Source organism: Clostridium sp. J1101437_171009_A5 (assembly GCF_015547905.1).
In the GTDB taxonomy this organism is placed as follows: Bacteria; Bacillota; Clostridia; order Oscillospirales; family Oscillospiraceae; genus Pseudoflavonifractor_A; species Pseudoflavonifractor_A gallinarum.
The window spans coordinates 1-57,044 of sequence record NZ_JADMVY010000007.1; the positions used below are offsets into that span (position 1 = coordinate 1).

A 57,044-nucleotide genomic window follows, 5' to 3' on the forward strand; every position below is an offset into this window, starting at 1 on the left:
GCTTCCGCTCGGTTTCTTCTCACTTTTCGACTCGTTTCAGTGCCCTCTCGTGAGGCGCTCAGATAGAATACCACCCCACACCACTTTTGTCAACACCTTTTTTCACTTTTTTTCGTAACGCAAAACATCCCTCTCTGCTACCAGAGAGGGATGTTTCAAATCACCATATCGAATTCTCTTTAGATCAAGCTGATGACAACCAGAAGCACCATAAAGGCAATGGCCACCCACTTGGTCCAGCGGGCCAGCTTTGCGTCCCAGCCCTTCGCCTTATTCTTGGACATAAAGGTGTCTGCCACACCGGCGATGGTGCCGGACAGACCAGCGCTCTTTCCGGACTGGAGCATGACCACCATGATGAGCGCCAGCGCGATCAGAACGAGGACGACACTCAGGATAATCTTCACCACGTTACATCTTTCCTTTCGGCCCTGTGTGGGCGCTATCTTCTTATTGATGGGCTTGACTCTCGCGCCCATTTCAACGCGTGTTTTTTATGATAGCACAAAAGTGGGCCGATTTCAAGAGAAATTTCCCGTTTTTCTTACCGTTCCCGTACCATTCTGCGGCTTCCCCAGCAGGTAGCCAGAAAATAGGCGCCATATACTACCAGAATAATGAGAGCCGTCACGGTGCTGTTGGCCACCGCATCCAGTTTTCCAATCTCCGCAATGACATCATTGGCCGCCTTGATCCCCACGATGGAATGGACCACAGCAAGCAGCAGCGGCAGGAAGAAGTAGAGAAAGACCTGAATATCAATGGAGCGGTCACGCATCTTTTCTTCCACACCCAGTTTCCGCAAAATGCGGTAGCGTCCCACATTGTCTGCCGCCTGGGAGAGCATTTGAAGTGCCAGCACTGCTGCAGAAGTGATGAGAAAGATGGTTCCCAGATAGAGTCCGATGAAGAGAACCAGGATCTTGGTCCCCATTGTGTCCAGATAGATAAACTGCTTTGTGCTCAGGGATAGGCCAAAAGCAGACGAGCCATCGGGATCGCTCCCGCGCTCCTCGACCTGGTCGAACAGGGTCTCATCCCAGACGTTCCAGAGCAGCTCCTCCGCATGTTTCTGGTCCACTCCTTCCGCGTAATCTCCTGCCAGATAATACTGGCGAAGCCATATTGCCTCCTTCTGTACGGTCTCCATTGCCTCGTCGGGCAGGATAATGACATCCGACAGGTCGATCTCACTGGTATAGAGCGCCCCGGTATGGTACACCTTGGGGTCAGGCGCATAGACATGGCCGCCAATCGAAAAAAGCGCCCCATCCTGCCAGGCCTCCCGCTCAGGCTTCCCGTAAGATTCCGGTTCGGTCCCCTCGGCCATGCCGCAGGTATTGGGCGCCAGAACCAGAGGCTTCTCTCCCCGCAGCGCGGTAAGGGCGTTGAAGTCTGAGAGGGACATGATATAGGCGTCGTTCAGTTCCCGGCCATCCTCCGCCAGCGGAATGGGTTCGTCCAGTTTTACTGCATACCGGCACACCACCGCAAAGTCGCCCAACCAGTTTTCCGGATCGAATCCCGCCTCCTCCAGTGCATCGGGCAGGTCCTCCCGCGCAAAGACAAAGTAGTCGTCATCCAGCCGCAGGGTCATGTCCAGCGGTGCAGTTCGCTCCACATTTCCCTCCACCGTGCTGTTGACCCCCACCGAACAGGCAGTGATCCCGATGGCCAGCAGGAGCAGCAGGCATACCACCGTCATGGAGAGATAGTTCGTGTTGATCTTGGCGTTGAATTGCCGCAGCACAAACATATTGAGGTTTTGATAATAGAGCCTCTTCCGGCTTTGACAGATCCGGAGCAGAAAGCCAGACAGCGACCGGAAAAAGAGCAGGGTCCCCGCCGTACCGAGGGCCAGCATCAGCCAAAAAATGCGGTCAATGGTCAAAAGCCCCCGTTTCAGCAGCAGTCCATAGGCCACGGCCAGAAGGACCACTCCCAGCACAAACATCACCGCAGAAGCGGCCACGGAACGAAGGCGGATCTGTTCATTCTGCCGCTGTGCCTGCAGAAGGCGGATCAGCTTCTGCCGCGCCACCAGCACACAGTTGCAGATCATCACTGCCAGAAAGATCACGCTGAAGTAGAGGACGGTCTTTCCCACGCCTCTCCAGGAAAAGACAAAGTGGAACTCGTCTACCGTCATCTGAAAGAGACTGGCCGTAAAGGCCGAGAGAAACTGCGCCAGGAAGAATCCCAGTCCAAGGCCGAACACCAAGGCCAGAAGTCCAATGAACATGGTCTCCGCGAACAGAAGCACCGCAATGGTCTTCTGCCCCATCCCCAGCAGGAGATAGGTGCTCAACTCCCGCTTTCTCCGCCGGAGAAGAAAGGTATTGGCATAGAGGATAAGTCCAGCCAGCACCACCGACACAAAGACCGACACCACATCGGTCAGTTGTAGGATGGCCCGGACATAGTCGGAGTTTTGTTCTGCCAGAAGCTCCATGACCCACTGGTTTTCCAGGGAGTTGAATACGTAAAAGACGCATACGCCAAAGAGCAGTGTAATGAAATAGATGGCATAATCCCGCATGCTCCGGGTGACATTTTTTCGGGCCAGTTTAAAGAACATCGCCGGAGTCACCTCCCAGAAGGGTCACGACCTCGATGATCTCTCCAAAGAAATCCTTGCGGCTCTTGTTGCCCCGCACCAGCTCGGTAAACTGACGTCCATCCTTGATGAAGAGGATGCGGTGACAGTAGCTGGCGGTAAAGGCGTCGTGGGTCACCATCAGGATGGTGGCCTCCCGCTCCCGGTTGAGGGCCTCAAAACGGTCCAGCAGCAGGCGGGCCGACTTGGAGTCCAGCGCTCCGGTGGGCTCATCCGCCAGGATGAGGGCCGGATTTGTGATGATTGCCCGGGCTGCAGCCGTACGCTGACACTGTCCGCCCGACATCTGGTAGGGATATTTGTTCAGACAGTCTTCAATCTCCAGCAAACGGGCGGTCTCCCGCACCCTCCCCTCGATTTTTCCGACCGGAGTCCTGCGGATGGTCAGCGCCAGGGCAATATTTTCAAAGGCCGTCAGCGTGTCCAGCAGATTGCAGTCCTGAAAGATGAAGCCCAGGCGCTCCCGCCGGAACCGGGAGAGCTGCTTGCCGTTCAATCGGGTGATCTCCCGGCCGTCAATGACGATCTGCCCCGCTGTGGGCGAGTCGATGGTGGACACACAGTTGAGCAGGGTGGTCTTGCCCGAGCCCGAGGCACCCATAATGCCCACAAATTCTCCGGGCAGCACCTCCAGACTGATATCGTCGATGGCCCGGGTCACATTGCCCCGGCCTCCATAGTACTTCTGCAAATGGGACACCGTAAGGATGGGTTCCATCATATCTCCTCCTTTGCTGCCTCCATTGTACCCGGTCTCAGCACCCGGTGCCATCGAATCGCCTTACAGAAAGGTGACATTTTTGTCAGGTTTCACTCTGTTTTTCAGATCAGCCAAAAGCCTACCCAGCCGGCCGCCACAGCCAGAAGAGCCCCGGCCAGTACATCCCTCGGAAAATGGACGCCACCCAGTACCCGGGCCGCCGCCAGCAGGAGCCCGACCGCCAGAAAGACCCATCCCATGGGCGGGCAGAGATACCACCACACCATGTCAATGAGAAAGACGCTGAACACATGGCGGCTGGGGAACGACTTCCCCCGGGTATCCTTGTGGATCAGGGGCTGGATCTCCAACACCTCATAGGGTCTCGGAACATTCAATCCCCGGCGCAGAACACTGAGCAGCACAAAGGAGATCCCAGGCACCAGAGCCGCCCGCCAGAAGCGCCCGTCCCGGTTCCAGATGAGCCAGAGCAGCAGCAGTGGATAACAGAGATAGCATACGCCAGTCAGTATGGTATTGAGCTGTTTCAGACGCAGTGCCCCTTTGGGATGCCGGGCAATGGGCGCCGTCCAGCGCTCATATTGTTCTTTTGTCATCCGAATCCTCCTAAATCCCGAGCCGGTCCGGAGCGAACGTTTTCCTCCAAACAGGGCTCGATTTTGATTTGCATTATACCGATTCTCTCCCCGGTATACAAGGGCGGCGTTGTAATCGCCCCGGGGATGGGTTACAATAAAATGAAATAAAGCAGAAAGGAGAGGGTGCCTTGCTCCAGCTCTGGATGATCTCTCACGCGTCGGGCAAGCAGGACGCCCACAGCCTGCTGCACACCATTCTGAAAGAGTACTATGGATGTATTGACCCGACCTTTTCCACGCTTCCCGGTGGAAAACCGGTGCTGGCAGATTCCGCTCTCCACTTCAATCTCAGTCACAGCGGCCCCTTCGCCCTGTGCGGTGTGGGGGACCATCCCCTCGGCGTGGATGTGGAGCGGATCAAGCCACGCCGTCCCGGCCTTCCCCGCTATGTCCTCTCCGATACGGAGTGGGACTGGTTTACCGCCCGGGGCAGCCGCTGGGAGGACTTTTACACCCTCTGGACCCTGAAAGAGAGCTATGTGAAATATACCGGCCGCGGTTTGGACTGCGCCCCCCGCTCCATTGTCGTTCCTCTGCTCTCCCCCGGGCAGAGCGGCACACAGGCCGGACTCTGGTTCTGTGCCTGGGGCGGCGAGGGCTGGCGGGCCGCCTGCTGCGGGGAGGAGGTCCCCTCCTCTCTTTCTTTAGACTCTCTCACTCTGACCGAATCAAAAAAGGAGAACTTATGACAAAATCCCATTCTGAGATCACCGGACTCTACCAGGCCGCCGGACGTGGCTTCGGCTTCGTCACCCCCGAGGGGGCCGCCGGACGGGAGGAGGACTATTTCATCCCGCCCCGGGCGGAACACGGCGCCTGGCACGGGGACACCGTCGCCATCCGTCCCGATCCCGGCCCCGCCGCACCGGGTGAGAAGCGCACCGCGAAAGTCACTGCCATTCTCCGACGGGGCAACCCCACCGTCACCGGCTCGGTGCGCAAGCACGGCCGGGAGGCCTGGCTGGTCCCCGCGGGGGACAAGCTGCGGGAGCCCATCCAGATCGTGGGCAAGCACCGGGCCCACGCCGGGGACCGGGCGGCGGTCCAGGTGACCAGCTATGGCACCTCCAAACAGCCTCCCATGGGCACCCTGCTGGAGGTCTTCGGCCGGGACGGCAGCCGGGAGGCCGCTGTGGAGTCCATTCTCTTTGACCAGCATATCCAGCGGGAATTTCCGCCTCAGGTGCTGGAACAGGCCCGGCAGGCTCCCCAGGAGGTGCCCGCCTCCGCCCGGACCGGCCGTCTGGATCTCCGGGAAAAATGCATCATCACCATCGACGGCGCCAGCGCCAAAGATCTGGATGACGCCGTCTCTCTGGAGCGCGATGAGCAGGGCCGACCGGTCCTCGGCGTCCACATCGCCGATGTGAGCCACTATGTCCCCATGGGTTCCCCTCTGGATGTGGAGGCCTGGCAGCGGGGCACCTCGGTCTATTTTGCCGACCAGGTCATCCCCATGCTGCCCACGGAGCTCTCCAACGGCATCTGTTCCCTGAATCCCCAGGTGGACCGCCTGACTCTCTCCTGTATCATGACTCTGTATCCGGATGGCTCCGTAGCGGACTACACCATCGCCCAGTCAGTCATCCGCACGACGGAACGCATGACCTACGAGGACTGTAATCTCCTCCTCTCGGACGCTGACCCCGCCCTGGCCCAGCGGTACGCCCACATTCTTCCCATGCTGCGGGACATGGCCGCCCTGGCTCAGATTTTGGAGGCCCGCCGGAAGCGCCGCGGAAGCCTGGATCTGGCCAGTCGGGAGAGCTACATCCTCTGCGATGAGGATGGGTACCCGGTCTCCATCCAGGCCCGGACTCCTGGCGTCAGCGAGAGGCTTATCGAGTCCTTCATGCTGGCCGCCAATGAGTGCGTGGCCGCCCATCTCTCCCGCCTGGACGCCCCCGCGGTCTACCGCATCCATGAAAAGCCCTCGCAGGAAAAGACCGAGGCCCTGCGCGCGCTTCTCTCTCCTCTTGGTTACTCTTTCCGGGAGGCCGACCACTTCTCCCTGCAAAAGCTGCTGGATGAGTCCCGGGGAAAGCCCGAAGAATTTCTGGTCCACACCGCGGTTCTCCGCGCCCTGATGAAGGCCCGGTATGATCCCCAGAACCTGGGGCACTTTGGTCTGGCCGCCTCGGATTACTGCCACTTCACCTCTCCCATCCGGCGCTATCCCGACCTGATGGTCCATCGCACCCTGACCGCACTGCTGGAGGACACCCTGACCGGAAAGGCGGGGCAGAAGCTCTCCTCCGCCGTCCCAAAGGCGGCCAAACAGGCCTCCGAGCGGGAACTGGCCGCCCAGACCGCCGAGCGGGAGATTGAGAAATGCTATCTGGCGGAGTTTATGGCCGACCATGTGGGCGAGACCTTCCCCGCCGCGGTCTCCGGCGTGACCCGGTTCGGACTCTTCGTTCTGACCGCCCTGGGCGTGGAGGGCTTCCTCCCGGTGGAGGCTCTCCCCGGCGGGCGCTATGCCTTTGACGAGAGCCGCATGACCCTCACCGGCCTCGGCGGAGATGTCTTTACACTAGGGACACTTTTGGAAGTGGTCTGTGCTTCCGCCGATCCCGGAAGCGGACAGATCAGTTTCCGCCTCCCCGGTATGGCTCCCGGTATTCCTACGCGCCGCATCTCCCGTGAGGGTGAGCGACCCGCGGAGCGCCGGGTCGGTAAGCGGCCCTCCCGGAAAGCAGGTCCCATTTCAAAATCCAGAAAGGGGCGAAAAAAGCGATGACGAAATATAATATTTTGTCGTCACTATTCCTTTTTGTATTTCTTTTCACCGGTTGTACTCCCCAATTGTCCGAACCCACGCCCTCCCCATCCACTTCACCCACAGCAGTCTCTTCCACCCCATCTCCCACTCCCACCCCCTCCCCTACCCCTACGCCAGACCCCGTCCAGGAGCAGTTAGATTCCATGACCCTGGGTCAAAAGGTGGGGCAGCTTCTGGTGGCCGGGATGGAAGGATATACGCCAGGGGAGGACGCACTCTCCGCCATCCAGACCTATCAGGTGGGAGGTATCATACTCTTCTCCCGCAATGTGGAGAGCGCGCAGCAGCTGGCCCAGCTGACCAATGCACTCAAAGAGGCCAACGGAGAGTATATCCCCTTGCTGCTCTCCATCGACCAGGAGGGGGGACGGGTTTCCCGAATGCCCCCGGAGGTGGCCTCCCTCCCCGCTCCCCTGGTCTTTGGGCAAACGGGTGACGCCACTCTGGTCACGCGCTTCGGCAGAGTCCTGGGGGCGGAGTGCGCCGCCTTCGGACTGAATACCGACTATGCTCCCTCCCTGGACATCTGGTCCAATCCGGAAAATACGGTGATCGGCGATCGTGCTTTCGGCTCATCGGCCCAGACCGTGGCTCAGCTGGGGACCGCCGCCTGGCAGGGTGTGGCTGACCGGGGCGTGGTCCCGGTGGTCAAGCACTTCCCCGGCCACGGGGACACCGAGACCGACTCCCACCTGGGTCTCCCCGTGGTGGAAAAATCACTGGCCGAGTTGAAAGAGGAAGAGCTTCTCCCCTTTCTCACAGCCATCGAGCAGCAGGTCCCGGCCGTAATGGTGGCCCATATCCTGGAACGCGGGATTGACGAGGAGTACCCGGCTTCTCTCTCCCACAAGGTGGTCACCGGCCTCCTGCGGGAAGAGCTGGGCTTTCAGGGCGTCGTCTGTACCGACGACCTGACCATGGGCGCCATCTCCCAGACCTACGGGATGGATGAGGCCGCTGTCCTGGCTCTGGAGGCCGGATGTGACCTGCTTCTGGTCTGCCATGGGGCGGACAACCTCTCAGCCGCCTATACAGGGATTTTGTCCGCCGTGGAGGAGGGGCGTCTCACCGAGGCGCGCCTGGATGAGAGCCTCTACCGCATTCTCACGCTCAAGCGTACCTATCACTTCACCAACGCCCCGGTGCCTACCCCCGATGTGGACACTCTGAACGCACAGATCTCCTCCCTCTTGGACCAACTACCCAATTGATCTTCCACATTCGGTTCAAAAATGTGTAAAAGGAGCCCGGACACACCAGTGTCCAGGCTCCTTATTGGTATAAAAAAGGACGTCACATGGACAGAACCATGTGACGTCCTTTCTGTTTTTCTTTTAGAATTCGGCGTTGCCCACCGTGCGGGGATGGAGCTCCACATCACGGATGTTGTTCACGCCGGTGAGGTACATGACCATGCGCTCAAAGCCCAGTCCATAGCCCGCATGCTTGCAGGAGCCATAGCGGCGCAGGTCCAGATACCACCAGTAGTCCTCGGGATTCATGCCCAGCTCGCGGATGCGGTTCTCCAGCAGCTCCAGGCGCTCCTCACGCTGGGAACCGCCGATGAGCTCGCCGATGCCGGGTACCAGGCAGTCGGCAGCAGCCACCGTCTTTCCGTCGTCGTTGAGGCGCATATAGAAGGCCTTGATATCCTTGGGATAGTCGGTCACGAAGACAGGCTTCTGGAAGACCACCTCGGTGAGGTAGCGCTCGTGCTCAGTCTGGAGGTCGCAGCCCCACTCCACCTTGTAGTCGAACTTGTCATTGTTCTTCTTCAGGATCTCCACCGCGTCGGTGTAGGTCACCCGCACGAAGTCAGAGGAGGCCACATGCTCCAGCCGCTCCTTGAGGCCCTTGTCCACAAAGGAGGAGAAGAAGTTCATCTCGTCGGGGCACTTCTCCATCACTGTGCGGATGATATACTTGATCATGTCCTCAGCGGTGTCCATATAGTCGTTCAGATCGGCAAAGGCCATCTCCGGCTCGATCATCCAGAACTCGGCGGCATGGCGCTGGGTGTTGGAGTTTTCCGCCCGGAAGGTGGGACCAAAGGTGTAAACATTGCCGAAAGCCATAGCGAAGTTCTCAGCGTTGAGCTGGCCGGAGACCGTGAGGTTGGCCCGCTTGCCGAAGAAATCCTGGCTGTAATCCACACTGCCGTCCTCGTTCTTGGGAGGATTGGCCAGATCCAGCGTGGTCACCTGGAACATCTCACCCGCGCCCTCGCAGTCACTGGCGGTGATGAGCGGCGTGTGGACATACACAAAGCCCCGATCCTGGAAGAAGCAGTGGATGGCATGGGCAGCCACAGAGCGCACACGGAACACCGCGGAGAAGAGGTTGGTACGGGGACGCAGATGCTGGATGGTACGCAGATACTCTACGCTGTGACGCTTCTTCTGGAGGGGATAGTCCGGGGTAGAGGGGCCCTCCACCGTGATGGTCTGTGCCTTGAGCTCCAGGGGCTGCTTGGCCTCCGGCGTCAGGACTACCGTACCGGTCACCACAAAAGAGGTGCCCACATTGCACTTGGCAATCTCTTTGAAGTTTTCCACCTCATTGTCGGCAAAGACGACCTGAAGGTTTCGGAAGCAGGAGCCGTCATTGAGCTCCAGAAAACCGAAGGTCTTCATGTCCCGGATGGTGCGGGCCCAGCCGCAGACGGTGACGGTCTGTCCGCCAAAGGCCGCCTGATCGGCAAAGATCTGTGCGACAGTGGTTCGTTTCATGGTGGTTCAACTCCATTTTATCAAAGTAAGTCACCGTTTAGTATATCATTATTTCCCGATTTTGCAAGCATTCCTTGCTCTTTTGGGCATGAAACTTTATGCACTTTGTCCTTGCCGCCGGAAGCGCCGCCAAGCGCTTCCCAGGAGGTTCCCCAGCAGGGCAAAACAGAACGCAATGGGAACCATAATCCCGTCGGCCATGTTGGAGATCAAACGGGCCAGCGGAATAAACAGAAGAACCGCCCCCGCACAGGCCAGCGGATAAAGTGGACAAAAGCCTTCTCTCCTTCCCAGAGAGAAGCCGGAGAAAAGCCCTCCCACCGGCAGCAGCACAAACCCATACAGAACGCTGAGCAGCGGCTTAGGCGGGCCATCCAGAAGGCGCAGAAGAAACGGCAGTACAAGGCACAGGATGACCGCAAATCCCAGGTAGGGGAGGCTCTCCTTCCATTTCAGCAGGGAGGGACCTGGTGCGAGACCCAATTTTTCCCGGATGGCGGCCACCTCGGCATACCACCCCACCCAGCGCCCCAGCCAGATGAGCAGATATACCGCCGTCAACAGCGCCAGATAGAACAGCAGGATCTCCCAGGACCAAATCCACCCCAATGTCCAGGCCGTCAGAGTAACGAGCAGGGCCGTCACCGCAAAGTGTGCCAAAGACCGGCAGACCAGCGCCGCTCCGCTCTCCGCAAAGGGCATGGTGGCCACTCCCACTGTGCCGCCCAGACTAAAGTAGAGTATACTCTGAATCACCAGCGCCAGCGGAGCCGATCCAGTCCACTCGCTCAGCGCCGGACTGACCAGGAGCGGAGGCGTACTGTTGAGCAGCGGGGGCGCACCCGCGCTCCATCCGTTTATCACCGCCCCCAGAAACGACAGCGTTACCAATCCCACAAGGCCGCCCGCCAGAATATGTACCATCCATGTTCTCCGCCGTGCTCTCATATCCATCCCTCCTGTGTCATGATAATTCCAGCGCTTCTTTGATTTTTTTCACAAAACGGCGGGAGACATAGCACACCGTTCCTCCCTCCAGAGTGATGCGGATTGTTCCGGTCAGGGACAGATCCAGCGCTGTGATCTTCCGCAAATTGATGATCTCCGAGTGAGAAATCCGGACAAAGACATGCCGATCCAGCTTATTCTCCAGCTCATAGAGCCTCTCTTTCAGGTCATAGGTACCCTGTTCGTTTTCCGCCTTTACACGTCCCCCCTGCGCATAACAGCGCAGCAGGGAGTCCGCGCAAAGGGGAATCACCTGCTCCCCCAGTCGTCCCAACAGTACCTTTTCGTCCAAATCCATCAGCCGCTCCACCAATGCCCTTACTTCCGGCCCGTCCCGCTCCGCCTCCACAACCACCCGAACCCCTTCTGTTCCAGGCCGATAACGGACCTCCACCTGCACAATCCTCCCCTCCTTTCTCCTATGGTTTTAGTATATAAAACTTTCCGGAATGCGTCTATTCATTTCCCATACATGGCCGTTTTGCACAGATAAGTGGTGCCTTTTTCACTCCCCTTCCATCGCTTTGTCTAAAAAATATCTTGACATACTAAAAACTTTTCTTTATGATTAGCCATACAAAAAAGAACCGGTCTTTTCATTTTCTGTGGAAAGGAGATCACCGCCCCGCGCACGCAGTGCTCATACCAGCTACCATGGCATATGAAAGAAAAGTAATATGGAGGTCTTTAAGATGAATACTGCAGGAACATCCAACCACACCGACCGACGGGACGAAGACCGTCGTCTGATCTATCAACTCGACGGCAGACCCCGGCTGCGTACCGCCCTTCCCTTGGGCATGCAGCACGTCCTGGCTATGTTTACGTCAAACCTCGCCCCCATCCTCATCATTGCCGGGGCATGTAATCTCTCCGCCGCACAGACCGTTATTATGGTGCAGTGCGCCATGTTTGTCTCCGGTCTTACTACTTTCATCCAGCTCTATCCCATCAAGCTGGGCAAGAATAAGCAGATCGGTGCCAATCTGCCCATCGTCATGGGCACCTCCTTCGCCTTTGTTCCCACTGCCTCCACCATTGCGGCCACAGGCGGCATCGGAGCGGTCCTAGGCGGAAGCCTCTTGGGAAGCCTGACCGAAGTGATCATGGGCTTCTTCTATAAGTATATCCGCCGCTTCTTCCCCCCTCTGGTGGTGGGAAGCACGCTGGTCACCATCGGTGTAAACCTGCTCGGAGTCGGTGTGGACTATTTTGCCGGCGGCGCCGGTGCGGCCGACTACGGTTCCATCCGGAATCTCGCCATCGGCTTTATGGTTCTGGCCATCATTGTCCTGCTTCAGCGCTTTGGAAAGGGCCTGGTCAAGAACTCCGCAATCCTGATCGGTCTCGTTGTGGGTTATGTGGTCTGCGCCTTCCTGGGTATGGTGGACACCTCTACCATTACCGAGGCCGGCTGGGTAAGCCTGCCTCTGCCCCTGCAGTTTAAGCTCGTCTTCACTCCCTCTGCTGTCCTGAGCTTTGCCGCACTGTACATCGTCTCCGGCCTGGAGACCATCGGCAACACCTCTGGCATCACCATTGCCGGCTTCGACCGTGAGGCTACCGAGCGCGAGACCTCCGGCGCCATTCTGGCCGACGCACTGGGCTCCACCACCGCCGCATTCTTTAATGCACTGCCCAACACCGCCTTTGGTCAGAACGCAGGCATCGTCTCCATGACCAAGGTGGTCAACAAGTGGTGCATCGCCACTGGCGCTTTTGTACTGATGATCTGCGGCTTCCTGCCCAAGCTGGGCGCCGTGTTCTCCGCCATCCCCTCTGCCGTTCTCGGCGGCGCCGTTATCTCCGTGTTCGGCATGATCCTGATCAACGGCATCAAGATGATCGCCAAGGCCGGCTTCAGCGAGCGCAATGTTCTGGTTCTGGGCATCACCTTTGCTCTGGGCCTGGGCCTCGGCAGCCATCCCGAAGCGGTGGCGCAGCTCCCCGGCGTTCTGCGCTTCATCTTCTCTGACTCGGTGGCCGCCACCTGTATCGTAGCCATCCTGGCCAACCTGATCTTCCCCATGAAGGATAAGGAAGACATCGAGCGGGCCAAGAAGGCCATGACCGACGCCGACTGATCGTTCCCGTCACACAAAAACCACAGTCCACTGTGCCGCTCCGGCCATGGACTGTGGTTTTCTTTCTCCGTTAAAAAAGTCCGGTATGGCAGAGCCATACCGGACTTTTTACACGTATTTAGGATGCCGTAGCCGCCTGTGTTCCCTTTACGCCTGCCATCAGCAGACCAATACCCTCTTTTGTGGCGTCCCGATCCCGGACCACGCCCATGCATTCGCCCTCATAGATCACGGCGATCTGATCACTCAGCTCCAGAATCTCATCCAGCTCTGTGGAGACCAGCAGGATGGCACATCCCTCGGCACGGGCCTTCAGCAGGCATTTATGGACAAACTCCGTGGCGCCGATATCCAGTCCGCGGGTCGGGTGGACCGCCACCAGGAGCTTCGGATCCTGCTCCAGGATGCGTCCCACGATGATCTTCTGCTGATTGCCGCCGGAGAGCGCACCGGCCGGCACCTCCAAAGAGGCCGCACGGATGTCATAGAACTCCTGAAGGCTTTTGGCTTTTTCCTGGATGGCTTTCTTTTGGAGCAGGTGGCGCTTGGTGTAGGGCCGGTCCTGGATGGTCTCCAAAAAGAGATTTTCTTTTACCGACATGGAGAGCACCAGGCCCTGCTTATGCCGGTCCTCGGGGATATGTCCCACACCCGCGTCAATAAACTCTCTGGGGGTTTTTCCGGTCATATCCACCCCTTGGATACGAATAGCGCCCCCCGTGGCGGGAAGCAGTCCGGTGATTCCCTTGACCAGCTCCGACTGTCCGTTTCCGTCTACTCCGGCAAGGCCTACGATCTCTCCGGCACGGATCTGGAGGCTGAACTCCTTGATGATCTCCTTCTTGGCCTCATTGCAGACCGAGAGGTGATCCAGCTCCAGCACCACTTCCCCGGCCTCCTGCTCCGGCTTCTCCACGCCCAGTGTGACCTGACGGCCCACCATGGCAGAGGCCAGTGCCTCCGGATTGCAGTTGGCCAGATCGTCGATGCAGCCGGTGATCTTTCCCCGGCGGAGAATGCTGATCCGGTCGCTGATGCTCATGAGCTCATTGAGCTTGTGGCTGATAAAGACGATGCTGACGCCATCCTTCTTCAGCCGCTCCAAGGTGGCAAAGAGCTCGGTAATCTCCTGGGGGGTAAGTACAGCGGTGGGCTCATCCAGAATTAAGATCTTCGCCCCCCGGAACAGTACCTTCAGGATCTCCACCCGCTGCTGCTCGCCCACGGAGAGGGTGGATACCAACGCATGGGGATCCACTCTCAGGTCGTATTTCTCACTGGCTGCGGCAATTTTGGCCTCTGCATCCTTAATATCCAGGCGCAGCTCCTTCTGCATGCCCAGCACGATATTCTCCGCCACCGTAAAGGCAGGGATGAGCATAAAGTGCTGATGCACCATTCCGATCCCCAGCTCAATGGCGTGCTTGGGGGAAGAAATCTCCACCGGCTTTCCATTCAAATAGATCTCGCCCTCGTCCGCGCCGTAGACGCCGTAAATCACATTCATCAGGGTGGACTTACCCGCGCCATTCTCACCCAGCAGTGCATGGATCTCACCGGGATAGAGGTCAAAGCTGATATGGTCGTTGGCCACATTGCTTCCAAACCGTTTTGTAATGTTGTGTACGCGCAATACCGGTTCCATTCAGTTCCCTCCCATTCTGCTGCGGCGGGCGGAGCGGCGGCGTCCCTTGTCCTTTTCAAAGGGAATGCTGTTGGCCGCCGGTCCCTTGGCCGCGCCCATAAAGAAGACCAGCGCAAAGAAGGTGATGAGATAGGGCATCATCATGTAGAAGTAATAGGGAATATCAAAGATGGTCTGCATCCGCAGCTGCAGCGCGTCGCCCGCGCCGAAGAGGATGGCGGCCAGCGCAGCGCCCACAGGCGTCCACTTGCCAAAGACCACCGCGGCATAGGCAATGAAGCCACGGCCGGAGGACAGGTTATCATAGAAGGTATTGAGTCCTGTCAGGGTCAGGCTGGCTCCGGCCAGTCCGCAGAACAGGCCCGTGGTGAGGACCGCCAGCCAGCGGATGCGGATGACGTCCACGCCCGCCACATCCAGCGCCTGGGGATTTTCACCGGCGGCCCGCAGCTCCAGGCCCCGGCTGGTACGGAACAGGAAGAGGTTGAGGAGGATAAGCAGCACCACCGCAGCGTAGGTCAGCGGATGCTGGCTGAACAGGACCGGCCCCACAAAGGGCAGATCGCTCAGAACCGGAATATCCAGGTTGGCCATGCCAGGGCAGCTGGCCATCTGCGAATCGGTCCCGAAGAGGAAGCGGAAGAGTGTACTGGTAATACCGAGGGCCAGCGTGTTCAGGCCCACTGCGGATACCACCTGGTTGACCTTTACCTTAATACTCATAAAGGCGTGCAGCGCGGCCAGGAAGAGGCTCCCCACCATGGCGGTCAGAACGCCCAGCCATACGTTTTGGAAGAGATATGATCCCAGGTATCCGAAAAAGGCTCCCATCAGGATCTGTCCTTCCAGCGCCATGTTCAGAACACCGGAGCGCTCGGAAATGACGCCGCCCAGGGCCGCCAGCATCAGAGGCGTAGCCAGACGGAACGTGGCGGAGTAGAAATCCGGCGTTAAAAAGATATTCAGAAATTCCATGACTACGCCTCCTTCGCCATACTCTGGCTCTCTTTTTTCCGGAACAGTCCGCCCACCAGGCCGATAAAGTCAATGTTGGCGCGGCTGAAGCCAAGGATGCTCAGAATGATCACGCCCTGAATGATATAGAGGATGGTCACCGGGACGCCCATCATGATCTGCATCACGCTGGCACCGCTGCGCAGCGCGCCCAGGAAAATACCGGCAATCAGGACGCCGATGGGGTGCAGGTTGCCCATCAGGGCCACGGCGATGATATCGTATCCGGTATTGGGGGAGAAGTTCTGTACCATCAGATGCTGATAGCCCATGACCTGCGCCGAGCCGGCCAGTCCGGAGAGGGCGCCGCTGACGATGATGGCCAGGAGCAGATATTTGCGGGTATGGATACCGGAGGTCCGGCTGGCCTCCGCGTTCTGACCGACGGCCCGGAGCTTGAAGCCCACATCTGTCTTGTAGAAGATCAGGAAGAACAGCGCCACGATCAGCAGTGCCATGAGAAAGCTGGTGTTGAGCTCGCTGCCCGACATGATCTTGGAGAGCATGGCCGAGGTCTGAATCTTGGGGGACTGGTGGTTCAGCGCGCCCGGCTCTTTGAAGAAGCTGGAGAGGGCGTAGTTGACAAAATATACACCCACATAGTTGAGCAGCACCGATGTCACCGTCTCGTTATAGCCCTTGGAAATCTTCAAATAGCCGGGAATCAGAGCCCACAGGCCGCCGAAGATCATGCTGCCCAAAAAGCAGATGGGGATGTGCAGCCAGAAGGGAAGGCCAACCAGATTCACGCCCAGCCAGGTCGCCGCAAAGGCACCCAGATAGAGCTGACCTTCACCGCCGATATTAAAGATACCGCACCGGAAAGAAAGGGCAATGCCCAGGCCGCCCAGAATCAGCGGGGTCGCCAGCAGCAGGCTGGCGCCCAGATTGCTCTTTCCGATGAATGCGCCCTGAAACAGGGCCATAAAGGTCTCCACAGGATCCACACCCTGCCAGAGCAGCAATGCGCCGATGATGGCGAATGCCAGCAGCAGAGCTATCACGATGGAAATGAGGTAATTCACCATCGCACGGGCTCGCTTGTTCATGATCACTCCTCCAATATCTTTCCGAGTCCCTCTGAATGCACAAGTGGTGCAGCAACGGTCGGTCGCTGCACCACTTGGGGTCACGCTTCTGTCGCTCGTGTTCCTCTCGGATTCCGAGATCGAAATTCAGTTTTAGTACAGAGTGGGAATCTCCAGCTTGCCGTCCAGATAGTCCTGCATGGCCGCCTCTACTTCGGCCGCCTGCTCTTCGGTCAGTCCGTAGAACTCAGACATGCCCTGGGCGCCGTCCGGCATACCATAGACCTGCACGCCCTGCTCCATGGTACCCTCGAGGTAACGCTCGGCAGTGGCCACATACACATCGCCCACGGACTGGAGACCGGAGCAGATCACCGCGTCGGACAGATCATGCTGATCGCTGACCCAGCCGATGGCCTTGATCCCGGCATTCTCACAGGCCTGGTACACGCCCACAGCATACGCGTCGCCCATGGCCAGCAGTACGTCGCAGCCCTTGGAAATCAGAGACTCGGAAGCCTCCTTGGCCTTGGGCAGATCGTCCCAGGAGCCGGTAAATGCGGTGTACACTTCGATGTCCGGATTAACCGCCTTGGCGCCCAGCTCATAGGTGTCGATGTCCGCCTTGTTGTTGGGGGCATCATCGGGAGGAATGATGCCGATCTTCCCGGTCTCGGAGACCATGGCGGCCGCCATACCGCAGAAGTATCCGCATTCACCAAACTTAAAGACGGTTCCGGTCAGGTTCCCCGCCTCTACATTGGCGTTGACCGCCACGAAGGTGGTATCCGGAAACTCAGGTGCCACCGTGCTCATCGGCTCGCCGAACTCAGCGCCATGACCAAAGATCAGGTCAAAGCCCTGACGGGCGTAAGTCCGAATGACCTGAGGCATCTCGGCAACCGCTACTTTTTCTGTGTAAGCGGTTTCTACCCCGAGGGTCTCCTCAATGCGCTGAAGTCCTTCATATGCACTGGCATTCCAGCCGCCGTCATTCACGGCGCCGCCGCACACCAGAGCTACCTTGACCTCGGACGGGTCCTTTGCTCCCGTGGTCTCCGTCGTTCCTCCGGTCGGGGAACTGGCAGGGGGCGCAGAGTCTTCTGTCCCAACATTTCGCGAGCAGGCCGCCAGGCCAACAGCAAGTGCACCAGCCAGCAAGAGCGCCATCAGTTTCCGTTTCATTTGGGGATACCTCCTTCAATTTCTTAGAACTGTGTCTCTGAACTCCTCCGTTCGCGCTTTTTTGTAATCGGTTACACTCTTGTTGCATTTACAGTACCATACTTCTGTTCACTTTGCAAGTATTACCTCCGCTTTTTTGTGGTACTTTTGTGTTTTTCTACTAAGTGCATAAATATCGCAAAATATTTTATATCTTAATAGCAACTATCTTTCATTAAACATTACATTAGATGATAAATTATTATCTTTTCCATATGTACAAGCGGTTACAAGTTCATGCACAAAAAACTCTTCCATATCCATGCTCTCGATGGCCCGGCGGATGGCGCTGCCCTCTCCCCGCACCCAGAGCGAAATGGCGGTATGCCGTTTTGCCATCTCCAGGCGGCGGCAGCGGGTCTCCTCCACATCCTGCGTCATAGCCGCCAGCGGACAGCTGCTCCATCCCCACAGAATTTCGGATACGCCTTCCCGCTCCAGGGCCTGCACGCACTGCGCCATCAGATCGGCAGCCTCCATAATGCCGGTAAACAGGCTGTTGGGGCCTGCACTCACCACATTTCCCTTCCAGCCCTTTTCTTCCGCCAGGAGGCGGTCAGTCACACCCAGCACATATCCTTCTTCTCCCCGGACGCCATAGATCCCCTGTTCGTCCCGCTGAAAGGCCCGGGCCGTGCCCACCGGGTCATCCAGGAAGAGTTCCAGTGCCGGGATCTGCATCCCGTCGGCCATCTGCCGCTGGGTATAGCTTACCTGTCCACGGCCGCCGCTCAGGCCCTCCAGCACACATTTGGCCGCCATCCAGCCGCCGGGCACATCCCATCCGGCATCGATCCAGGTCCCCTGCTCCCGCTCTTGTACCGCGCAGTGATTGGCGCCGGCCTCTTCGATCAGGTTCTGAAAACACTGAGCTGCTTTTTCTCTCCATTCCATTCTTACTTTCCTCCATTCGATCCCAAAAAGGCCTGTTCCAACACGCCATGGTGCAGGGCACCGTACGAAAATGAATGCCCGGTACGCAGATTAAAGAAATTGACCCGGCAGGGCGCATCCCACTCCCGGGGCACATTGCGCCAGAGGTAATCACAGCGGGCAAAGAGCGTCTCAAAGGGAATCCCGTAGACATCTCCATTCTTGTTGAAGGGCAGGATGGTCTCCAGCCGGGTGATCTCCTCATCCGCACAGTCTACATAGAGGTTGGTCTCCTGCCCGTAGATCAGGCCGTCGTTTACCCGCCCATAGGCCAGCTGCTCATCGTCCACCACCGCTGGGATGGGCGCGCTCCCGCAGGCCTGTACAATGGCGTCGATGGGGAATCCCTGGTCCAGCAGACTGGGCAGGCTCTGCTCCACATTGCGGGCGCAGACCTGGGCCGCTCCGGTCAGAGTTCCCGTCCGGGCGGCCAGCAGGTAGAGATCTCTGGGATGCCGTCCCACGGCTCCGGCGATCAATTCGGTCATCCCCTCATCGGGCAGCTCATCGATCTGGATATGGGCCACGATCTTCCGGGGCGCCGGGTCCCGGTAGGAGACCGCCTGGGCAAAGTGATCCGTTCCGGTGACGGAGCGCAGTGGCCCAGAGACTGAGCGCTTGACCCCCTGATATTCGATGTAGAGGAAGGCATCATGGGCCGCCAGCTCGGCCACGGCCGCCCGGTCCACGAAGATATTCGCCGTGGGAAGGCGATGGCTCCCCACCTGCATAGTCCCATAGGTCAGCTCTCCCAATCCCCCCAGATTGGACTGCGTAAAATACTTGGCCGCCATCCAGCCTCCCTTGGCAAAGACCCCCATATCCAACACGGTGGCTCCGTTTTTCAGTACATGGACTTGTACCCCCAGCGCGTCCAGATGGGGCAGAATGTTCTCCTCGATGATGCGGCAGGCCCGCTCATTGAGTGAATAGCACACGCTGATTCCTCCTTTCTGTAAGTGATCCATTTGGTTTCCATACCATAAAAACGGCGGTCGCCCGCCGTTTTTATGGTTCTGTTTCTTATTCCCAGCGGAGCAGAATGCGGTGGATCTCCCGGTCGGTATCCGCCCGCTCCATCTCCTCCCGGAGATGCTCCATGGAGCCAAAGCTGAGATTCAGATCTCCAAACTCCACCTGTCCGCTGCCCAGCAGGCGCACGGCCTGTTGGAAGCTCTCCTTGTCATGTCGAATGGCGCCGGTCAGCACCAGCTCTTTGAAGTGGACCAGATCCAGATCCACCGGCGGCCGTTCCTCATGGGTGGGCGCATAGAGCATGACGTCCCCGCCGATCCGGGCGGCGTCCAGACACTCATTGACCGCCGCGGAGCCGCCCGCCGTGTAGACGACGGAGGCCGCCCCCATACCGCCAGTCTCCCGGCGTACCCGCTCGGGCCAGTATTCCGCCCCGGGATCCAGCACCAGATCGGCGCCCATCTTGGCTGCACGCTCCCGCCGGGCCGCACTGCGCTGTACCACGATGACCTTGTACCCGCGCAGCTTGAGCAGTTTGAGGAAGAGCAGGCCCATCAGTCCGGCCCCGACGACCACCACGGTATCCCCGGCCACGCTCCGCAGGCGGTTGACCGCTCTCGTCACACAGGCCACCGGCTCGGCCAGGGCCGCATAGTGAATAGGGGCATCCTCCGGGAAGGGGAAGATCTCATAGCTCTCGCACACCAGATAGTCCGAGAATCCGCCCGGACCGGAATAGCCCTTGTCCGAAGGCTTGTCGTTTCCCAGACAGTGGTTGTCATAGCCCCGGCGGCAGAGCTCGCACTGATTGCAGCGGACCCATTTCGCCACCGACAACGGCATGCCCACCCGGATCTCCGAGGGGACCGCGGCCCCTGTCTCCACCACCCGTGCGGCGATCTCATGTCCTCCCACAAAGGGGAAGGGCATGCTCTCGGTCCCCGCATAGATATAGCGCTCCCAGGTGCACAGCCCGCAGGCCTCCACTTTTACCAGGACCTGCGTGTCCTTGAGGGGCGGGATCTCCCGTTCCACCTGGCGCAGCTCTCCCACGCCGTCGAACTGGATCTGTCTCATTTTCATTGTGCTGCCTCCTCTCCGCCGATGCGGAAGAGCGTTTTCATGCCCTTCTTGTCCAGAAGGTCCTCAAAGGCGGACTGCCAGTCTTCCAGCTCCACCTCGCCGGTCACCACCGGGCTCAGGTCCAGCCGCCCAGTCTCCTCCAGGCGCAGGGCCTGGTGCCAGTCCTTCCAGGTGTGGCAGAAGGTCCCCTGGATCTTCCACTCCCGATAGACCACCTGGTCATAGGGCAGTGTTACCTCTCGGGTGGCGATGCCCACCTGGAGCAGGGTGCCGCCCTTTTCCAGCGCGCTCATGGCACTGCGGATGCCGCCCTGGGCCCCGGAGCAGTCTACCGTCAGGGGATAAGACGCCCCGGGCCGCAGCTCTTCCAGCACGGAGATCCCGGCCGCGTCGGCCCGCTCCAGCCGCTCCCGGTCCACCTGAGTACCCAGCAGCTCCACCTGGCAGCCATAGGCCCGCAGGGTCAGGGCAGCCAGAAAGCCCATGGGGCCGGGTCCCACCACCAGCACCGGCATGCCGGGCTTGACTTCCACCAGCTCCACGGCGTGGATGATGCAGGCCAGCGGTTCGGTCAGGGCGCCCGCCTTCAAGCTCACCCCCTGGGGCAGGGGATGGATGTACTGGGGATCCACCAGCACATACTCGGCAAAGGCCCCCGGAATATCAAAGCCGATGGAGTGGCGATGGCTGCAGAGCTGATAGCGCCCGGTCTTACAGTAGGCGCAGCGTCCGCAGCTGGAGGCGGTGTGTTCAGCCGTCACCCGCTGTCCCACTGTAAAACCGCTCACGCCCTCGCCCAGCTCGGCGATGGTGCCGGAAAACTCATGCCCGTGGATCCCCTGGGGCAGGCCGCTCTCCTGCCCCAGGTAAATGTGGAGATCACTGCCGCAAATGCCGGCATAGGCCACCTTGATCTTGACCATACCGGGCGGGGTGACCGGCTCGGGCACCTCACCCATGGCAAAATCCCGCGGTGTATCGCTGTTTCTCAGCAGTGCGCGCATAAGTGTCTCCTTTCCCATCAAAGCCGTACAATGACGCGGTAGGTATCCGGCGAAACCGCCCGGCGGAAGGCATAGTCGATCTGCTCCAGGGGCACCTCTTCGCTGATGAATTCCCGCACATCGATGAGGCCCTCCGACAGCATCCGGGCCGACTCCCGGAAGCTCTCCTTGGTGGTGGAGACCAGACCGGTGAAGTTGATCTCATCATAGTGAATCTTGTTGGGGTCAATGCTCATGGTTCCCTTGGGATAGATCGCACCGTAGAACACGATGGTGCCGCCCTTGGCCAGCGCATCGATGCCCTGTTCGGCCGCCTTGGCGCCGCCCGCGGTATAAAAGACCGCCTCTACGCCCCGGCCGTCGGTCATCTCCCGGACCACCGCCAGCAGATCCTCCTTGGTGGGATCCACCACACGGTCGGCGCCCAGGCGCAGGGCTGTGGCCTTCCGCGCCTCGTCCACCTCGGTGATGATGACCTTCAGCCCGCTCAGCTTGGCCACCTTCACATGGAGCAGGCCCATGATCCCGGCTCCGGTGATGACCACGGTATCGCCGTAGGTCACATGGGCCTTCTGCACGCTGCGCAGCACGCAGGCCAGAGGCTCAGCCAGGGTGCCCACGGAGAAGTCGATCTCATCGCTGACCTTGTAGACCTGATAGCCCTCGGCCACCATGTACTCGCTCAGTCCGCCGGGGCCCCACAGGGTATCGGGCTCAGGGTTGTCACCGCCGTTGGCGCACATATTGTCCATGCCTCTCTGGCAGTAGTAGCACTCGCCGCAGCGGGTGATGGCGGCTACCACCACCTTATCGCCGGGCTGGATGCCGGAAGCCACGCGGCTGCCCACCTGCTCGACCACGCCGCAGACCTCATGGCCGCCGTTAAAGGGATACTGCTCCTTGCCGCCCGTAAAGTAGCGCTGCTCAAAGGTGCACAGACCACAGGCCTTTACCTTGACCAGTACCTGATCCTCCCGGATCTCCGGCATGGGAAATTCCTGAAGCTCCACGGTCTCTTTTGCGGTAATGACTGCCTTTTTCATCTCTATGCTCCTCCTCAGTTGTATTTCAGTTCACGATAGCGGGCGAAGTAGGCGCCGGTACGCGCCAGGTCCTCCCCCTCCCCGCTCTCCATGTGGCGGACCAGATCCTGCCCGCCCTGGTAGAGTTTTTCCACCACATCCTCCATCTCGGCCACCGGCTTCCAGGTGGTAAAGGGGATGCAGAATTCCCGCCAGGGATAGCTGTTCAGGTCATTGAGACAGAAATATCCCACCTTCATATGGCTGTCGAACACCATGTCTCCGTGGCTTCCGCTCACGGCGATGAGCACCCCGGGCCGCCGCTCTTTGTTGCGGCTGCCAAAGCGCATCTGCTGGGTCTCCTCATCCTTCCAGATGTCCACAAAGGGATAGCACCGGTCCACAAAGACCTTGAATGCCCCCGTAATATCTCCATAGAAAGTGGGGGTAGCCAGCACATAGGCGTCTGCCGAGCGGATGGCCTCGTGAAGCAGCGGAATATCGTCCCCCTTAATGACGCATGTCCCAGTCTTCTCACAGGCACGGCACCCCCGGCAGGGCTTCATATCATAGTCGTGGAGATAGTAGATCTCGGTCTCCGCGCCGGCCGCCCGGGCGCCCTCGAGAAACTTCTGTACCGCTGTGGCGGTGTTGCCGTGATGGCTGGAACTGCTGACAAATGCGGCAATCTTCATTGTGCGCGCCTCCCTCTTCCTTATCTCAAATCAAGCCGGGCCAGTTCCTCAAAAGCCGGCCGGCACAGGGCGTTGAGGGACTGATAATAGGCAAATCTCCGGTCATAGCGCTCCACCTCCGCCGGGTTGGGTACGATGCGCTCCCCATCCCCCAGCCAGCGGTCCCGCACGATGCGGAAGCTGTCAAAGAGTCCCAGCCCGCGCCCCGCCAGATAGGCGGTGCCCATGGCATTGTCTCCCTGGGGCAGGTAGGTCAGCTCCTGGTTGAGTACATCGGCAATGATCTGCCGCCAGAGTAGGCAGTTACTCCCTCCCCCGCTGATGACCAGGCGGCTCAGAGGCAGGGCGCTGCTCTCATAGGAGTCCCGCAGGGCATAGGCCACACCCTCCAGGAGGGCACGGTACATATGTCCCGCCGTATGGGCATTGGTCAGGCCGAAAAACACTCCTTTGGCCAAGGGGTTTGCCAGGGGCGTACGCTCGCCCAGCAGATGGGGCAGGGCGAACAGCCCGTCTGCCCCCGGGGCCACGGCATTGGCCGCCTCTTCCAGGGTCTGATAGCTCACCTCACGCAGCAGCACGGAGTCCCGGAACCACCGGGTGATCTCCCCGCCCGTGAGTACATTCCCCAGAAAGCGCGCACCGCCGGTGATGAAGGGGCAGCTCCCCACCTGATCGTCCAGAGACCGCTCCAGGCCCAGAAAGGTGCCCGCGGTCCCCAGGTAAATGAGGCCTTCACCTGCATCCACAGTACCGGTGCCCACCAGGATGGTGTAGGAATCTCCCGTTCCCGCCACCACCGGGATGCCCGGCACCAGTCCGGTCTCCTCGGCGGCCTGTTGTGTGACGGTACCCACCACATCCATGGGCCAGCAGAGGGGGGGCAGTACCTTGGGGTCCAGTCCCGCCTCCCGCATACGCTCCGGCAGCCAGACATGGCGCTTCTCCTCATATACCCCGCCGAAGATGGCCGCAATATCGTGGTCGGCACTATATACGCCGGTCAGTCGGAAGGCGATATAGGAGTGGGCGTTGAGCACCATCTCGATCCGCCCATAGGCCTCGGGCTCATGGCGCTTGATCCAGAGCAGCTTGGGAGTGACGTCCTGCAAATTGCTCTCCCAGCCCAGATGTTCCTGGAGCCAGGCGGCCTCCTCAATGGCCCGGTTGTCCCGGTACAGGATGGCCGGCCGCACCGGTCTCCCCTCCCGATCCAGAGGACAGAGGTTGGGCACCATACCGCTGGCACAGATGCCGGCGATCTCGGAGGGGTGGATCCCCGACTGCTCCAGACAGGCGGCGATTCCCGCCCGGGTCCCGGTCCACCACGCGCCATCCGGGTCTTGTTCCACATAGCCCGGCTGGCTTTGGATGGTCTCATAACAATGGGTATGCTGGGCCCGGCGTCTCCCGGTACCGTCCATCAGCACCGTTTTGATGCTGCTGGTACCAATATCAATGCCGAGCAAATAGGTCTGTGTCATTCGGACACCTCTCTTTTCCTTTGAACACCGCCAAACAGATACAGCAGGGGGAAGCGGTAAAACCGCTCCCCCCTGGTCTCATATCACGGTTTTATCCAAGATGCGCCATGGCGGTCTCCAGATTCTCCCCCTCATGGATCAGGCCCTTGAGAAGCTTGATCACCCGGTCGGGATGCTCGTGGCCCCAGATGTTCCGGCCGATGGCCACGCCGTGGGCGCCGCACTTCATGGCGTCGTCGATATTGGCAAAGAACTGCTCCTGCGAATTGGTCTTGGCACCGCCCAGCACCACGATGGGCAGCCCCTCGCATCCCTGCACGACCTCCTCATAGCCGGGCCGGTAGGGCATCTTCAGGAAGTCAGCGCCGGCCTCTGCCGCCACGCGGGCCGCCAGCTTCAGGCTGTCAATGTTGATATACTCCTGGGGCGGGTTGAAGCCGCCGGGCACCATCTCGGCCAGCAGCGGCATGCCGTACTGCTCACACTCCCGGCGCAGGGTGCTGATGATGCGGATCATGGTGCGCTCCAGCTCGATGTCCTCGCCGGAGATATCGGGACCGCCGTTGAAGAGAACGGCGTCGGCGCCCACCTTGACCGCCTCTTCCACCGCCACGCACAGGATGCTGTCGTGTGCCCCTCTGGCATAGTCGGTACAGGGGAAGTCCGCCCGGACGATCAGGCCGGTGCGGCCCAGCAGAGCCTCATATTTCCGGGCCATACCGATGTTGAGGATCACCGCGTCGGTACCGGCATCGATCACGGTCTTGAGGGCCTGATCCAGATGCTCGATTCCACGCATGGGGCCGGAATTGACACCGTGGTCAAAGGCTGTGATGATGGCGTTGCCGTCTTCCCGGAAAATATGATTCATTCTCTTGATGGTCCCCATATGGATTTCTCCTCCTATACTGTAATCGGTTTCTGTAAACGGTTACATCCGTCGTATGTATAGTAGCACATTCCCATGGAAAAATCCAGACCTTTTTGTAAGATTGGTAAACCTGTTTTAAATCTTCCGGCCAGTTCTATGCGTTATGCACAAAAACAGCGGCGACCTGTTTTACAGGTCGCCGCTGTTCACGAGATTTTTTGTACTCTCCCGCAGCCGCAGTTCCACCGGATAGAGCACGCACTGGGCCATCTCATGCCCGGTAGAGAGTCTCCGCAGCAGCAGCTCAGCCGCCTTTTCTCCCAGCCGCCGGTTGGGCACCGCTACGGTGGAGAGGGCCGGTGTAAAATAGCTGGCCAGCGGGATGTCGTCAAAGCCGATCAGCTCCATCTCCTCCGGCACACGGATGCCGCCGCTGTGGAGACATCTCAGTGCTCCCACCGCCATCATATCGTTGAAGGTGATCATGGCGGTGGGACGCTCCCCCTGCTCCAGCAGCCGCCGGGTACACTCCACAGACTGCCGCAGCTGGTCTCCGTAGGACACAAACTGCATCCGGCACAGACAGTCCGGATATTCCTCGAAGAAGTCCCGTACTGCCTGCGCTCTCCTCCGCCCAATGAAGGTGTCCTCGGTGGCGGCCAGAACACCAAAGATCCGGTTCCCCTCGGCATAGAGGTAGCGCAGCGCCATCTGCACCCCCTCGTAGTCCTCCATATAGACCGAGGTGACCGGTCCGTCCAGCCCCATCTGCTCCGGATTTCCGATCAGTACATAGGGCACCTTGACATTTTGCAGGTACTCTCTTACCTCTTCGCTGCCGGAGAAGTCGGAGACATAGATCACCATGCCGTCCACGCTCCGGTTATCCGGCCGCTCCTGGCCCGGCATACTGCTCTGGGAGTAGATCAGCAGTTTATAGTTGGCCTGTAACAGCACCTTCTGGCAGCCCTCCACCAGCTGGTTAAAGAACTCGTTGCGCAGTGTGGGCACCACACAGGCCACCGTCCTGGTCTGGCCGGTCGAGAGACTCTGGGCCGATGGATTGGGAACATAGTCCAGCTGCCGGATTACTTTCAGAATGCGCTCTCTGGTCTCCGGCGACACCTTCTCCGGCTGGTTGATGCTGCGGGATACTGTGGCGACGGATACGCCGGTCAGTTTTGCAATTTCCTTGATGTTCAAACTCGTTCCTCCTGCTCGATCCGTTCCTGCCCGTTCCGGGAATTTGCCTCATTCGAAGGGGTAACGCACGCCCCAGTCCCGGCGCAAAGCGTCCATCTGCTCCATCATGCGCAAGGTCTGCGCGTGAGGCATTTCGGGACACTCCAGCGCTCCCGTCTCCAGGGCCCGGCGGCAGGCCTCCACCTCATACTCATATCCGGTGATCTGTTTGGGCACCGTGATCTCCCGCCGGAGCGACCGGTCGGGCCCAAAGAGGGAGATGCGGTCAATGTTATTGATGTTGTGGGCGATCAGATAGCCTTTCGTGCCATAGATGATGCCATACTGCTCCGTTGCCGCCAGTACAGTGGTATGCAGGGTGGCCATCTTCCCATCCCGGTAGCGCAGTACGATGGAACTCTGGGCATCCACCCCGGTGGAGGTCTTGACACAGGCAGAGGTGACATCCTCCACCTCATCTCCCAGCACCATACTGGCGAAATTCAGCGGATAGATCCCAATGTCCAGCAGGGCCCCTCCGGCCAGAGCGGGCTCCATGATCCGCTCCACATGGGTGAGGGGATAGCCCAGATTGGCGGTGAGGGAGACCACCTCTCCCAGGGCGCCCTCACCGATTAGATCGTCGATCATCCTTCTGGACGGCATATAGCGGGTCCAGATGGCCTCAGTGAGAAAGACGCCCCGCTCCTCCGCCCTTGCCAGGACCTGTCGGGCCTGGGCTGCATTGGCGGTGAATGCCTTTTCACAGAGCACCGGCTTTCCGTGCTCGATGCAGAGCAGGCAGTGTTCCGCGTGGTGAGAGTGGGGCGTGGCCACATAGATCAGATCCACCGCCGGATCTTCCACCAGTTCCTCGTAAGAACCATAGGCCCGCTCGATTCCATAGGTGCGGGCAAATTCCTCCGCCCGCTCCCTCTCCCGGGAGGCCACTGCCCAGGCCTGGACGTTCTCCATCTCCCGCAGGGTCCTTGCCATGATTCCGGCGATTTTTCCCGCTCCCAGTATTCCAACGCGCAGCATCTGCCTCATCCTTTCCGCTTTGATCTCTTTGAGTATACCACAAGGCAGCGCGGCGGTAAATCATCATCCCGTTCCCTGCGGAAAACTTCAAGGCGCCCTTGGCTGTCTTGTACATAAAAAATGCGGTGTGACCGCAAATACCGTCACACCGCATGGCAGAGTATTCCATGATTTCTCTGCTTACTTCTCGGCAATGGCCTCGATCTCGCAGAGAGCGCCCTTGGGCAGATCCTTCACAGCCACGCAGCTGCGGGCGGGCTTGGAGGTAAAGTACTTGGCATACACCTCGTTGAAGGCGGCAAAGTCAGCCATGTCAGCCAGGAAGCAGGTGGTCTTGATCACCTTGTCAAAGCCCACGCCGCCGGCCTCCAGAATGGCGCCCACGTTCTTGCAGCTCCACTCGGCCTGAGCGGCAATGCCCTCGGGCATGGCGCCGGTGGCGGGGTCCACGGGCAGCTGGCCGGAGGTGATGACGAGACCGTTGGTCTCATAGCCCTGAGAGTAGGGGCCGATGGCGCCGGGCGCCTTCTCGGTAACAATGATCTTCATGGGAAATTCCTCCTTAGAAAATGGATGATCCAGACCGGCGGACCGCCTCTCCTCCGCATCCATGCAGAGGGATCGCTCCTCTTGTGGGAGTGGTCCGGAAACCGGCTTTCCTCTAGTGTACCACCGCAAACGGCGCGATACAAGAGGAAGTTCAAACGCCGGAGTGTAGTTTTTCGCTTTTTCTTCTCTTTCCCCTTGCGCTTTTTCCCTGTATGTCTTATAATGTCCTCAGTTGTACGTACAAGTTGTACGCTAACATGCGAAGGAGGTCACACGGTCATGTCTCAGCATATCGAGGAACACCCCATCGTGGATTATCCCAGCCGGACTCCGGTCACCTTTTCCTTTGACGGACGCACCCTCACCGGTCTGGCCGGCCAGCCCATCGCCGCGGCTCTGCTGGATAACGGCATCTCGGTCTTCCGGCATACCCATAAAACCGGCCAGCCCCGCAGTCTCTTCTGCGGCATCGGCCAGTGCAACGACTGCGTTGTGGTGGTCAACGGAAAGCCCAATGTCCGCTCCTGCACCACTCCGCTGGAGGAGGGTATGGTCATAGAGACCCAGCATGGGCTCGGAAAGGTGGGTGTCCTGTGAGAACGACGGATCTTCTGGTCATCGGCTCCGGACCGGCCGGTCTGGGGGCCGCCATCGAGGGCGCCCGCTGCGGGGCCAAGGTCCTGCTGGTGGACGAGAACACCAAGGCTGGCGGTCAGCTCTACAAGCAGATCCACAAGTTTTTCGGCTCCGGGGCTCACTATGCGGGCACCCGGGGATTCCAGATCGCGGATATCCTGCTCCAGGAGGCCAACGACCTGGGTGTGGAGACCCTGCTGGACACCCGCGCCCTGGGCCGGATGGACAACGGCTGCGTCTCCATTCTCCACCAGGGAAAGGTGGAGGCGGTGGAGGCCAAAAAGGTCATCCTGGCCACCGGCGCCAAGGAGAATGCCCTGGCCTTCCCCGGCTGGACCCTCCCCGGCGTCATGACGGCGGGAGCGGCCCAGACCTTCAGCAATGTCCACGGCACCCTGGTGGGCAAGAACATCCTCATGGTGGGCTCGGGCAACGTGGGACTTATCGTCTCCTACCAGCTCATGCAGGCAGGGGCGGAGGTCCGTGCCCTGGTGGAGGCTGCGCCCCAGATCACCGGCTATCTGGTCCACGCCGGAAAGATCCAGCGGGCCGGTGTACCGGTCTATACCTCCCACACTGTGGTGGAGGCCCGGGGCACCGACCGGGTGGAGGAGGCCGTCATCGCGCAGGTGGACGAGAAGTTCCGCCCCATCCCCGGCACCGAGCAGACCATCCCCGTGGATACCATCCTGCTGGCCGTGGGCCTCAATCCCCGCACGGAGCTGGCCTCCATGTTCCGCTGCCGCACCACCTATGAGGGGGCGCTGGGGGGCATCCTCCCGGTCCACGACGCCTGGATGCGCAGCTCCGATCCCAACGTCTATGTCTGCGGCGACCTAGCCGGAGTGGAAGAGGCCAACACCGCCCTGGAGGAAGGGCGTCTGGCCGGTATCCACGCCGCCGTCTCCCTGGGCTATACCGCTCCCCACGCCCAGGCGCGGATGGAGGAGCTCCAGGAGAGCCTGCGCTCCCTCCGCAGCGGAGCCCACGCCGCCCGCCGCCTGGCCTGTAAGGAGCGCATCATGGAGAAAGGAGGCGCCTGTCATGTCTAATCAGCCGTCCCGGGGCTTTGCCCTCCTGGAGTGCTGCCAGGAGATCCCCTGCAACCCCTGCACCACGGTCTGCAAGACCGGGGCCATCGTCAAGTCCACCCTCAACAGCCGCCCGGAATTCGATCCCGAGAAGTGCGTGGGCTGCAAACTCTGCGTGGCCGCCTGTCCCGGACAGGCCATCTTCTTCCAGGTCCCTGACCTGGGCGACGGCAAGGCCTCCATTACCTTCCCCTATGAGTACCGCCCCCTCCCCGTTCCGGGCCAGGAGGTAGTGGCGGTGGACCGGCTGGGCAAGGAGGTCTGTCCCGCTGTGGTCCAGTCGGTGGACCAGCGCCCCGCCTTCAACCGCACCGCACTGGTCACTCTGGTCATCCCCGCCGAGTATCGGGATCAAGTCCGCTTTCTCCGGCGGCTGAGAAGGGAGGAACGCTGAATGGAAGACCGCGATATCATCATCTGCCGCTGTGAGGAGGTCACAAAGGCCGACGTCCTCCAGGCCATCGCCGACGGCTGCCACACGGTGGCCAGCATCAAGCGGGCCACCCGGGCCGGCATGGGGGCCTGCCAGGGCCGCACCTGCGGCCGCCTCATCCAGCAGATCCTCATGAGTCAGGGCATTCAGACTCCGGAGACCATTCAGGCCGACAAGCCCCGCTTCCCCACGGTTCCCTGCGGGGTGGATACATTAGGGAGGGACGACGATGCGGAATAAATATGGCGCCATTGTGATCGGCGGCGGCTACTTCGGCTGCGCCTGCTCCTATTTTCTCGCCAAGGCCGGCGTCCCCACCCTCCTGCTGGAGGAGAAGGAGATCAGCCGTGGGGCTTCGGGCGCCAACTTCGGCAATGTCCAGGTCCAGGACGCCTCCATGGGGCAGAGCTATGAGCTCACCCTGGCCGGTTTCGCTCGCATGAAGACCATGACCGAGGAGCTGGGCTGTGACATCGGATACCAGTCCTACCCCTCTCTCATCGGCGCGGAGTCCGAGGAGCATCTCCCCGAGCTGGAGCGGCTCTTCCAGGAAAAGAAAGAGGCCGGGCTAGATGTGTACTGGCTGGAGGGCGACGCCCTTCAGGAGGCCGAGCCCAACCTGGCGCCCGGCACCGTGCTGGCGGCCAGCTATTTTGAGCAGGGGCGCGTCTATCCCTTCCACTATCAATATGCCCTTGTACGCCAGGGCCGCAGATATGGCCTGGAGGTCCGGGAGTTTTCCACCGTCTCCTCCCTTTTGGTGGAGGGTGGCGTCTGTACCGGCGTCATGCTGGCGGACGGCACCACGGTACGGGCCGAGCATGTGATCGTGACCTCCGGCGCGGGCACCCGCCCCCTCTGCGCCACGGCTGGACTGGATGTCCCGGTCTACTCCGTCAAGGCCGAGGCCTTCGTGACCGAGGCCATCCAGCCCTTCCTCAAGACCTATTACTCCTCCGCCGCCTTCTTTGCGGAGGCCCACAACCCGGAGAAGGCAGTCACCTCTCTCTGCATTGGACAGAGCCATTACGGCAACATCCTTCTGGCCGAGACCACCAAACCCCACACCGCGGTGGACGAGGCCGGGCAGGACTGTACCTCGATGGAACACTGCCGGAACATCCGGGAAAAGGTCCTGCACTTCTTTCCCGCCCTGGAGCCGGTCTCCATCCTGCGGGGCTGGGTCACCGCCTCCCCCTACACGCCCAACAATGAGCCCATCTTCGGAAAGGCTCCTGTGCCCGGCCTGATCCTGGCCGCCGGGTTCAAGAGCTCGGCGGTGGTCTCCGCCGTCGTGGGCGAGACGGTCGCGGAACTGGTCACCCGGGACACCTGCGCCTGGGATCTGGACCAGTACACCGCCGCCATCCGCCCCCTGTAACTGTCCTGTCCCCATTGCAAGGAGGAACCCTATGCCCAAATCCCAACGCCTCTGGTCCCACACCTATACCTATCTGCTGGATCAGATCCACAGTATGAAAGCCGGCGAAAATCAGCTGGAGCCGGAGGAGGAATTGACCCGCAAGCTGGGGGTCAGCCGCTCCACCGTGCGGGAGGCCACCCAGGCCCTGCTGCAGGAGGGCTATCTGACCCGCCGGCACGGAAAGGGAAATTTTGCCCACCCCTCGGTCTCCCAGCTCCGTTATCGCATGGATCTGACCTCTGATTTTTCCAAACTTCTGGACACGGGAGATGGTCCAGTGGTCTGCCAGACCCTGCGCAGCGGCTATGTTCCCTGCCGCGAGGTGATGCGCCGCCGTTTTCCGGTCCCCTGTACCACGGTCTATGAGCTGGATTGGCTCTACTCCGTGGGGGAGCGTCCCATGCTCTTCTGCCGCACCTCCATTCCGGAGGAGATGCTCCAGCGCCAGCCGGAGCCCCTCTCCACAGACGCTTCCCTCTTTCCCTGGATCCGCACCTACTGCGGTCGGGATTTTGCCTACTATGCCACCCACCTGGGGTGCCGCTGTGAGGAGGACGCCTGTAGGGCCCTCCAGCTTCCCTCCGGCACCGTCTTATTCAATTGGCAGGAGGTTTTTTACGACCTGTCCGATGTTCCGGTTGCTTTCTGCGATATCTTTTTCCACCCGGAACATGTGGACCTTACCATGGTCCTGCGCCCTTGATTTCTGCGGCGGTCCGCGGCATTCGCCGCAGACCGCCGTTCTCCTTTTATTGACCCGCTGCCATAAAGAGGGGAATTCCCCAGTGTACAAATCCATAAAAGTGCGGTATCATGAAAGATATAACTTAATTGTCCGGTTGTGCGCCCACTTCTTTTGTACACTTCATCCAATCAAATCAGTTTGAATTTGTGGCAGGTGTCATATTATGGAGCATACTTCCAAGCTGATCCGCCGCCCCTGGGTGGCCAGCGCGCTTTTGGTGGCTCTGGCCTCCCAGATCTCCATCAACCTCTTTACGCAGGAATTCAATATCTCCGTGGCCGTCATTCTCCTGCCGGTCCTTCTCTTTTTGACGCCGGATATCCCCCTCTTCCCCACCGCCGCGCTGGCTGCACCCGGTGTCTTTCTGCTGCGCTGCCTGATCCAGGGAGTGACCACGTTTTCTCTCCAGGGATGTATTCCGGCCCACGCACCCGAGCTCTTTTTCTATCTCACCTACGGCCTGCTCTTTGATCTGTATGCCAGACGCTGTTCCTTCCATCCCTTCCGCGCCAAGCTCTGCCTCCCGCTGGTGGGGATCGACGTATGTGCCAATTTTGTGGAGCTGCTCATCCGCCTGGGGTGGGGCGTCTTTTCCCCGTCCCTGCTGCTTCAGCTGCTGGCGGTGGGAATCGGCCGTTCGCTTTTCGCCTTTCTGATCATCCGCACTTTGGACAACTACGGCTTTCAGGTCCTTCGCCGGGATGATGCTGAGCGCTACCAGCGTCTTTTGCTCATGACGGCTACCCTCAAAAGTGAGGTAGCCTGGATGGACAAGGGAACGGCCCTTATCGAGAATACCATGAACGCCGCCTATCGTCTGTACAGTCAGCTCCGCGCCGGCGGCGCGGACGAGGAGACCGCCGGGACGGCCCTCACCATCGCCAAGGACATTCACGAGGTGAAGAAGGAATATTTCCTCATCATGCGCGGCATCTCCGAGGCGCTGGAGCGCGCCTCCACGATCCCCGGTATGGAGCTGGAGGAATTGTTCTCCATTCTGACCCACAGTGTGGAGCGCACCGCCCAGGCCTGCGGCAAAGAAGTGGTGTGCGCCACTTCTCTCTCCGACAATTTCTACACCACACAGCACCACTATCTCATGTCTATTTTCCGCAATCTGCTCAACAATGCACTGGAGGCCGCGGGGACCGGCCATACCGCCCATCTCACGCTGACCCAGCGGCGGGAGAGGGACGATTTCCTCTTTACCGTAGAGGATGACTGCGGCGGCATCCCGCCTCAGCGCATGGCGCAGATCTTTACCCCGGGCTTTTCCAGCAAAATCAACTATACCACAGGGGAGATCAACCGAGGGCTTGGCCTCACCATCGTCAAGGACCTGGTGGAGGAGGAACTCCACGGAACCATTCAGGTCTCGTCCCAGAACGGAGGCACCCTGTTTACCATCCGCATACCCATGCGGGAACTGGAGGGAACACAGCATGCTGTTCTATCTGATTGATGACGATTCCGCCACGCTCAATATCTTGCGTATGATCATTGAAGACAGCGACTCCGGCAGCGTGATCGGCAGCGCGGCCAGCGGTCTGGATGCGCTGGAGGACCTGCGCTATATGCGTCCGGATATCGTGCTGGTGGATCTTCTCATGCCCGGAATGGACGGCATCGAGTTTGTCCGTCAGGCCCGCAGCCGCTATCCGGACCTGCGCTTTGTCATGCTCTCCCAGGTCACCTCCAAGGATATGGTGGCAGAGGCCTATTCGGCCGGCGTGGACTTTTTTCTCTCCAAGCCGGTCAACAGCATCGAGGTGGTCAGCGTCCTGCGCAAGGTGGGAAAACTCCTGACCATGGACCGCACCATGGACCAGATGCGCTCTCTTCTCCAGGGCGGCGCCCCCGCCGGGATCTCTCCCGCCCCAACGCCGCCTCCCGACAACAGCGAGCGGCAGCAATCCGCGCTCAATGCTGTGCTCCATCGCATTGGCATCAGCGGTGATCCCGCCTGCCGGGACATCTCTCAGGTCGTTGGGTATCTCCTCTCCTCCCAGGGGCAGCAGGAGCAGCTGACCGTGGCGCAGCTCTGCGACCGGTTCAGCGATTCCCCCAAGGCCATGGAGCAGCGCATCCGCCGGGCTGCCATGGCCGGCATGGTGAATCTGGCCAACCTGGGGATTGAGGACTATTCCAACGATACCTTTACGGAGTACGCCGGCACGCTCTACCACTTTGAGCAGGTACGCCGGGAAATGGACTGTATCCGCGGAAAGACCACCGTCCACGGACGTGTCTCGGTCAAAAAATTTCTCTATGCACTGGCTGCCCTGTGTGCTGGTCGCTGATCCTTTACGCCTTTCGGCCCGCTGCCGGAAGGCGTATTTTTTTGTTATTTTTTCATGCGCCATTTTTCATCTTTTTTAATTCTTTCTCATTATATGACTTAATTTTCTACTCGTTTTTTCCTTTTTTCTTCTAATCCAGATTACTTTATCTGCTATTTGCACAAAATACCCCCCATCACTTTTTGATAACTCTTACAAAGTTCCATCTACCGTCATATTTTATAGTTTTCTTTCTGTTACTTCCTGTTGTTTTATGAAACTCTTCTATAAACTGAGCACAACAAGAAGTTACCACCCAAACAGACGACGGAGGTGCGAGCGTCTATGACAACGATTCTTCTCGGTATGGGCCTGCTCCTGCTGACACTGGCCGGTTTTTCTCTGTTCAGCATGAAGGCGCCCAAGGGTTCTCAGGCGATGTCCGGTCTGGCCAACGCGGCCGTGGCTACCTTCCTGGTGGAGGCCATCCACAAATATATTTCCGGTAATCTGATCGGCATTGATTTTCTCGGCGAAGTCGGCAGCATGTCCGGCAGCATGGGCGGTGTAGCCGCTGCCATCCTGGTTCCGATCGGCATGGGTGCCAATCCCATTTTCGCCGTCGTCGCCGGCGTGGCCGTGGGCGGATATGGTATCCTGCCCGGCTTTGTGGCCGGCTATCTGGTCGGTTTCCTCTCTCCCCTGATTGAAAAGTATCTCCCCGCGGGTCTGGATGTGATCCTGGGCGCCCTGATGCTGGCCCCCATTGCCCGTCTGGTCGCCTTTGCCGCCGACCCTGTCGTGAACAGCGCCATGGGTTACATTGGCACTATGATCACTGCTGCCACCGAGCAGTCTCCCCTCCTGATGGGCTTCCTGCTGGGCGGCATCATCAAGATGATCTGCACTTCTCCCCTCAGCTCCATGGCCCTCACCGCCATGCTGGGCCTCACCGGTCTTCCCATGGGCATTGCGGCCATCGCCTGCTTCGGCGGCTCGTTCACCAACGGTCTGATCTTTGCCCGTCTCCACCTGGGTGACCGGAGCAACATCATTGCCGTCATGCTGGAGCCCCTGACCCAGGCTCCCATCATCACCCGCAATCCCATTCCCATCTACGGATCCAACTTCTTCGGCGGCGGACTGGCCGGTATCGCAGCCGCCATGCTGGGCATCGTGAACAACGCCCCCGGCACCGCCTCCCCCATCCCCGGCCTTCTGGCTCCCTTTGCCTTCAACGATCCTCAGACCGTGGTGCTGGCGCTGGTCCTGGCCGCGCTGGGCGGCTCTCTGGCCGGCTTCCTGGGCAGCATCGTGTTCAAGCGCTTTAAAAAAGAGGCGCCCAAAACGGACGCCCCCGAAAGCTCTATCATCTCTCTGATGGGGGATATCCCCGCCTAACGTCCTCCTTCCCCTCTCTTGAGCCCTGTGCCGGTGCGGCACAGGGCTCAGCTCGTTTTCCCATATAAAAAGCGGAGCGTGTATCCCAACGATACACGCTCCGCTTTTCTTCGGTTATCTGCTTTTCTCCACCTGATAGACCGTACACTGTCGGTAGGTCTCTCCCCGATGGAGGACGATACTCGGAAAATCCGGGTGATGGATGGCGTCCGGCCAGCCCTGCGCTTCCAGGCAGAAGGCGCTGCGCGGGCCGTAGACGGCCCCCTCTTTTCCCCGCTCACCTGCGAGATAGTTTGCCGTATAGAGCTGGAGGCCTGGCTGTGTGGTCCGGCAGGTCAGATGCAGTCCATGTCCCGTCACCTCCGCCGCGGTACGCAGCGGACCGGCGGGAAGATCATGAAGCACAAAATTGTGGTCATACCCTCTGCCCAGCTCCAATTGCGGATGGTCCTTTGCCAGCCCCTCCAGGAATGGGACACTCTCCCGCAGGTCGAAGGGGGTTCCGTCCACCGCCAGCCGCTCCCCGGTGGGGGTGCTGTCCCCATCCGTGACCGTGATGGCATCGGCATGAACGCAGATGGACTGTCCTTCCAATGTTCCCGCTCCGTGTCCGGCCAGATTGAAATAGCTGTGGTTGGTCAGGCTGCACAGGGTATCCCGGTCGCTTCGGGCCTGATAGGTGATGGAGAGCGCGCCCGCCTCGTCCAGGCCATAGCGCACTTCCACCTCCAAGCCCCCCGGAAATCCCTCATCTCCATCGGGGCTGTGGTGGGTGAGGAGGAGCTCCTCCCCCTCCAGCCGGGCCGTCCACACCGCCCGGTCAAACCCCCGCATCCCTCCATGGAGGCAGTTGGGGCCATTGTTGGCCGCCAGGGGATAGGTGTGGCCCTCCAGAACAAAGGAGGCCCCTCCGATCCGGTTGGCTACACGTCCCACGGTCGCCCCCATATACTTGTCCTGTGCCTCATAGTCTCCCAGCGTGTCAAAGCCAAGCAGGATGTCCCGGCTTCCCTCGGGAGCGGGCACCCAGAAGGACCGAAGGGCCGCCCCGTAGGTCAGCACCTGTACGGTATAGTCCCCGCAGCGCCCCGTCCAGCACGTGACCGCCTCTCCGGCGGCCGTCACACCAAAGGGGGCGGAAATCCACTGTGTCATGTATTACACCTGCCTTATAAAGCGGAGGAAGGCCTCCTGTCCCTCGGGAGAGCGCTTGTAGACCCCCGCGTGCTCCAGCACCCGGGCAAAGACCAGTCCGGTCTCCTGTTCCACCAGCCCCAGGGCGTTTTCCGCCGTAAAGGAGGCGTATTTATGCCGGAATCCCTCGGCCCACTCCGCATGGGAGGCGGTGAGGGGGTCCTCCCGCAGGCTGGTCCCCTGTACCAGGTGGTCGGCCACCGCCGCCAGCTCAGCCTTCAGACGGGCGGGCAGCACGGCCAGCCCCATCACTTCGATCAGGCCGATGTTCTCCTTTTTGATGTGGTGCAGCTCCGCATGGGGATGGTAGACCCCCAGCGGGTGCTCCGGCGTGGTGATGTTGTTGCGCAGGACCAGGTCCAGCTCATAGGCCTGCCCTCTGCGCCGGGCGATGGGCGTGATGGTATTGTGGGGCTCTCCCTCGGTCTCGGCAAAGACAAAGGCCGCCTCATCGGTATATCCCCGCCAGGAGGTGAGGATCCGGTCGGCCAGCTCCACCAGACGCTCCGGCCGGGCGGAGGTGATGCGCAGTACCGACATGGGCCAGCGGACGATCCCCGCCTTGACATCCGGGAATCCGGGGAACTCCACTTCCCGGTCCACCGGGGCCTTCTCCATGGGGAAGGCATAGTGCCCGCCCTGGAAGTGGTCGTGGGCCAGGATGGAGCCGCCCACGATGGGAAGGTCTGCATTGGAGCCCACAAAGTAGTGGGGGAACTGTCCCACAAAGTCCAGCAGCTTGGCAAAGCAGGCCCGATCGATCTTCATGGGGACGTGTGCGCCGTTGAATACGATGCAGTGCTCCGGATAGTAGACATAGGGGGAGTACTGCAAATACCAGGGGGAGTCGTTGATGGTGACCGGCACCACCCGGTGGTTCTGCCGGGCCGGATGGTTGACCCGTCCAGCATACCCCTCGTTCTCCCGGCACAGGAGGCACCGGGGATAGTCCGAGGCGGGCAGCTCCCGGGCCGCCGCGATGGCCCGGGGGTCCTTCTCCGGCTTGGAGAGGTTGATGGTGATGTCCAGCGCGCCGTATTCCGTCTGCACCTTCCACTGCATATCCCGGGCGATGCGGTCCCGCCGGATGTAGTTGGTATCCTGGCTGAAGGTATAGTACCAGTCCGTGGCCGCCTGGGGACTCTCCGCCCGCAGGGCGCGGAAGCGCTCCACCACCTGGCCGGGCCGGGGCGTGAGCCGTCCCATGAGCATGGTGTCAAAGAGATCCCGGTAGACCACCGAGTTCTCTTCCAGCACTCCCCTGGCATGGGCGTCGTCCAGTAGCACCTCCAGGATCTCCGCCAGCGGCCGCTCCGGGACAGGAGCCTGGGGTGCGGTCCAGCTGTCCAGCTTCAGTCCCTCCAGCAGGGAATTCACCGCCCAGACCCGCTCCTCTTCCCCAATGAGGTCGGTACGCGCGGCGTAATCCACCAGGGCCTGAATGGCCTCGTTCACCTCCATGGCTCAGCCCTCCCCGAATCCGTTGGGATGGCTCTTGTGCCAGTTCCAGGCCGAGGCGATGATGGTCTCCAGATCGTTCTGCTCCGGCTTCCAGCCCAGGACCTCCATGGCCTTTTTAGAGGAGGCGATAAGCTGGGCGGGATCGCCGGAACGGCGGGGCGCCATCTCGGCGGGAATGGGATGCCCCGTCACCTTCCGGGCGCACTCAATGACCTCCCGCACGGAGAAGCCCACGCCGTTGCCCAGGTTGAACACGTTGTTCTCGCCGCCCCGGATCAGGTAGTCCAGCGCCAGAATGTGGGCCTGGGCCAGATCGGAGACATGGATATAGTCCCGGATGCAGGTCCCGTCGGGGGTGGGATAGTCCTCGCCGAAGACCTTGATGCAGGGTCGCTGTCCATTGGGCACCTGGAGGATCAGGGGGATCAGATGGGTCTCCGGGTCATGGGCCTCTCCGATGGCGCCGGAGCGGTGAGCGCCGCAGGCGTTGAAGTAGCGCAGGGCCACATACCGCAGGCCGTGGGCCCGGGAGACCCAGCCCATCATCCGCTCCATGGAGAGCTTGGTCTCTCCGTAGCAGTTGGTGGGCTCGGTCCGGTCGGACTCCAGGATGGGCACCCGCTCGGGCTCTCCATAGGTGGCGGCGGTGGAGGAGAAGACGATCTTATCCACCCCGTGCGCCACCATGGAGGCGAGGAGCACCATGGTCCCATGCAGGTTGTTGTCATAGTATTTCAGGGGATCGCTCATGGACTCTCCCACCTGGGAGGAGGCCGCAAAGTGGATCACACCCTCAATGTTCTCTTTCTCAAACAGGGCGTCCAGCGCCGCCCGGTCCCGGATGTCCAGCTCATAAAAACGGGCTTTCGGATGGACCGCGGCACGGAAACCGGTCTGGAGGTTATCGGCCACCACCACATCCCGGCCCGCATCAATCAACTCATATACGGTATGGGAGCCGATGTATCCCGCTCCGCCCAGTACCAAAATAGCCATTCAAAATTCCTCCTTTTTGATTCCATGCCCTGCTTACTGCCAAATCACCGCGCCGCCCACCGGACGGATGGACAGGATGTGGCAGCATCCCGCTCCCAGGATCTCCTCCATCTGTGTCCGGAAGGCATCCAGCCGCTCCCGGGGCACAAAGGCCTGGATGGTCCCGGCAAATCCGCCGCCGTGGACCCGGAAGGCCCCCGTCCCGTCCAGGGCCCGCTCAGCCGCGGCCAGGGCCACAGCCATGGCCTGCTCCCGCACCGCACCGGCCGGAGCGATGTTCTGAAGATGGGTCCAGGAAGAGCGGCCCGACTCCTTTACCAGAGCCAGGAAGGCGTCAAACTTCCCGGCGGCCAGGGCCTCAGCCTCCTGGGCCACCCGGCGGTCATCGGCATAGAAATGCATGGCGCGCAGCACGGCCCGATCGCCCGCTGCCTTGCGCACCTCGGGGAATGCCCGCCAGAAGTCCTCCTCCAGCACCTCCCGCAGCACAGACTTGCCAAAGAAGGCCGCTACTGCCTTCATCTCCTCCGGAATGGCGGCATACTCCGCCGTGAGGTCGGCGTGGTCGGCGCCCGAATCCACGATGCACAGGGCATAGCCCTGCTGCTCCAGATCCACGGCCAGCGGCTCGATCACCGGCGCAGCGGGGTCGGCAAAGTCAATGGCCACCGCGCCGCCCACCGAGGAGGCCATCTGGTCCATCAGCCCGCTGGGCTTGCCGAAGAACTGGTTCTCGGCATACTGGCCCATCTGGGCAATGGTCACCGGAGAGAGCTCGTTTTTACAGAAAAGGGTGTTGAGGATGTTGCCCAGCAGCACCTCGCAGGCCGCCGAGGAGGACAGTCCCGACCCGGGCAGCACGTCGGAAATGGCATAGGCATCAAAGCCAGCCGGTGTGTAACCCAGCTGTGCGATCCGGGCCGCCATGCCCCGCACCAGAGAGGCCGTGGTCTCCCGCTCTTCCTCCTGGGGCTCCAGGGTGTTCAGATCCACCTCCACCATGGGCCAACCCTCCGACTGGAAGCGGATGACCTGGGTGCCGTTTGGGGCGGCGCAGGCCAGGAAATCCAGATTGACCGCCGCCGCCAGTACCCGGCCCCGCTGGTGGTCGGTATGATTGCCCCCGATCTCGGTCCGCCCCGGCGCGGAGAGGACCGCCACCGGCGTATGCTCCTCCCGTCCAAAGGTCTCCCGAAATCCCTTGGCCACCCGGGCTACCCGGCTTCTGGCCGCAGACGGGATCTCTGCGCCCAGGCAGGACAGTGTGCGCAGTGTGTCATCCAGCGCTCCCGATTCCAGCGCCTGGCACAGTGCGGAAAATTCTCTCATCATTCTCACCCATTTCCTTAAATTGAGGGGGCAGGCGCTCCCCTCTCTCTCCCGGATCTCTGCTTCCTCACCCGCGGAACAGGCAGAGATCGCTGATTCACGCCTATTATACTGCAAGATCCGCTCTGATAAAATGGGCTTTTCGCATCTCAGATGGATTTTTCAATCAGCATTTCTCTTCTGGCGGTCCGCCGGCTCTGCGGTGCGGTAGCGTTTTGCGTAGGCCTGGGGAGAAAGCCCCATCACTTGTTTGAAGGCTCTGGAAAAATACAGCGCGTCGTGGAACCCGACGGAATGGGAAATCTCCCGTACGGAAAAGCTGCTGTTTACCAGCATCGCACACGCCTTCTGGATACGGTACTCCATCAAAAATCGCTTGGGCGACACCTGAAAATGGGTGGTAAAACTCCGGTACAGGCTGCTGGGACTGACCGAGAAAAGCTCCGCCAGTCCCTCCACGGTAATGGGCTGTTCATAGTTGTTCATAATGTATCTGGCCGCCATCCGGGCACAATCGGTCCGGGGCGGCGGCGTACGTCTGGACTGCTGCGCTTTTTCACTGAGGAGCGCAAAAATGAGGTACAGGCGGCCTGTGGATGCCACCTGGCACGCCAGACTCCCACGCTCCTCCCGGTGCAGTTCCAGCAGCATCCGCCCCAGTGATTTGGAAGAAACATTGAGTAAAATCGGATAATCCGGCCGGAAATCGGTCTGTTCGACCAGTTCCCGTGCGTCGCTTCCGGAAAAGCCGACCCATACATATTCCCAGGGCTTGGCCTGTTCCGCATAAAACTGCACGGTTGTATCGGGATAGACCAGAAAACTGTCTCCCGCCTCCAGAAGGAAGTGGCGCTCTCCCAGAAGCAGATTCCCATGCCCTGACAAAATGTGATAGAGGCGATAGTGATCCAGCACCCCCGGTCCCCACTGGTATCCCGGGATACAGTGCTGATGCCCGGTGCTTGCCACGGAGAGGGATCGGACCTGCGGCGCAAGTCCATAGCGCTTGTAAAAATCATCCTGTAACACGGTCTGCTCTCCCCTTCTAACTGTGGATTGCGACTAATAGTATAGCGGAAAGAAGCGTATCCGGCAACTGCGCTCCCCACCCCGGCTATCCCATGCGAAAAAATCCATACAGGCGTGGGATAGAAACCGCTCTTTTCCCTTTTGAACATTTGGCGCGTCCACGTCCATTTATGGATCGAGCACGAAAAAACCATTTATAATCCTGTCTATCTTATCAAAAATAGTATATCATGGCACCATTTTGACAAAATTCAACGTTTAAAATCTTTCCAGGCACTTAAGCCCGCTGAAATATCCTCCTCTTTTTTCATGAACTGCTCCTGTAAACATGTTTTTTTACGCGCATGCCGTGCTTTTTCCGTTTTCCTCGCATACATTTTTATTTTTCCGGTCTCATTGATAAAAAAGCAAAGATTTGATCTGTCATTTTTTCTTTTTATCGCTTCCGAATCGGCATGTCATTTTGCTATACTATCCCGTTCATTCTGCACAATTTATCTTTGATTACTATAAAAATCAGCGGTGTATAAATGCGATTTTAATTCAAAAAGCAACTTATTTAAAATCTTTTACACTCTTTTTTGTAGATTGCTTTCATTTTTATTTCTATTTATTTTGCACAAACAACAAATTATGACGAAAAAGTGAATATCGTCGGGGGCGCTCTTTATTGACTTTTTATAAAAAAGATGCTACTGTAAAGCTAAGCTGTGGGAAAGCCCACATCAGCCTCTGAAAACGGGTAGGGATGGCGTTACATATGTACTTATTTGACATCGGCTCTATGGATTTCCCAGGGGGCGGGTACATATCCGGCATCCGGATCTGTTGGAAGAGCATCTCCACATATTGAAAAGGAGCGACATCCAATGAAGAAGAGAAAAGTTCTTGCAACGATCCTTGGTTCCTGCATGGTCCTGTCCCTGGCCGCCTGCGGCGGCGGTACCGCCACCACCTCTACCCCTCCTGCTCCCACCGGCTCCGCCGTCGTGGAGGGGATTGAGAGCCAGGTGCCCGCTGGCGGCACCGTCGGCGTGTGCATCTACAAGTTCGACGATAACTTCATGACCACCTACCGTACCGCTCTGGAGACCATCCTGAAGGACAAGGGCTACGAGGTCACCGTGGTGGACGGCAACAACGACCAGGCCAAGCAGACCGAGCAGATCAACACCTTCATCGCTCAGGGCGTGGACGCGCTCATCATCAACCCCGTCATGACCAGCGCCGCCTCTTCCATCGTCAACCTGGTGCAGACCGCTGACATCCCCACCGTCTTTATCAACCGTGAGCCCACCGCCGAGGACATGGCCTCTTATAACAAGTGTGTCTACGTCGGCTGTGACGCCGCTCAGTCCGGTACCTTCCAGGGCGAGCTGATCCTGGAGACCGAGACCAAGGGCGACATCAACGGCGACGGCAAGGTCTCCTACATCATGATCCAGGGCGACCCCGAGAACATCGACGCCAAGCTGCGCACCGAGTACTCCGTCAAGGCTCTGACCGATGCCGGCATGGAGGTTGAGCAGCTCAACCTGACCCGCGGCGACTGGGATCAGAACAAGGGCCAGGAGATCTGCGCCAACGACCTGGCTCAGTTCGGCGATAAGGTCGAGGTTGTCTTCAGCAACAACGACTCCATGGCTCTGGGCGCCATGGAGGCCATCAAGACCGCTGGCCGCACCGTTGGCAAGGACATCTACATCGTGGGTGTTGACGCTCTGGACGCCGCTCTGGACGCCGTCAAGGCCGGCGAGATGACCGGTACCGTTCTGAACGATGCGCAGAGCCAGGCCGAGAAGGCTGTGGAGTGCATGGAAGGCCTGCTGGGTGGCACCACCTATGCCGAGGGCGAGCAGTCCATCTATGTTGACTACGTGAAGGTCACCAGCGACAACGTCGCCGAGTTCATCAAGTAAGTTTCCGATTCCTGTTTTACCAGTCTAGCAGTTTCGATTTACGAGGAGGGGAGATATGTACGGATGAAAACGACGTACATATCTCCCCCTTCCTGTCGGTTGTGGTTTGTGTGGTGTACGGCACCCTGCTTTGAGAAATGGCTCGCATACCGGTGCGCCGTTTCTGAAGGCAGGACCGTAACGAAGAGAGCAACAAGCAAAGAGGGGGCCAGTTCATGTCAGAGTATCGTTTGGAGATGCGTAATGTCGTGAAGACCTTCCCCGGCGTCAAGGCACTGGACCACGCGCAGCTCCGGCTGCGTCCAGGAACCGTACACGCTCTGATGGGCGAAAACGGCGCGGGAAAGTCCACACTGATGAAGTGTATGTTCGGCATCTACCATATGGACGAGGGAGAAATTTTTTATGAGGGCCAGCCGGTCCACATCAAGGACCCGCTGGATGCCCTGCACCACGGCATCGCCATGGTGCATCAGGAGCTGCAGCCCATTACGGAGCGCAGCATCGGTGAAAATATCTATGTAGGCCGCTATCCTCTCAAGCAGATCGGCCCGGTCAAAATCATTGACCACAAGAAAATGTATGAGGACGCCGCCCGGGTGCTGGAAGAAGTCCATATGAACTTCGACCCCCGCGCCAAACTGGGTTCCCTGAGCGTCTCCCAGATGCAGCTGGTGGAGATCGCCAAGGCCGTTTCCGCCGACTGTAAGGTGCTCATTCTGGACGAGCCCACCTCCTCCCTCACCGCCGGCGAGGTGGAGGCCCTCTTCACCATCGTGGAGGAGCTCAAGTCCAAGGGCGTGGCCATCGTCTATATCTCCCACAAGATGGATGAGATCCTGCGCATCTCGGATGAGGTCACCATCATGCGCGACGGCCAGTACATTGGCACCTGGGCCGCCAAGGAACTGACCACCGATATGATCATCACAAAAATGGTGGGCCGCGAGCTGGTGGACCTCTATCCCAAACGGAAAAATGTTCCCGGCGAGGAGGTCCTTCAGATAGAGGACTTCACCTCCATCAACCCCAAAAGCTTCCGGAATGTGACCTTCAGTGTGCGGAAGGGCGAGATTCTGGGAGTCGCCGGTCTGGTGGGTGCCCAGCGCACCGAGCTGATGGAGGGTCTGTTTGGCCTGCGCTGCCATTCCAAGGGTACCATTACCTATAAGGGCGAAGAACTCAAGATCAACCGTCCGGCCGACGCCATCAAGAAGGGCATCGCCATGCTGACCGAGGATCGCCGGGCCACCGGTATTCTGGGCGTTCTCTCCATCGCGGATAACGTCTCGATCTCCTCCCTGAATCAGTATCTCATCGGCGGGATCATGCTGGATGACAAGAAGATCGAGCAGCTGGTGCAGGACAACGTGGCCAAGCTCTCCATCAAGACACCCTCCTCCAAGACGCTGATCCAGTCTCTCTCCGGCGGCAACCAGCAGAAGGTGCTCATCAGCCGCTGGCTGGCCAACAATCCGGATATCTTCATTCTGGACGAGCCCACCCGCGGTATCGACGTGGGTGCCAAGTACGAGATCTACTGCATCATTGAGGAGCTGGCCCGTCAGGGAAAGAGTATCATCATGATCTCCTCTGAAATGGGCGAACTCATCGGCATGTCGGACCGCATCATGGTCATGTGCGACGGCCGCGTCACCGGCTTTATCGACGGAGACAAGGCCAATCAGGAGAATATCATGGAACTGGCCACGCAGTTCGAGGCAGTCTGAATCAGAGAGAGGAGATTGGACTATGGCAAAGGAAGCAAAGCAGCTCAACGCTGCCCGTGTAAAACAATTTCTATCCAACTATGCGATTATAATTCTGATCGCTCTGCTGGCGCTGGCCGTCGGCTTTACCCGCGACAACTTCTTCAGCCGCAGCAACCTGGTAAACCTCATCATCAACGTCAGCCCCCGTTTCATCATCGCCTGCGGTGTGTCGGGCTGTCTGATCACCAAGGGAACCGACCTGTCGGCCGGACGTATGGTGGGCCTGTCGGCCTGTCTGTCCGCCATGCTGCTCCAGGATGTGGCCTACTCCGGCCGCATGCTGCCCTGGCTGCCTGATGTGCCCGTGTTCGTGGGCCTGATCGCCGTTCTGGTCATCTGCGGCATCTTCGGCGCCATCAACGGCTGCGTCATCGCTTTCCTGAAGGTTCCCCCCTTCATCGCAACCCTGGGCATGCAGACCATCGTCTATGGCCTGTGCAGCGTTATCACCAAGAACCAGCCTATGGGCGGCTACAAGGACTCCTACACCAAAGTGGCCAACGGCTATCTGCTGGAAGGCGCTGTGGGCAAGATCATCCCCTATCTGGCCATCATTGCCCTGATCATCGGTCTGTTTATGTGGTTCCTCTACAATAAGACCCGTCACGGTAAGTACATGTACGCCATCGGCGGCAACGAGAGCGCTGCCCAGGTGGCCGGCGTCAACGTCCCCGCCACTCTGATCCGCATCTATCTGCTGGCGGCTGTCCTCTATGCTCTGGGCGGCTTCCTGCTGGGTGCCAAGGCCGGCGGCGCTTCCGTCCAGACCGGCTACGGCTATGAGCTGGAGGCCATCGCGGCTTGTACCATCGGCGGCGTCTCCACCAACGGCGGCGTCGGCAAGATCTCCGGCGTTCTGGTGGGTGTTCTGGTCTTCGAGATCCTCAAGATCTGCCTGCAGTTCCTGCGCGTGGACCCCGCCTACACCTTCATTGCACAGGGCCTGGTCATCATCGTGGCCGTCGCTCTGGATCTGCGCAAGTATCTGGCCAAGAAATAATTTCTCATGTTCCGCGGCCTCCTGTCCCAGTCCGGGACAGGAGGCCGTATCCTACTCCAACCGGATGCAGACAAAGGAGCTTGGATCGTCATGCGTCTCTTTTCATCGCGGAAAGCACAGCTGGAACAAAAAGCCCGGGAACTGGAAGAGCGGGAAGCCCGTCTCATCCAGCGGGAACAGGCGCTGGAACAGCAGTCCGTCCAGTCGGAGGAGGAGGCCTCTCCCCCTCCCTCCGGTCCCCGGAATGCCAAGGAGCGCTTCTATGATAAAATCCCGGTCACCATCCACCAGCTGGATATCTTCATCGGCATATGCATTGCCGCTTTTGTTCTGGTCGTCCTGATCGGAGCCATCCAGGGGCAGGGATAATCCCTCCATACAAACGTCCTTCCACGCGCTCTGTGGAAGGACGTTTTTCGTTGTCTCAGCACAGGTAGAGCGCAAAACTCCAGCACGCGGTGGCCATCAGCGCCCCCATGGCCAGATAGGCCGGGATGGGGATCCTTCTGAGCCAGCGCATAAACGGGGTGTTGCGCTTGACATATCCCTTGGCTACGCTTCTTGCCTCCTGAAGCACCTGCTCGGCCGAAACCCCCCTTCCGCAGAACGCCTCCTCCTTGACGATGAAAATGGCCTCTTCAAACAGTCTGGGGTCGGGAGACTTGACGACAATGACCCGGCGTGAAACACCTTTTACCATCGTGTACACTTCCTTTTTCTTCGTTTCTCTCAGTATGGCCAGATGCAGGAAGAACCATACAGTACAAGCAGAATTTGATCGGTATTCTCACCGCATAGTTCCCTCCGCTTTCCCGTAAACTAGAAACGCATATTCCATTCAGACCTGTGCGGGATCCTTCCGCCAGGCAAGGAGGCTTGATCCATTTGTGTCAGGACCGAAAACGTCTGATCCGCGCGCTGTGCATCCTGTTTGCTGTCAATATTCTGGTCATCAGCGTCCTTCAGACCGCATCTCAGGCGGCCACATACCGCCAGGGGTCCACAGGAGAACCCGTACGCACCATTCAGACCAAGCTGCGCAACTGGGGCTATTACGACGGCGCCGTGGACGGTATCTATGGCTCCGCCACCACCGCAGCGGTAAAGCTGTTTCAAAAGAAGAATGGCCTCACGCCGGACGGAATCACCGGTCCGGCCACCCTTCGGGCCCTTGGTATGCCGGACAGCGGCGGCGGCAGCAGCGGCTCCAACGCCCAGTCGGCCGACCTGGAGCTGCTGGCCCGCGTCATCTCAGCGGAGGCCCGGGGCGAGCCGTACAGCGGCCAGGTGGCCGTGGGGGCCGTGATCCTGAACCGGGTAGAGCACCCGGCCTTTCCCAGCACCATTGCCGGCGTGGTCTATCAGCCCGGCGCCTTTACCTGTATGGTGGACGGGCAGTTTGACGAGCCGGTGGCCGAGTCCTCTGTCCGCGCCGCCCGGGATGCCATCAACGGCGCAGATCCCAGCGGCGGAGCGATCTACTATTTCAATCCAGACACCGCCACCAGCGCATGGATCTGGAACCGGCCGCTGATCAAAGTCATCGGCAAACACCGTTTCTGCGCATAAAAAAACAGGACAGGCCGTGCCTGTCCTGTTTTTCTGTCAATTCTCTTCGGTGAGCATCGTGCGGTGAAGCGGGGTGTAGAAGAGATTTCCCCGGTCCCAATCCGAGCGAAAGAGCGTCATATAGCGCACTTCAAAGCTCATAGGCGGAAGAAGGCGCTCCAACTCAGCCACATCCAGATCCGGCTTGGGCTGGACCTGACGCGCAAGGCTGGCGTGAGGCTGATAGGGCTTATCACTGATCTCAAAACCAGCACCGCGCAGCGAATCTGCCAGCTTTGCCTGGAGATCCATCAGCGGCGGTGTGGACTCAATTCCCATCCACCAGAGGTCCCCCTCTTTCAGCGGGAACTGTCCGATTCCAGAGCTGATCAGGGGGAAAGGCGCTCCATGGACCTGATCCATGGCTTGAATGACATCTGCCAGGCGATCTGTCTCGCCTAAGAAAGCCAGTGTCAAATGAAAAGTTCCCCGCGGTGTGGGGATGCAGTGCTCGGTATGTGTCTTCAGATAGTGCGTGGCCGTATCCATCCGATCCTTCCAGAGCGGAGGCAGGGATACGGCAATGAACAGGCGCATAAATAATCCCCCTTTGCTGTTTCCTATCTAAGTATATCAAAAAGGGCCATATTGTGCAAGGATGACTGTGTTTTCTAAGGGAAAGAAGTTATAACTTCTTTCTCATTTGTAACACTATACCGCACCGCGCCGCTCCCGGTGGTCATCCCTCCGGAAGCGGCGCGGTGCGGCAGCTTTGTCTCAGCTCTCCATATGGCGTCCAAGAAATCCTGCGATGGTCTGAACCAGCTTATAGTCCGTCTCGTCGGTGAGAAGCTCTTCCTCATTTCCGGCAAAGACCACACACCCCAGCACATCTCCCTCGGAGAGAATGGGTGCGGCGCAGGCCACGAAATAGCGGTGGTTGTCCTCGGTCACTGTAATAGGCGTCTCGCCATTCTGATACTGGTAGATGCCCCGGCCCTCCATGATCTGTTCCAGGGCGGAAGAGATCCGTTTGTCCGTCAAATCCCGCTTTCCGCCCCCTGCCACGGCCAGACAGGTGTCCCGGTCGGTGATGACCGAAATACGTCCGGTGGTCTTGTTGAGGGTCTCGCACATCTGTCCTGCAAAATCTCCCAGCCCTCCCATGAGGGAGTACTTCTTAAAGATCACGCCGCCCTCGCTGTTTGTATAAATTTCCAGGGGATCGCCCTCCCGGATCCGCATGGTCCTGCGAATCTCTTTGGGGATCACCACACGGCCAAGATCGTCGATCCTGCGCACAATTCCAGTTGCTTTCATATCCATGATTCCTCCCACGGTTACTTGTTCAGACGGAGATAGTATCCGCAGGAATTGCCATCATATGCAGAAATTTGACTGGGGTTGTTTGGAAAACCTCTGAGCGATTTTGATTCTTTGTTCCATTGTCCGGACGTCATGCATCACCGCACGCGGTTCCCTCTTCCCCTTCCGCAGCCACGGAAATCAGAAACCCTTTTTCATGCAGCGCCTCCTGGATCAGATCCAGCGTGTCCTCGCTGTCCGCCTGGATCAAATGGTAGTGATAGTCCGAGGTCAGATGTTTGAGCGGGCTGGATTTTCCGCTGTGGATTTCCTCCAAAAAGGCGCTGGCCGTGCGGCGGGAGGAGATGAGCAGCGGCGCCCGTACCTGGCCATAGACCTGGTGGTCCACCATCACATTTTTCACCCTTCCCCCCAGATCCACGATGGTGAAAAGCTCCTCCTCGATCTGGGCGTCGGTATGCCGCACTTGAAAGACACGGCTCACCTGCTGCCCTTCATTCAGCCGATATCCCCGGTGGGTCGACAGGATATCATAGCCCGCCGCCCGGATCAGCGCGATATCCTGCACGATCACCTGGCGGCTGACCTGGCACTCCTTGGCCAGCGCGGTCCCCGACACGGGCTTCTCACTCTGTCTGATACGATCCACAATATGCTTTCTGCGCTCCGAACCGGTCATGACCCTTAAATCCTTTCTTCACTTCGCCTCCAGCGGACGAAGATGCTTCAGAGAGAGATCCAGAATGGGGGCGGAATGGGTCAGCGCGCCGCAGGAGACATAGTCCACACCCAGGTCGGCCAGCGCCCGGAGTTTCTCCAGCGTCACATTTCCCGAGCACTCGGTCTGGGCGCGGCCCGCGATGCGCCGCAGGGCCTCCCGCATTTCCTCCATGGACATATTGTCCAGCATGATGATGTCCGCACCTGCGGCCAGAGCCTCTTCCACCATTTCCAGATTTTCTACTTCTACCTCAATTTTTCGCACAAACGGAGCATAGTCCCTTGCCAGACGCACCGCCTGTGCGATCCCTCCGGCCGCTCCAATGTGGTTGTCCTTCAGCAGGACTCCATCAGATAGATTATAGCGGTGATTTTGTCCGCCGCCAACCCTTACGGCATATTTTTCAAAGATCCGCATGTTGGGCGTGGTCTTTCGGGTGTCCAGAAGTTTGGTTTTGCTGCCCCGGAGAGCCTCGGCGCAGGCGCGGGTATAGGTGGCGATGCCGCTCATCCGCTGGAGATAGTTGAGGGCCACCCGCTCCCCCGAGAGGAGGGCCCGGATGTCCCCACGCAGGGTAGCCAGGTGCGTTCCCGCCTCCACCTGCTCCCCGTCCTGGTGGAACCATTCCACCTGTACCTCCGGGTCCAGCAGCTGAAAGACCCGCTCAAACACCGCCAGTCCCGCGATGACGCCCCGCTCTTTGCACAAAAGCTCCACCTGTCCGGGCGTCTTCTCCCGGATCACCGCGTTGGTGCTCACATCCTCGCTGGAAATATCCTCCCGCAGTGCCTGGAGCAGCAGCGGATCGATCTGTGTGGTCATGGTAATGGGATTCATGGATCAATTCCTCCTCGTCTGGGCGCACGCTCCGGCAATGGCAGCTGCCGCCCGTTTGGCAAATACAAGGCTCTCCAGCAGGGAGTTGCTGGCCAGCCGGTTTGCGCCGTGTACGCCGTTACAGCTGGTCTCCCCCACGGCAAACAGCCGCTCCATGGAGGTGCGGCTGTCCCGGTCCACCCAGATCCCGCCCATGAAATAGTGCTGAGCCGGTACTACGGGGATGGGTTCCCGGGTCACGTCATACCCCTGCTCCAGACAGTGCTGGTAGATATTCGGAAAGTGGTGCAGGATGGTCTCCCTGGGGATGGGCTCCATGGAGAGCCAGACAAACTCCGTCCCCTCCCGTGCCATCTCCTCCCGGATGGCCTTTGTCACCACATCCCGTGGGAGCAGTTCGTCCACAAAGCGCTTCCCCTGGTGATTGTAGAGGAGGGCCCCCTCTCCCCGCACCGACTCCGAGATGAGAAAACGCCGTCCTGGCTCCTTGGAGTAGAGGGTGGTGGGATGGAACTGGACATAGTCCAGATGCTCTGTGCGGATGCCATACCGGGCAGCCAGATCCAGCGCGTCACCGGTCAGATGGGGAAAGTTGGTGGAGTGGGGATACCGCCCGCCGATCCCACCGGTGGCCAGAATGGTGTATTGGGCCCGGATCTGCATCCTCTCACCGTGCGGTCCCCGGGCCTCGATGCCACGGCAGATCCCGTCCTCCACCAACAGGTCCGTCATCGTGGTGTAGGGTCGAATCTCCACGTTGGGCTGTTTTCGGACTGCGCAGAGCAGCTTGCTGGTGATCTCCTGTCCGGTGATATCCTTGTGAAAGAGGATACGGGGTTTGGAGTGGGCCCCTTCCCGGGTAAAGGCAAAGTCCTCCCCATCCCGCTCGAACTCCACCCCCAGCCGGACCAGATCTGCAATGATCTCCGGCGACGTGCGCACCATGAGATCCACCGACTCCATCCGGTTTTCATAGTGTCCCGCCCGCAGGGTGTCCTGGACATAGCTCTCATAGTCCTCCTCCCCGCGCAGCATACAGATCCCGCCCTGGGCCAGAAAGGAGTCGCTGCTCTCTTCCTCCGCTTTTGTGATGAGAAGGACCCGCATCCCCCGGGGCAGGTTCAGCGCGCTGAACAGCCCGGCCACGCCGGTTCCCACCACAATCACATCTGTTTTTTCTTCCATCATCTGCTTCTCCTGTCCTCCGCCATCACTTGGCCAGGCGGAGCATCTGCTCCAGCGCCCGCCGGGCCATTTCACTCTGCTCCCCGGGAAGGGAAACCGCATTCTTTCCGGTCCGGAGCACCTCCAGCACCTTTTCCAGCGTGACCTGCTTCATATCCCGGCACACCGGGCTTGTGGCGGGAAAATAGAACTTCTTTCCCGGATTGTCTCGCTCCAACCGGTGCCGCACTCCGATCTCCGTGCAGATGATGTACTCCCGCGCCTCGTGTTCGGCGGCATAGCGGATGATCCCGCTGGTGCTGCCCACATAGTCCGCATGAGCCAGCAGCGCGGCCGGACACTCCGGATGGGCCAGAACCGGCGCCTCCGGGTGGGCTTTCTTGTGATCGAGCACCTCGGAAAGGCGGATCTCCTGGTGGACCGGACAGCAGCCCGGATGGAAGAGAAATTCCTTCTCGGGCACCTGCTCGGCAATAAAATGGGCCAGATTCTGATCAGGGATCATCAAAATCTTCCGGTTGGGCAGGGCGCGCACCACATCCAGGGCGTTGGCCGATGTGACGCACACGTCGGCACAGGCCTTGAGTGCGGCGGTGGAGTTGATATAACACACCACCGCCAGATCCTCCTCCTGCTCCCGGATCTTCCGGATCTCCTCGGGCTGCGCCATGTGGGCCATGGGACAGTCGGCCTCCAGGTCAGGCATCAGGACGGTTTTTTTCTCATTGAGGAGTTTTGCGCTCTCCCCCATAAAGCCCACTCCGCAGAAGACAATGGTCTGCTGCGGCAGGTCGAGGGCCACCTTGCTCAGATAAAAGGAGTCTCCCACATAGTCTGCAATCTCCTGCACCTCCGGGGCCACATAGTAATGGGCCAGGATGACCGCATCCCGCTCCCGCTTCCAATCCTGGATCTGCTGCTCAATCGTCATGTAACGTTTCCTCTTTCCACACCGATATTTCCCACTGCTCAGCGGAACATGTTCTGTTATTGTAGCATATGTCTTGTCACATGACAACTTATTTATTTGACACAGACTTCCATCTCCAGCCCTTTCGTTTGGGGCAGACCATATTTACGCATGGGGAAAAGCTCAGATATACGCCCTGTTTTTCGACTTATTTTGACTTTTTGCATTGCAGCAGCCGTTCTCGGGGACTAAAATAAAATTTGACAGCTGTCCGCCGCAGGTTTCCCGTTCCGGCGGACGCAGTACAGAGAGAATGAGAAGGAGTCCTGCACTATGACGCACCACGTACGTATCGGTACCCTCGCTTTGGCCGGGATGTTGGCCTGCTCCGCCGCAGCGCCTGCCCTGGCGGCAGAATATGCGGATCTGAGCTGGGACCACTGGGCCTATTCCACCTTGCAGCAGGCCGCAAGCCTCGGCATTCTTCAAGGTGTAGGAGGAAACCGGATGGAGCCCGCCGCCACCATGAGTTGGGGCCAGTTCCTGTCGATCTCCGCCCGCTCCTTTGCTCCCCAGGCCTACCAGGAGGCGCTGGCAGATGGGCAGGCCTGGGACATGGCCGGATATACGGCTGCTCTGGAGAGCGGTATGCTCTCCCTGGAGGATGCGCTCCCGGTCACCCCTGCTTCACTCAACGCCCCCATTTCCCGCCAGGATGCCGCTGTGATCCTGTACCGTGCCCTGCCCGAGTCGGTCCGCGGCGGCTTCAGTACGTTTGCCCCGGATCCAACCCTCTTTACCGACTGGTCTTACATGGACGATCTCCACCAGGAAGCCGTTGGCGGTCTGGTCCGCTGCGGCGTGGTGCGCGGAAAGAGTGACGGCTCCTTCGGCTTTCAGGATACCATTCAGCGCTGCGACGGCGCTACGCTGCTGATGAATACGCTGAATCTGGTGGATCAGGCTCGCTGGGGCGAGGAACAGGATATCACCATCCGTTACCTCAATGCGGAGACCGGAGAGGAACTGCTCCCCCAGCAGCAGTTTACCTCTTCCGTGGGGGATTATCTCAGCCGCTTTGAGCAGGACCTGAGTGCGCAGCACTATACCTTCGCCGGTTTCGACCAGGTCTACCAGGTCAGCTCGGCCTGTTCCACCTATACGCTGGAATACCGCCCCATGACCCAATCGGAAATCGCGCAGGCGGAATTCTGGGCCAAGGTAGAGCGCGGAGAGGCCAATGCAGAGGATTTCTGGACCCAGGGCTTCTGGCTGGTGGAGCAGGGGGAAAACACCGCTAAACTCCAGCTGCTCTTTGGGGATCCCGGAAAACGCCGCTTTGTCAATAAAGAAGAGGCCCAGGCAAACATGGTCACGGTCACGGTTCCGGTCTGGCGTCTCTCCGGCTCCGGAAAAAAGGCGTCCACCGCTTCCTTCCAGGTACATGCTGCCCTGGCCCAGGACGTAACGGAAATCTTTACCGAGATCTATCAGGACCCGGAACAGTTCCCCATTCAGGATCTGGGCGGCTATTCCTGGCGCGGCGATTCGGCCACCGGCGAGCATAACTGCGGCACCGCCATCGACATCAATTCCGACAACAACTACCAGGTCCGGGACGGTGTCGCCCTGGCGGGCAGCCGCTGGCAGCCGGGCCAGAACCCCTACTCCATCTCCCCGGACAGCTCGGTGGTACGTATTTTCAAAGCTCACGGCTGGAGCTGGGGCGGTGACGCCTGGGCATACAGCACCAATCCCGCCGAGGGGTATCACGACTATATGCACTTCTCCTATATGGGCGGCTGATCCTCTCTCCATAGGGAAAAACAAAAACCGGCGTGCCAGACTGAGTCTGGCACGCCGGTTTGGCATTTACATCCTATGTTATCTCTGGGCATCCACGATCACGGCGCTGAAGCGCATCAGCATGGCCGCCACTTCCGCGCGGCTGGCCAAGTCGCCGGGACGGATCTCGCCTCCATTTCCCAGCAGGATGCCATTGGAAGCGGCCCACTCCATGGCCTCACCCGCCCAGGAGGAGATGCTCTCCCGGTCGGCAAAGTTCTCTGTGCCGCTGCCGGTGCCCATGGCTCCGGCTCCATGCTGCTGCGCATAGCGGTAGAGCATGGCCGCAAGGGCCTCTCGGGTGACCGGCTCCTCCGGCGCAAACCGTCCGCCGCCGGTGCCGCTGGTGATCCCCATCTGAGCGGCCCACTGCACCCCGGGCGCAAACCAGCTTCCCTCAGGTACATCGGTAAAGGTGGGACCCTCTGTGCACTCCGGCGCACCCTCCATGCGATACAGGACAGAGGCCACCATCGAGCGGGTCATTGCCCCCTCAGGTGCAAAGCGCCCTGCACCGATGCCGGAAAACAGCCCTCTGGCCGAGACAAACTGCACGCCATCCTGGTACCAGGCCTGTGCCGCCACATCAGAGTAGGTGACACTCCGCTCCTCCAGCGTGATCTGGCAGGACTGAGACACACGTACCCGCATGCCCTCTTCCACGGCAACCGCCCACGGAAGGACCGCCGTCGTCCCCTCACTCTTGTGCATCACCGCCACAGTCGAGGACTTCACCTTGGCCGGCAGGGTCAGCACTGCCGTGTCCGCCTCGGCCGGAAGGGTAATCTGGGCCGAAACCGCGCCGTTTGCATCGGTATTCACCAGGGCAGTCGCACCGCTGACCGGATCGGTCACCGTGGTCTGGGTGGGCGGGACGGATTCCACCGGCGGCTCCGGCGTCACACCGCCGGCTCCACCGCCGCCACCTGCGCCGCCGCCTGCGCCACCAGTGCCGCCACCGGTATTGCCGCCCGTGCTGCCGCCGGACTCACCTCCCCCGGTACCACCGCCCGGCTGACTTCCTCCGTCGATGGTGGGCACCGCAGCCATATCCTGCTGCGCCTGCTTCTGGGCCGACTCCACGTCTGCCGCCGAATTTCCGCCTCGATGGCCAGGCGTCCGGCATTCAGAATCTTCTCCAGCTTGGCCTGATTCTCGGCAGTATAGCGTGTCAGGTCATAGCTCTGATACGCCATGTGCAGCTGTGTGAGAGCCTGCTGCTTCTGCTGAGCCAGGTCCCGGCGCTCCTCCAGAGCCTGCATCATCGTGCGGCTCAGGTGGAGGAGATAGGTATCCGCACCCGTGCAGGCATCCGCATAGGAACCATACCACTCCGAGGTCACCTCCGACAAGGGCCGCTCCGACAGCCCGTTCAGGGTTCCGACCCAGGCTGCGGCATCGGCCAGCTGGGAGAGGCTGCGCAGGGTCTTATCGACCGCCTCATTGGCCAGTGCGGCCACCTGCTCCTGATCCGCTGTCTCCGCCAGGTCGGAGTGCTCCACTACAAACGCAGCATCAATCCCTTTCAGGGCCTCCTGCGCCAGGCCATAGAGCCGCTCGGCGGTAGCTTCGTCCACTGCATGGTTGTTCATGGCATCCAAAGCGTCCCGGTGCTCGCTCCGCCAGGCTGCAACG

The 57,044-nt window shown here is 59.7% G+C and carries 55 protein-coding genes (1 of these 55 running past the window's edge); 19 read left to right on the forward strand and 36 right to left on the reverse strand.

From position 1 onward, the window contains the following. Positions 1-179: 179 nt before the first annotated feature. The 4 genes from secG to I2C21_RS10505 all read right to left on the reverse strand — a co-directional run bounded on the left by secG (position 180) and on the right by I2C21_RS10505 (position 3,934). Positions 180-410, reverse strand: coding sequence for a preprotein translocase subunit SecG (gene secG / locus I2C21_RS10490; protein WP_101691301.1), 231 nt, complete (start codon positions 408-410; stop codon positions 180-182). Positions 411-544: 134 nt separating this feature from the next. After that, complete coding sequence (locus I2C21_RS10495; protein ID WP_195279252.1) at positions 545-2,578, reverse strand: FtsX-like permease family protein; 2,034 nt, start codon at positions 2,576-2,578, stop codon at positions 545-547. Beyond that, positions 2,568-3,335 (reverse strand): ABC transporter ATP-binding protein, encoded by a 768-nt coding sequence (locus I2C21_RS10500; protein WP_193537901.1) that lies wholly within the window; start codon positions 3,333-3,335, stop codon positions 2,568-2,570. Before I2C21_RS10500 ends, I2C21_RS10495 begins: the two co-directional genes overlap by 11 nt. 104 nt (positions 3,336-3,439) lie before the next feature. Then, positions 3,440-3,934: a phosphatase PAP2 family protein gene (locus tag I2C21_RS10505; protein ID WP_195279253.1), complete on the reverse strand. Its 495-nt coding sequence runs from the start codon at positions 3,932-3,934 to the stop codon at positions 3,440-3,442. Between the two features lie 170 nt (positions 3,935-4,104). On the opposite strand from I2C21_RS10505, the gene I2C21_RS10510 reads away from it, so the two are divergent. From I2C21_RS10510 to nagZ, 3 genes are all read left to right on the forward strand, one after another. Then, positions 4,105-4,665 (forward strand): 4'-phosphopantetheinyl transferase family protein, encoded by a 561-nt coding sequence (locus I2C21_RS10510; protein WP_286167272.1) that lies wholly within the window; start codon positions 4,105-4,107, stop codon positions 4,663-4,665. Next, positions 4,662-6,716, forward strand: coding sequence for a ribonuclease R (gene rnr, locus I2C21_RS10515; RefSeq protein WP_195279254.1), 2,055 nt, complete (start codon positions 4,662-4,664; stop codon positions 6,714-6,716). Before I2C21_RS10510 ends, rnr begins: the two co-directional genes overlap by 4 nt. Positions 6,717-6,901: 185 nt before the next feature. Next, positions 6,902-7,969 (forward strand): beta-N-acetylhexosaminidase, encoded by a 1,068-nt coding sequence (gene nagZ, locus I2C21_RS10520; protein ID WP_286167273.1) that lies wholly within the window; start codon positions 6,902-6,904, stop codon positions 7,967-7,969. A gap of 123 nt (positions 7,970-8,092) precedes the next feature. On the opposite strand, the gene asnS is transcribed toward nagZ, so the two are convergent. The 3 genes from asnS to I2C21_RS10535 form a co-directional block, all read right to left on the reverse strand. Further along, entirely contained in the window at positions 8,093-9,487 is a 1,395-nt protein-coding gene (gene asnS / locus I2C21_RS10525) for an asparagine--tRNA ligase (protein WP_101691306.1), read from the reverse strand. 96 nt (positions 9,488-9,583) lie between these two features. Next, the gene (locus I2C21_RS10530) at positions 9,584-10,435 is read right to left on the reverse strand and encodes a DUF3021 domain-containing protein (protein ID WP_193537703.1); all 852 of its coding nucleotides are present in this window, start codon (positions 10,433-10,435) and stop codon (positions 9,584-9,586) included. Between the two features lie 16 nt (positions 10,436-10,451). Then, positions 10,452-10,895, reverse strand: a complete 444-nt coding sequence (locus I2C21_RS10535; RefSeq protein ID WP_195279256.1) for a LytTR family DNA-binding domain-containing protein — start codon at positions 10,893-10,895, stop codon at positions 10,452-10,454. Between the two features lie 292 nt (positions 10,896-11,187). Here I2C21_RS10535 and I2C21_RS10540 point away from each other — a divergent pair, with 292 nt between their 5' ends. Then, positions 11,188-12,579: a uracil-xanthine permease family protein gene (locus I2C21_RS10540; protein WP_101691309.1), complete on the forward strand. Its 1,392-nt coding sequence runs from the start codon at positions 11,188-11,190 to the stop codon at positions 12,577-12,579. 118 nt (positions 12,580-12,697) lie between these two features. On the opposite strand, the gene I2C21_RS10545 is transcribed toward I2C21_RS10540, so the two are convergent. The 15 genes from I2C21_RS10545 to I2C21_RS10615 all read right to left on the reverse strand — a co-directional run bounded on the left by I2C21_RS10545 (position 12,698) and on the right by I2C21_RS10615 (position 28,329). Further along, complete coding sequence (locus I2C21_RS10545) at positions 12,698-14,224, reverse strand: ABC transporter ATP-binding protein (RefSeq protein ID WP_101691310.1); 1,527 nt, start codon at positions 14,222-14,224, stop codon at positions 12,698-12,700. Beyond that, a complete protein-coding gene (locus tag I2C21_RS10550) occupies positions 14,225-15,199 on the reverse strand; it encodes an ABC transporter permease (protein ID WP_101691311.1) in 975 nt (324 codons plus the stop codon). It lies immediately after the preceding gene. 2 nt (positions 15,200-15,201) lie between these two features. After that, complete coding sequence (locus I2C21_RS10555) at positions 15,202-16,287, reverse strand: ABC transporter permease (RefSeq protein ID WP_186964090.1); 1,086 nt, start codon at positions 16,285-16,287, stop codon at positions 15,202-15,204. A gap of 132 nt (positions 16,288-16,419) precedes the next feature. Continuing rightward, complete coding sequence (locus I2C21_RS10560; RefSeq protein ID WP_186964091.1) at positions 16,420-17,451, reverse strand: BMP family protein; 1,032 nt, start codon at positions 17,449-17,451, stop codon at positions 16,420-16,422. 204 nt (positions 17,452-17,655) lie between these two features. Beyond that, positions 17,656-18,384 carry a methenyltetrahydromethanopterin cyclohydrolase gene (locus I2C21_RS10565; RefSeq protein WP_195279257.1) on the reverse strand — a complete coding sequence of 243 codons (729 nt, stop codon included), beginning with the start codon at positions 18,382-18,384 and terminating at the stop codon, positions 17,656-17,658. A 2-nt stretch (positions 18,385-18,386) separates the two neighbouring features. Continuing rightward, positions 18,387-19,361, reverse strand: a complete 975-nt coding sequence (locus I2C21_RS10570) for a methenyltetrahydromethanopterin cyclohydrolase (RefSeq protein ID WP_180956705.1) — start codon at positions 19,359-19,361, stop codon at positions 18,387-18,389. 85 nt (positions 19,362-19,446) lie between these two features. After that, complete coding sequence (locus I2C21_RS10575; RefSeq protein WP_195279258.1) at positions 19,447-20,481, reverse strand: zinc-dependent alcohol dehydrogenase; 1,035 nt, start codon at positions 20,479-20,481, stop codon at positions 19,447-19,449. Next, entirely contained in the window at positions 20,478-21,485 is a 1,008-nt protein-coding gene (locus I2C21_RS10580; protein ID WP_195279259.1) for a zinc-dependent alcohol dehydrogenase, read from the reverse strand. The genes I2C21_RS10575 and I2C21_RS10580 overlap by 4 nt, the downstream gene beginning before the upstream one ends. 17 nt (positions 21,486-21,502) lie before the next feature. Continuing rightward, a complete protein-coding gene (locus I2C21_RS10585; RefSeq protein ID WP_195279260.1) occupies positions 21,503-22,528 on the reverse strand; it encodes a zinc-dependent alcohol dehydrogenase in 1,026 nt (341 codons plus the stop codon). A gap of 14 nt (positions 22,529-22,542) precedes the next feature. Next, complete coding sequence (locus I2C21_RS10590) at positions 22,543-23,202, reverse strand: flavodoxin family protein (RefSeq protein ID WP_101691319.1); 660 nt, start codon at positions 23,200-23,202, stop codon at positions 22,543-22,545. Positions 23,203-23,222: 20 nt separating this feature from the next. After that, complete coding sequence (locus I2C21_RS10595) at positions 23,223-24,686, reverse strand: FGGY-family carbohydrate kinase (RefSeq protein WP_195279261.1); 1,464 nt, start codon at positions 24,684-24,686, stop codon at positions 23,223-23,225. Between the two features lie 91 nt (positions 24,687-24,777). Continuing rightward, entirely contained in the window at positions 24,778-25,575 is a 798-nt protein-coding gene (locus I2C21_RS10600) for a class I fructose-bisphosphate aldolase (protein ID WP_101691321.1), read from the reverse strand. Positions 25,576-25,746: 171 nt separating this feature from the next. Further along, positions 25,747-26,760: a LacI family DNA-binding transcriptional regulator gene (locus I2C21_RS10605; RefSeq protein WP_101691322.1), complete on the reverse strand. Its 1,014-nt coding sequence runs from the start codon at positions 26,758-26,760 to the stop codon at positions 25,747-25,749. A gap of 48 nt (positions 26,761-26,808) precedes the next feature. Further along, positions 26,809-27,789, reverse strand: coding sequence for a Gfo/Idh/MocA family protein (locus tag I2C21_RS10610; protein ID WP_353654800.1), 981 nt, complete (start codon positions 27,787-27,789; stop codon positions 26,809-26,811). 171 nt (positions 27,790-27,960) lie between these two features. After that, entirely contained in the window at positions 27,961-28,329 is a 369-nt protein-coding gene (locus tag I2C21_RS10615) for a RidA family protein (RefSeq protein WP_101691581.1), read from the reverse strand. A gap of 279 nt (positions 28,330-28,608) precedes the next feature. On the opposite strand from I2C21_RS10615, the gene I2C21_RS10620 reads away from it, so the two are divergent. The 9 genes from I2C21_RS10620 to I2C21_RS10660 all read left to right on the forward strand — a co-directional run bounded on the left by I2C21_RS10620 (position 28,609) and on the right by I2C21_RS10660 (position 36,337). Continuing rightward, complete coding sequence (locus I2C21_RS10620; RefSeq protein WP_101691323.1) at positions 28,609-28,926, forward strand: (2Fe-2S)-binding protein; 318 nt, start codon at positions 28,609-28,611, stop codon at positions 28,924-28,926. Beyond that, on the forward strand, positions 28,923-30,017 hold the full coding sequence (locus tag I2C21_RS10625; protein ID WP_193537717.1) for an NAD(P)/FAD-dependent oxidoreductase: 1,095 nt from the start codon (positions 28,923-28,925) through the stop codon (positions 30,015-30,017). Before I2C21_RS10620 ends, I2C21_RS10625 begins: the two co-directional genes overlap by 4 nt. Next, positions 30,010-30,450, forward strand: coding sequence for a 4Fe-4S binding protein (locus I2C21_RS10630; RefSeq protein ID WP_195279262.1), 441 nt, complete (start codon positions 30,010-30,012; stop codon positions 30,448-30,450). Before I2C21_RS10625 ends, I2C21_RS10630 begins: the two co-directional genes overlap by 8 nt. Then, positions 30,451-30,729 carry a (2Fe-2S)-binding protein gene (locus I2C21_RS10635; RefSeq protein WP_101691324.1) on the forward strand — a complete coding sequence of 93 codons (279 nt, stop codon included), beginning with the start codon at positions 30,451-30,453 and terminating at the stop codon, positions 30,727-30,729. Then, positions 30,719-31,870, forward strand: coding sequence for an NAD(P)/FAD-dependent oxidoreductase (locus I2C21_RS10640; RefSeq protein ID WP_186964098.1), 1,152 nt, complete (start codon positions 30,719-30,721; stop codon positions 31,868-31,870). Before I2C21_RS10635 ends, I2C21_RS10640 begins: the two co-directional genes overlap by 11 nt. A gap of 31 nt (positions 31,871-31,901) precedes the next feature. After that, on the forward strand, positions 31,902-32,615 hold the full coding sequence (locus I2C21_RS10645) for a GntR family transcriptional regulator (protein ID WP_195279263.1): 714 nt from the start codon (positions 31,902-31,904) through the stop codon (positions 32,613-32,615). A gap of 205 nt (positions 32,616-32,820) precedes the next feature. Next, complete coding sequence (locus I2C21_RS10650; protein WP_193537721.1) at positions 32,821-34,119, forward strand: sensor histidine kinase; 1,299 nt, start codon at positions 32,821-32,823, stop codon at positions 34,117-34,119. Further along, a complete protein-coding gene (locus I2C21_RS10655; protein ID WP_195279264.1) occupies positions 34,100-34,957 on the forward strand; it encodes a DNA-binding domain-containing protein in 858 nt (285 codons plus the stop codon). Before I2C21_RS10650 ends, I2C21_RS10655 begins: the two co-directional genes overlap by 20 nt. A 324-nt stretch (positions 34,958-35,281) precedes the next feature. Beyond that, complete coding sequence (locus I2C21_RS10660) at positions 35,282-36,337, forward strand: PTS sugar transporter subunit IIC (RefSeq protein ID WP_195279265.1); 1,056 nt, start codon at positions 35,282-35,284, stop codon at positions 36,335-36,337. Positions 36,338-36,451: 114 nt separating this feature from the next. Here I2C21_RS10660 and I2C21_RS10665 read toward each other — a convergent pair whose 3' ends face one another. The 5 genes from I2C21_RS10665 to I2C21_RS17805 form a co-directional block, all read right to left on the reverse strand. Then, on the reverse strand, positions 36,452-37,492 hold the full coding sequence (locus I2C21_RS10665; protein WP_193537725.1) for an aldose epimerase family protein: 1,041 nt from the start codon (positions 37,490-37,492) through the stop codon (positions 36,452-36,454). A gap of 3 nt (positions 37,493-37,495) precedes the next feature. After that, the gene (gene galT / locus I2C21_RS10670; RefSeq protein ID WP_195279266.1) at positions 37,496-38,992 is read right to left on the reverse strand and encodes a UDP-glucose--hexose-1-phosphate uridylyltransferase; all 1,497 of its coding nucleotides are present in this window, start codon (positions 38,990-38,992) and stop codon (positions 37,496-37,498) included. Positions 38,993-38,995: 3 nt separating this feature from the next. Continuing rightward, the gene (gene galE / locus I2C21_RS10675; RefSeq protein ID WP_186964103.1) at positions 38,996-39,988 is read right to left on the reverse strand and encodes a UDP-glucose 4-epimerase GalE; all 993 of its coding nucleotides are present in this window, start codon (positions 39,986-39,988) and stop codon (positions 38,996-38,998) included. A gap of 33 nt (positions 39,989-40,021) precedes the next feature. Next, positions 40,022-41,320 carry a galactokinase gene (locus I2C21_RS10680; protein WP_353654801.1) on the reverse strand — a complete coding sequence of 433 codons (1,299 nt, stop codon included), beginning with the start codon at positions 41,318-41,320 and terminating at the stop codon, positions 40,022-40,024. Between the two features lie 159 nt (positions 41,321-41,479). Further along, on the reverse strand, positions 41,480-42,346 hold the full coding sequence (locus tag I2C21_RS17805; protein ID WP_193537729.1) for an AraC family transcriptional regulator: 867 nt from the start codon (positions 42,344-42,346) through the stop codon (positions 41,480-41,482). Positions 42,347-43,215: 869 nt separating this feature from the next. Here I2C21_RS17805 and I2C21_RS10690 point away from each other — a divergent pair. The 4 genes from I2C21_RS10690 (at position 43,216) to I2C21_RS10705 (ending at position 47,406) form a co-directional block, all read left to right on the forward strand. Then, the gene (locus I2C21_RS10690) at positions 43,216-44,265 is read left to right on the forward strand and encodes a galactose ABC transporter substrate-binding protein (RefSeq protein ID WP_193537731.1); all 1,050 of its coding nucleotides are present in this window, start codon (positions 43,216-43,218) and stop codon (positions 44,263-44,265) included. 215 nt (positions 44,266-44,480) lie between these two features. Then, on the forward strand, positions 44,481-45,995 hold the full coding sequence (locus tag I2C21_RS10695; RefSeq protein WP_193537733.1) for a sugar ABC transporter ATP-binding protein: 1,515 nt from the start codon (positions 44,481-44,483) through the stop codon (positions 45,993-45,995). A 22-nt stretch (positions 45,996-46,017) separates the two neighbouring features. After that, the gene (locus tag I2C21_RS10700) at positions 46,018-47,037 is read left to right on the forward strand and encodes a galactose/methyl galactoside ABC transporter permease MglC (RefSeq protein ID WP_193537735.1); all 1,020 of its coding nucleotides are present in this window, start codon (positions 46,018-46,020) and stop codon (positions 47,035-47,037) included. Between the two features lie 90 nt (positions 47,038-47,127). Further along, positions 47,128-47,406, forward strand: a complete 279-nt coding sequence (locus I2C21_RS10705; RefSeq protein ID WP_195279267.1) for a hypothetical protein — start codon at positions 47,128-47,130, stop codon at positions 47,404-47,406. A gap of 55 nt (positions 47,407-47,461) precedes the next feature. On the opposite strand, the gene I2C21_RS10710 is transcribed toward I2C21_RS10705, so the two are convergent. Then, positions 47,462-47,737: a translation initiation factor 2 gene (locus I2C21_RS10710; RefSeq protein WP_180956707.1), complete on the reverse strand. Its 276-nt coding sequence runs from the start codon at positions 47,735-47,737 to the stop codon at positions 47,462-47,464. 185 nt (positions 47,738-47,922) lie between these two features. Between I2C21_RS10710 and sleB the strand changes: the two genes are divergently transcribed. Then, complete coding sequence (gene sleB / locus I2C21_RS10715) at positions 47,923-48,606, forward strand: spore cortex-lytic enzyme (protein WP_195279268.1); 684 nt, start codon at positions 47,923-47,925, stop codon at positions 48,604-48,606. A gap of 36 nt (positions 48,607-48,642) precedes the next feature. On the opposite strand, the gene thpR is transcribed toward sleB, so the two are convergent. The 6 genes from thpR to nadA form a co-directional block, all read right to left on the reverse strand. Beyond that, positions 48,643-49,182: an RNA 2',3'-cyclic phosphodiesterase gene (gene thpR / locus I2C21_RS10720; RefSeq protein ID WP_195279269.1), complete on the reverse strand. Its 540-nt coding sequence runs from the start codon at positions 49,180-49,182 to the stop codon at positions 48,643-48,645. Positions 49,183-49,362: 180 nt separating this feature from the next. After that, positions 49,363-49,905, reverse strand: coding sequence for a stage V sporulation T C-terminal domain-containing protein (locus I2C21_RS10725; RefSeq protein ID WP_101691341.1), 543 nt, complete (start codon positions 49,903-49,905; stop codon positions 49,363-49,365). 136 nt (positions 49,906-50,041) lie between these two features. Then, the gene (locus I2C21_RS10730) at positions 50,042-50,590 is read right to left on the reverse strand and encodes a transcription repressor NadR (protein WP_193537739.1); all 549 of its coding nucleotides are present in this window, start codon (positions 50,588-50,590) and stop codon (positions 50,042-50,044) included. 18 nt (positions 50,591-50,608) lie between these two features. After that, on the reverse strand, positions 50,609-51,469 hold the full coding sequence (nadC, locus tag I2C21_RS17620) for a carboxylating nicotinate-nucleotide diphosphorylase (protein WP_235964273.1): 861 nt from the start codon (positions 51,467-51,469) through the stop codon (positions 50,609-50,611). A 3-nt stretch (positions 51,470-51,472) separates the two neighbouring features. Beyond that, a complete protein-coding gene (locus I2C21_RS17625) occupies positions 51,473-52,654 on the reverse strand; it encodes an L-aspartate oxidase (protein ID WP_235964274.1) in 1,182 nt (393 codons plus the stop codon). Between the two features lie 25 nt (positions 52,655-52,679). Further along, on the reverse strand, positions 52,680-53,585 hold the full coding sequence (nadA, locus tag I2C21_RS10740) for a quinolinate synthase NadA (protein ID WP_195279270.1): 906 nt from the start codon (positions 53,583-53,585) through the stop codon (positions 52,680-52,682). A 312-nt stretch (positions 53,586-53,897) separates the two neighbouring features. Between nadA and I2C21_RS10745 the strand changes: the two genes are divergently transcribed. Further along, positions 53,898-55,370 carry a M15 family metallopeptidase gene (locus I2C21_RS10745; protein WP_195279271.1) on the forward strand — a complete coding sequence of 491 codons (1,473 nt, stop codon included), beginning with the start codon at positions 53,898-53,900 and terminating at the stop codon, positions 55,368-55,370. Positions 55,371-55,448: 78 nt separating this feature from the next. Here I2C21_RS10745 and I2C21_RS17630 read toward each other — a convergent pair whose 3' ends face one another. Then, on the reverse strand, positions 55,449-56,120 hold the full coding sequence (locus I2C21_RS17630) for an S-layer homology domain-containing protein (RefSeq protein WP_353654804.1): 672 nt from the start codon (positions 56,118-56,120) through the stop codon (positions 55,449-55,451). A 188-nt stretch (positions 56,121-56,308) separates the two neighbouring features. Beyond that, a protein-coding gene (locus I2C21_RS17635; protein ID WP_286167274.1) for a hypothetical protein crosses the window boundary here: on the reverse strand, positions 56,309-57,044 show its 3' portion. The gene runs 200 nt beyond the window's last position; 736 of the gene's 936 nt are visible here — the last part of the coding sequence; its start codon lies beyond the right edge, outside the window; the stop codon is at positions 56,309-56,311.

Excerpts from the sequence above, each read along its gene's own strand:
- I2C21_RS10580 (WP_195279259.1), bottom strand. The coding sequence starts at position 21,485 with ATGCGCGCACTGCTGAGAAACAGCGATACACCGCGGGATTTTGCCATG.
- nagZ (WP_286167273.1), top strand. The coding sequence starts at position 6,902 with ATGACCCTGGGTCAAAAGGTGGGGCAGCTTCTGGTGGCCGGGATGGAA.
- I2C21_RS10590 (WP_101691319.1), bottom strand. The coding sequence starts at position 23,202 with ATGAAGATTGCCGCATTTGTCAGCAGTTCCAGCCATCACGGCAACACC.
- I2C21_RS10655 (WP_195279264.1), top strand. The coding sequence starts at position 34,100 with ATGCTGTTCTATCTGATTGATGACGATTCCGCCACGCTCAATATCTTG.
- nadA (WP_195279270.1), bottom strand. The coding sequence starts at position 53,585 with ATGACGATTGAGCAGCAGATCCAGGATTGGAAGCGGGAGCGGGATGCG.
- I2C21_RS10550 (WP_101691311.1), bottom strand. The coding sequence starts at position 15,199 with ATGGAATTTCTGAATATCTTTTTAACGCCGGATTTCTACTCCGCCACG.
- I2C21_RS10500 (WP_193537901.1), bottom strand. The coding sequence starts at position 3,335 with ATGGAACCCATCCTTACGGTGTCCCATTTGCAGAAGTACTATGGAGGC.
- I2C21_RS10585 (WP_195279260.1), bottom strand. The coding sequence starts at position 22,528 with ATGAAAAAGGCAGTCATTACCGCAAAAGAGACCGTGGAGCTTCAGGAA.
- I2C21_RS17625 (WP_235964274.1), bottom strand. The coding sequence starts at position 52,654 with ATGGAAGAAAAAACAGATGTGATTGTGGTGGGAACCGGCGTGGCCGGG.
- I2C21_RS10645 (WP_195279263.1), top strand. The coding sequence starts at position 31,902 with ATGCCCAAATCCCAACGCCTCTGGTCCCACACCTATACCTATCTGCTG.
- I2C21_RS10620 (WP_101691323.1), top strand. The coding sequence starts at position 28,609 with ATGTCTCAGCATATCGAGGAACACCCCATCGTGGATTATCCCAGCCGG.
- I2C21_RS10610 (WP_353654800.1), bottom strand. The coding sequence starts at position 27,789 with ATGAGGCAGATGCTGCGCGTTGGAATACTGGGAGCGGGAAAAATCGCC.
- I2C21_RS10650 (WP_193537721.1), top strand. The coding sequence starts at position 32,821 with ATGGAGCATACTTCCAAGCTGATCCGCCGCCCCTGGGTGGCCAGCGCG.
- I2C21_RS10545 (WP_101691310.1), bottom strand. The coding sequence starts at position 14,224 with ATGGAACCGGTATTGCGCGTACACAACATTACAAAACGGTTTGGAAGC.
- I2C21_RS10680 (WP_353654801.1), bottom strand. The coding sequence starts at position 41,320 with ATGATGAGAGAATTTTCCGCACTGTGCCAGGCGCTGGAATCGGGAGCG.
- I2C21_RS10745 (WP_195279271.1), top strand. The coding sequence starts at position 53,898 with ATGACGCACCACGTACGTATCGGTACCCTCGCTTTGGCCGGGATGTTG.
- I2C21_RS10600 (WP_101691321.1), bottom strand. The coding sequence starts at position 25,575 with ATGGGGACCATCAAGAGAATGAATCATATTTTCCGGGAAGACGGCAAC.
- I2C21_RS10635 (WP_101691324.1), top strand. The coding sequence starts at position 30,451 with ATGGAAGACCGCGATATCATCATCTGCCGCTGTGAGGAGGTCACAAAG.
- I2C21_RS10690 (WP_193537731.1), top strand. The coding sequence starts at position 43,216 with ATGAAGAAGAGAAAAGTTCTTGCAACGATCCTTGGTTCCTGCATGGTC.
- I2C21_RS10705 (WP_195279267.1), top strand. The coding sequence starts at position 47,128 with ATGCGTCTCTTTTCATCGCGGAAAGCACAGCTGGAACAAAAAGCCCGG.
- I2C21_RS10665 (WP_193537725.1), bottom strand. The coding sequence starts at position 37,492 with ATGACACAGTGGATTTCCGCCCCCTTTGGTGTGACGGCCGCCGGAGAG.
- asnS (WP_101691306.1), bottom strand. The coding sequence starts at position 9,487 with ATGAAACGAACCACTGTCGCACAGATCTTTGCCGATCAGGCGGCCTTT.
- I2C21_RS10575 (WP_195279258.1), bottom strand. The coding sequence starts at position 20,481 with ATGAAAATGAGACAGATCCAGTTCGACGGCGTGGGAGAGCTGCGCCAG.
- I2C21_RS10700 (WP_193537735.1), top strand. The coding sequence starts at position 46,018 with ATGGCAAAGGAAGCAAAGCAGCTCAACGCTGCCCGTGTAAAACAATTT.
- I2C21_RS10695 (WP_193537733.1), top strand. The coding sequence starts at position 44,481 with ATGTCAGAGTATCGTTTGGAGATGCGTAATGTCGTGAAGACCTTCCCC.
- I2C21_RS10495 (WP_195279252.1), bottom strand. The coding sequence starts at position 2,578 with ATGTTCTTTAAACTGGCCCGAAAAAATGTCACCCGGAGCATGCGGGAT.
- I2C21_RS10505 (WP_195279253.1), bottom strand. The coding sequence starts at position 3,934 with ATGACAAAAGAACAATATGAGCGCTGGACGGCGCCCATTGCCCGGCAT.
- I2C21_RS10555 (WP_186964090.1), bottom strand. The coding sequence starts at position 16,287 with ATGAACAAGCGAGCCCGTGCGATGGTGAATTACCTCATTTCCATCGTG.
- I2C21_RS10660 (WP_195279265.1), top strand. The coding sequence starts at position 35,282 with ATGACAACGATTCTTCTCGGTATGGGCCTGCTCCTGCTGACACTGGCC.
- I2C21_RS10710 (WP_180956707.1), bottom strand. The coding sequence starts at position 47,737 with ATGGTAAAAGGTGTTTCACGCCGGGTCATTGTCGTCAAGTCTCCCGAC.
- I2C21_RS10640 (WP_186964098.1), top strand. The coding sequence starts at position 30,719 with ATGCGGAATAAATATGGCGCCATTGTGATCGGCGGCGGCTACTTCGGC.
- I2C21_RS10540 (WP_101691309.1), top strand. The coding sequence starts at position 11,188 with ATGAATACTGCAGGAACATCCAACCACACCGACCGACGGGACGAAGAC.
- galE (WP_186964103.1), bottom strand. The coding sequence starts at position 39,988 with ATGGCTATTTTGGTACTGGGCGGAGCGGGATACATCGGCTCCCATACC.
- nadC (WP_235964273.1), bottom strand. The coding sequence starts at position 51,469 with ATGAATCCCATTACCATGACCACACAGATCGATCCGCTGCTGCTCCAG.
- thpR (WP_195279269.1), bottom strand. The coding sequence starts at position 49,182 with ATGCGCCTGTTCATTGCCGTATCCCTGCCTCCGCTCTGGAAGGATCGG.
- I2C21_RS10560 (WP_186964091.1), bottom strand. The coding sequence starts at position 17,451 with ATGAAACGGAAACTGATGGCGCTCTTGCTGGCTGGTGCACTTGCTGTT.
- I2C21_RS10615 (WP_101691581.1), bottom strand. The coding sequence starts at position 28,329 with ATGAAGATCATTGTTACCGAGAAGGCGCCCGGCGCCATCGGCCCCTAC.
- rnr (WP_195279254.1), top strand. The coding sequence starts at position 4,662 with ATGACAAAATCCCATTCTGAGATCACCGGACTCTACCAGGCCGCCGGA.
- I2C21_RS10630 (WP_195279262.1), top strand. The coding sequence starts at position 30,010 with ATGTCTAATCAGCCGTCCCGGGGCTTTGCCCTCCTGGAGTGCTGCCAG.
- I2C21_RS17630 (WP_353654804.1), bottom strand. The coding sequence starts at position 56,120 with ATGCACAAGAGTGAGGGGACGACGGCGGTCCTTCCGTGGGCGGTTGCC.
- I2C21_RS10565 (WP_195279257.1), bottom strand. The coding sequence starts at position 18,384 with ATGGAATGGAGAGAAAAAGCAGCTCAGTGTTTTCAGAACCTGATCGAA.
- galT (WP_195279266.1), bottom strand. The coding sequence starts at position 38,992 with ATGGAGGTGAACGAGGCCATTCAGGCCCTGGTGGATTACGCCGCGCGT.
- I2C21_RS10730 (WP_193537739.1), bottom strand. The coding sequence starts at position 50,590 with ATGACCGGTTCGGAGCGCAGAAAGCATATTGTGGATCGTATCAGACAG.
- I2C21_RS10725 (WP_101691341.1), bottom strand. The coding sequence starts at position 49,905 with ATGAAAGCAACTGGAATTGTGCGCAGGATCGACGATCTTGGCCGTGTG.
- I2C21_RS10595 (WP_195279261.1), bottom strand. The coding sequence starts at position 24,686 with ATGACACAGACCTATTTGCTCGGCATTGATATTGGTACCAGCAGCATC.
- I2C21_RS10530 (WP_193537703.1), bottom strand. The coding sequence starts at position 10,435 with ATGAGAGCACGGCGGAGAACATGGATGGTACATATTCTGGCGGGCGGC.